The sequence below is a fragment of the Dongshaea marina genome, assembly GCF_003072645.1.
In the GTDB taxonomy this organism is placed as follows: domain Bacteria; phylum Pseudomonadota; class Gammaproteobacteria; order Enterobacterales; family Aeromonadaceae; genus Dongshaea; species Dongshaea marina.
In genome coordinates, this window is record NZ_CP028897.1 from 3,123,778 (window position 1) to 3,181,448 (window position 57,671).

The 57,671-nt window shown below is 52.4% G+C and carries 46 protein-coding genes and 4 pseudogenes (2 of these 50 only partly in view); 25 read left to right on the forward strand and 25 right to left on the reverse strand.

Features of this window, described 5'->3' with window-relative positions:
• A protein-coding gene (locus tag DB847_RS14740) for a 3-keto-L-gulonate-6-phosphate decarboxylase UlaD (RefSeq protein ID WP_108652988.1) crosses the window boundary here: on the forward strand, positions 1-175 show its 3' portion. The gene continues 470 nt to the left of window position 1, outside the view; only the last 175 of its 645 coding nucleotides appear in the window; its start codon lies beyond the left edge, outside the window; it ends in the stop codon at positions 173-175.
• Between the two features lie 46 nt (positions 176-221).
• Here the strand turns inward: DB847_RS14740 and DB847_RS14745 are convergent, their stop codons facing one another.
• Entirely contained in the window at positions 222-959 is a 738-nt protein-coding gene (locus DB847_RS14745) for a helix-turn-helix domain-containing protein (RefSeq protein ID WP_108651383.1), read from the reverse strand.
• Positions 960-1,098: 139 nt separating this feature from the next.
• On the opposite strand from DB847_RS14745, the gene DB847_RS14750 reads away from it, so the two are divergent.
• Positions 1,099-4,578, forward strand: a complete 3,480-nt coding sequence (locus tag DB847_RS14750) for an acyl-[ACP]--phospholipid O-acyltransferase (protein ID WP_108651384.1) — start codon at positions 1,099-1,101, stop codon at positions 4,576-4,578.
• Between the two features lie 247 nt (positions 4,579-4,825).
• Here DB847_RS14750 and DB847_RS14755 read toward each other — a convergent pair whose 3' ends face one another.
• On the reverse strand, positions 4,826-5,221 hold the full coding sequence (locus DB847_RS14755) for a YbaN family protein (RefSeq protein WP_108651385.1): 396 nt from the start codon (positions 5,219-5,221) through the stop codon (positions 4,826-4,828).
• A 238-nt stretch (positions 5,222-5,459) separates the two neighbouring features.
• Here DB847_RS14755 and DB847_RS14760 point away from each other — a divergent pair, with 238 nt between their 5' ends.
• A complete protein-coding gene (locus DB847_RS14760) occupies positions 5,460-6,101 on the forward strand; it encodes a glutathione S-transferase (protein ID WP_108651386.1) in 642 nt (213 codons plus the stop codon).
• Here DB847_RS14760 and DB847_RS26690 read toward each other — a convergent pair.
• Positions 6,096-7,363: pseudogene (locus DB847_RS26690) on the reverse strand (multidrug effflux MFS transporter). The gene DB847_RS14760 and the pseudogene DB847_RS26690 sit on opposite strands and share 6 nt — an antisense overlap.
• Before the next feature lie 93 nt (positions 7,364-7,456).
• Between DB847_RS26690 and DB847_RS14775 the strand changes: the two are divergent.
• Positions 7,457-8,005, forward strand: a complete 549-nt coding sequence (locus tag DB847_RS14775) for a PadR family transcriptional regulator (protein ID WP_108651389.1) — start codon at positions 7,457-7,459, stop codon at positions 8,003-8,005.
• 440 nt (positions 8,006-8,445) lie between these two features.
• Here DB847_RS14775 and DB847_RS14780 read toward each other — a convergent pair whose 3' ends face one another.
• Positions 8,446-9,636 (reverse strand): hypothetical protein, encoded by a 1,191-nt coding sequence (locus DB847_RS14780; RefSeq protein WP_108651390.1) that lies wholly within the window; start codon positions 9,634-9,636, stop codon positions 8,446-8,448.
• A 165-nt stretch (positions 9,637-9,801) separates the two neighbouring features.
• Here DB847_RS14780 and DB847_RS14785 point away from each other — a divergent pair, with 165 nt between their 5' ends.
• Complete coding sequence (locus DB847_RS14785; protein ID WP_159084645.1) at positions 9,802-10,914, forward strand: ABC transporter substrate-binding protein; 1,113 nt, start codon at positions 9,802-9,804, stop codon at positions 10,912-10,914.
• 160 nt (positions 10,915-11,074) lie between these two features.
• On the opposite strand, the gene DB847_RS14790 is transcribed toward DB847_RS14785, so the two are convergent.
• Positions 11,075-12,214, reverse strand: coding sequence for an ABC transporter substrate-binding protein (locus DB847_RS14790; protein ID WP_159084646.1), 1,140 nt, complete (start codon positions 12,212-12,214; stop codon positions 11,075-11,077).
• A gap of 391 nt (positions 12,215-12,605) precedes the next feature.
• On the opposite strand from DB847_RS14790, the gene DB847_RS24445 reads away from it, so the two are divergent.
• Positions 12,606-13,115, forward strand: a complete 510-nt coding sequence (locus DB847_RS24445; protein ID WP_159084647.1) for a hypothetical protein — start codon at positions 12,606-12,608, stop codon at positions 13,113-13,115.
• A gap of 138 nt (positions 13,116-13,253) precedes the next feature.
• Here DB847_RS24445 and DB847_RS14795 read toward each other — a convergent pair whose 3' ends face one another.
• Complete coding sequence (locus DB847_RS14795) at positions 13,254-13,973, reverse strand: polysaccharide deacetylase family protein (RefSeq protein WP_199911581.1); 720 nt, start codon at positions 13,971-13,973, stop codon at positions 13,254-13,256.
• A 148-nt stretch (positions 13,974-14,121) separates the two neighbouring features.
• On the opposite strand from DB847_RS14795, the gene DB847_RS25085 reads away from it, so the two are divergent.
• From DB847_RS25085 to DB847_RS14825, 8 genes are all read left to right on the forward strand, one after another.
• A complete protein-coding gene (locus DB847_RS25085) occupies positions 14,122-14,778 on the forward strand; it encodes an efflux RND transporter periplasmic adaptor subunit (protein WP_199911582.1) in 657 nt (218 codons plus the stop codon).
• Between the two features lie 80 nt (positions 14,779-14,858).
• On the forward strand, positions 14,859-15,158 hold the full coding sequence (locus DB847_RS25090; protein ID WP_199911583.1) for an efflux RND transporter periplasmic adaptor subunit: 300 nt from the start codon (positions 14,859-14,861) through the stop codon (positions 15,156-15,158).
• A 1-nt stretch (position 15,159) separates the two neighbouring features.
• Positions 15,160-16,251 carry an efflux RND transporter periplasmic adaptor subunit gene (locus DB847_RS14805; protein ID WP_108651393.1) on the forward strand — a complete coding sequence of 364 codons (1,092 nt, stop codon included), beginning with the start codon at positions 15,160-15,162 and terminating at the stop codon, positions 16,249-16,251.
• A complete protein-coding gene (locus DB847_RS26415; protein ID WP_325049082.1) occupies positions 16,248-16,835 on the forward strand; it encodes an efflux RND transporter permease subunit in 588 nt (195 codons plus the stop codon). Before DB847_RS14805 ends, DB847_RS26415 begins: the two co-directional genes overlap by 4 nt.
• On the forward strand, positions 16,736-19,345 hold the full coding sequence (locus tag DB847_RS14810) for an efflux RND transporter permease subunit (RefSeq protein WP_325049173.1): 2,610 nt from the start codon (positions 16,736-16,738) through the stop codon (positions 19,343-19,345). Before DB847_RS26415 ends, DB847_RS14810 begins: the two co-directional genes overlap by 100 nt.
• Positions 19,346-19,663: 318 nt before the next feature.
• Entirely contained in the window at positions 19,664-19,969 is a 306-nt protein-coding gene (locus DB847_RS14815; protein ID WP_108651394.1) for a hypothetical protein, read from the forward strand.
• Positions 19,970-20,125: 156 nt separating this feature from the next.
• Positions 20,126-20,380, forward strand: coding sequence for a hypothetical protein (locus DB847_RS14820; protein WP_159084648.1), 255 nt, complete (start codon positions 20,126-20,128; stop codon positions 20,378-20,380).
• 167 nt (positions 20,381-20,547) lie between these two features.
• Entirely contained in the window at positions 20,548-21,069 is a 522-nt protein-coding gene (locus DB847_RS14825) for an NADPH-dependent FMN reductase (protein WP_108651396.1), read from the forward strand.
• Positions 21,070-21,595: 526 nt separating this feature from the next.
• On the opposite strand, the gene DB847_RS14835 is transcribed toward DB847_RS14825, so the two are convergent.
• Positions 21,596-22,378: a substrate-binding periplasmic protein gene (locus DB847_RS14835; protein ID WP_159084649.1), complete on the reverse strand. Its 783-nt coding sequence runs from the start codon at positions 22,376-22,378 to the stop codon at positions 21,596-21,598.
• A 326-nt stretch (positions 22,379-22,704) separates the two neighbouring features.
• On the opposite strand from DB847_RS14835, the pseudogene glpA reads away from it, so the two are divergent.
• The 5 genes and pseudogenes from glpA to DB847_RS14865 all read left to right on the forward strand — a co-directional run bounded on the left by glpA (position 22,705) and on the right by DB847_RS14865 (position 30,425).
• Positions 22,705-24,368 (forward strand): annotated as a pseudogene (gene glpA, locus DB847_RS14845) (anaerobic glycerol-3-phosphate dehydrogenase subunit A).
• On the forward strand, positions 24,365-25,672 hold the full coding sequence (gene glpB, locus DB847_RS14850; RefSeq protein WP_108651400.1) for a glycerol-3-phosphate dehydrogenase subunit GlpB: 1,308 nt from the start codon (positions 24,365-24,367) through the stop codon (positions 25,670-25,672). Before glpA ends, glpB begins: the two are co-directional and overlap by 4 nt.
• On the forward strand, positions 25,669-26,883 hold the full coding sequence (gene glpC, locus DB847_RS14855; RefSeq protein WP_108651401.1) for an anaerobic glycerol-3-phosphate dehydrogenase subunit GlpC: 1,215 nt from the start codon (positions 25,669-25,671) through the stop codon (positions 26,881-26,883). Before glpB ends, glpC begins: the two co-directional genes overlap by 4 nt.
• A gap of 328 nt (positions 26,884-27,211) precedes the next feature.
• The gene (locus tag DB847_RS14860; protein ID WP_108651402.1) at positions 27,212-29,560 is read left to right on the forward strand and encodes a molybdopterin-dependent oxidoreductase; all 2,349 of its coding nucleotides are present in this window, start codon (positions 27,212-27,214) and stop codon (positions 29,558-29,560) included.
• A gap of 109 nt (positions 29,561-29,669) precedes the next feature.
• Positions 29,670-30,425 (forward strand): class I SAM-dependent methyltransferase, encoded by a 756-nt coding sequence (locus tag DB847_RS14865; protein WP_108651403.1) that lies wholly within the window; start codon positions 29,670-29,672, stop codon positions 30,423-30,425.
• Positions 30,426-30,518: 93 nt separating this feature from the next.
• On the opposite strand, the pseudogene DB847_RS14870 reads toward DB847_RS14865, so the two are convergent.
• Positions 30,519-31,444: pseudogene (locus DB847_RS14870) on the reverse strand (pseudouridine-5'-phosphate glycosidase).
• Positions 31,438-32,532, reverse strand: a complete 1,095-nt coding sequence (locus DB847_RS14875) for a PfkB family carbohydrate kinase (RefSeq protein WP_108651404.1) — start codon at positions 32,530-32,532, stop codon at positions 31,438-31,440. Before DB847_RS14875 ends, DB847_RS14870 begins: the two are co-directional and overlap by 7 nt.
• Positions 32,533-33,166: 634 nt before the next feature.
• Here DB847_RS14875 and DB847_RS14880 point away from each other — a divergent pair.
• Complete coding sequence (locus DB847_RS14880) at positions 33,167-34,609, forward strand: SulP family inorganic anion transporter (RefSeq protein WP_108651405.1); 1,443 nt, start codon at positions 33,167-33,169, stop codon at positions 34,607-34,609.
• A 268-nt stretch (positions 34,610-34,877) separates the two neighbouring features.
• On the opposite strand, the gene DB847_RS14885 is transcribed toward DB847_RS14880, so the two are convergent.
• Entirely contained in the window at positions 34,878-35,492 is a 615-nt protein-coding gene (locus DB847_RS14885; RefSeq protein WP_108651406.1) for a LysE family translocator, read from the reverse strand.
• Between the two features lie 223 nt (positions 35,493-35,715).
• On the opposite strand from DB847_RS14885, the gene DB847_RS14890 reads away from it, so the two are divergent.
• Positions 35,716-36,297 (forward strand): thymidine kinase, encoded by a 582-nt coding sequence (locus DB847_RS14890; RefSeq protein ID WP_108651407.1) that lies wholly within the window; start codon positions 35,716-35,718, stop codon positions 36,295-36,297.
• Positions 36,298-36,572: 275 nt separating this feature from the next.
• Here the strand turns inward: DB847_RS14890 and DB847_RS14895 are convergent, their stop codons facing one another.
• Positions 36,573-37,730 carry an MFS transporter gene (locus DB847_RS14895; protein ID WP_108651408.1) on the reverse strand — a complete coding sequence of 386 codons (1,158 nt, stop codon included), beginning with the start codon at positions 37,728-37,730 and terminating at the stop codon, positions 36,573-36,575.
• 175 nt (positions 37,731-37,905) lie between these two features.
• The gene (locus tag DB847_RS14900; RefSeq protein ID WP_108651409.1) at positions 37,906-39,129 is read right to left on the reverse strand and encodes a multidrug effflux MFS transporter; all 1,224 of its coding nucleotides are present in this window, start codon (positions 39,127-39,129) and stop codon (positions 37,906-37,908) included.
• Positions 39,130-39,379: 250 nt separating this feature from the next.
• Here DB847_RS14900 and DB847_RS14905 point away from each other — a divergent pair, with 250 nt between their 5' ends.
• Positions 39,380-40,300, forward strand: a complete 921-nt coding sequence (locus DB847_RS14905) for a LysR family transcriptional regulator (protein ID WP_108651410.1) — start codon at positions 39,380-39,382, stop codon at positions 40,298-40,300.
• A gap of 315 nt (positions 40,301-40,615) precedes the next feature.
• Here DB847_RS14905 and DB847_RS14910 read toward each other — a convergent pair whose 3' ends face one another.
• The 4 genes from DB847_RS14910 to queE form a co-directional block, all read right to left on the reverse strand.
• Positions 40,616-40,954, reverse strand: a complete 339-nt coding sequence (locus tag DB847_RS14910) for an MFS transporter (protein ID WP_159084650.1) — start codon at positions 40,952-40,954, stop codon at positions 40,616-40,618.
• Between the two features lie 59 nt (positions 40,955-41,013).
• A complete protein-coding gene (locus DB847_RS14915) occupies positions 41,014-41,826 on the reverse strand; it encodes an MFS transporter (RefSeq protein ID WP_159084651.1) in 813 nt (270 codons plus the stop codon).
• A 200-nt stretch (positions 41,827-42,026) separates the two neighbouring features.
• A complete protein-coding gene (locus DB847_RS14920) occupies positions 42,027-42,581 on the reverse strand; it encodes a cob(I)yrinic acid a,c-diamide adenosyltransferase (protein ID WP_108651413.1) in 555 nt (184 codons plus the stop codon).
• A gap of 17 nt (positions 42,582-42,598) precedes the next feature.
• On the reverse strand, positions 42,599-43,270 hold the full coding sequence (queE, locus tag DB847_RS14925; protein WP_108651414.1) for a 7-carboxy-7-deazaguanine synthase QueE: 672 nt from the start codon (positions 43,268-43,270) through the stop codon (positions 42,599-42,601).
• A gap of 73 nt (positions 43,271-43,343) precedes the next feature.
• Here queE and rrtA point away from each other — a divergent pair, with 73 nt between their 5' ends.
• Positions 43,344-43,940 (forward strand): rhombosortase, encoded by a 597-nt coding sequence (gene rrtA / locus DB847_RS14930; RefSeq protein ID WP_108651415.1) that lies wholly within the window; start codon positions 43,344-43,346, stop codon positions 43,938-43,940.
• Positions 43,941-44,695: 755 nt separating this feature from the next.
• Here rrtA and pyrF read toward each other — a convergent pair.
• The 7 genes and pseudogenes from pyrF to nifJ form a co-directional block, all read right to left on the reverse strand.
• Positions 44,696-45,397 carry an orotidine-5'-phosphate decarboxylase gene (pyrF, locus tag DB847_RS14935; protein WP_108651416.1) on the reverse strand — a complete coding sequence of 234 codons (702 nt, stop codon included), beginning with the start codon at positions 45,395-45,397 and terminating at the stop codon, positions 44,696-44,698.
• A gap of 2 nt (positions 45,398-45,399) precedes the next feature.
• Positions 45,400-46,569 carry a lipopolysaccharide assembly protein LapB gene (gene lapB, locus DB847_RS14940; protein ID WP_108651417.1) on the reverse strand — a complete coding sequence of 390 codons (1,170 nt, stop codon included), beginning with the start codon at positions 46,567-46,569 and terminating at the stop codon, positions 45,400-45,402.
• 2 nt (positions 46,570-46,571) lie between these two features.
• On the reverse strand, positions 46,572-46,859 hold the full coding sequence (locus DB847_RS14945) for a LapA family protein (protein WP_108651418.1): 288 nt from the start codon (positions 46,857-46,859) through the stop codon (positions 46,572-46,574).
• A 128-nt stretch (positions 46,860-46,987) separates the two neighbouring features.
• Positions 46,988-47,275: an integration host factor subunit beta gene (ihfB, locus tag DB847_RS14950; protein WP_108651419.1), complete on the reverse strand. Its 288-nt coding sequence runs from the start codon at positions 47,273-47,275 to the stop codon at positions 46,988-46,990.
• 83 nt (positions 47,276-47,358) lie between these two features.
• Positions 47,359-49,032, reverse strand: a complete 1,674-nt coding sequence (gene rpsA, locus DB847_RS14955; protein WP_108651420.1) for a 30S ribosomal protein S1 — start codon at positions 49,030-49,032, stop codon at positions 47,359-47,361.
• A 105-nt stretch (positions 49,033-49,137) separates the two neighbouring features.
• Positions 49,138-49,820, reverse strand: a pseudogene (cmk, locus tag DB847_RS14960) ((d)CMP kinase).
• Between the two features lie 80 nt (positions 49,821-49,900).
• Positions 49,901-53,434 carry a pyruvate:ferredoxin (flavodoxin) oxidoreductase gene (gene nifJ / locus DB847_RS14965; protein ID WP_108651421.1) on the reverse strand — a complete coding sequence of 1,178 codons (3,534 nt, stop codon included), beginning with the start codon at positions 53,432-53,434 and terminating at the stop codon, positions 49,901-49,903.
• Between the two features lie 327 nt (positions 53,435-53,761).
• On the opposite strand from nifJ, the gene ribA reads away from it, so the two are divergent.
• Together ribA and DB847_RS14980 are read left to right on the forward strand one after the other, a co-directional pair.
• Entirely contained in the window at positions 53,762-54,361 is a 600-nt protein-coding gene (gene ribA, locus DB847_RS14970; protein WP_108651422.1) for a GTP cyclohydrolase II, read from the forward strand.
• A gap of 736 nt (positions 54,362-55,097) precedes the next feature.
• Positions 55,098-56,534: a pyridoxal phosphate-dependent decarboxylase family protein gene (locus DB847_RS14980; protein ID WP_108651424.1), complete on the forward strand. Its 1,437-nt coding sequence runs from the start codon at positions 55,098-55,100 to the stop codon at positions 56,532-56,534.
• A 60-nt stretch (positions 56,535-56,594) separates the two neighbouring features.
• Here the strand turns inward: DB847_RS14980 and DB847_RS14985 are convergent, their stop codons facing one another.
• Together DB847_RS14985 and DB847_RS14990 are read right to left on the reverse strand one after the other, a co-directional pair.
• Entirely contained in the window at positions 56,595-56,804 is a 210-nt protein-coding gene (locus DB847_RS14985; RefSeq protein ID WP_108651425.1) for a hypothetical protein, read from the reverse strand.
• A gap of 255 nt (positions 56,805-57,059) precedes the next feature.
• Positions 57,060-57,671, reverse strand: partial view of a porin gene (locus DB847_RS14990; protein WP_108651426.1) — the 3' portion only. 498 nt of this gene lie beyond the right edge of the window; 612 of the gene's 1,110 nt are visible here — the last part of the coding sequence; its start codon lies off the right edge, out of view; the stop codon is at positions 57,060-57,062.

The window sequence follows — 57,671 nt, forward strand, 5'->3', positions numbered from 1 at the left end:
TATCTTGTCGGAGATGGGGATCGAGCTGTCGATCACAGGTGGCATCATCCCCGAAGACATTCATCTTTTTGCAGGGCTCAGTGCGAAAGCCTTCATCGCCGGACGGGCGCTGGCCGGGGAAAAGGGCAAAGCGACAGCCCAGGCACTGCGCGATGCGATCGACAAGTACTGGTGATCCCTTTTCCCGTGCGCAAAAGACCTGAGATCTCCCACACCGGATCTCACTCCTGATGCTGCAGCTCAGAGAACAGCGACGAATTCCACTGGCGCACCGCCACCACCAGGGTCGAGCCATGCTTTTTATCCATGGCTAAACTGAAATCGTCCTGAGCCAGAGCGGTAAACTCATTGGCCAGCTGCTGCATCCGTTGCTGTAACTTGCCGTTACTGGCAGCCGAAAGCAAGCCATTGGCAACCAGCAAGCAGTCGGTCGGCTGGTCGAAGCGGCAACGGAAAAACTCCTCCTTGACCTGCTGCTGAAAAAATTGCTGAATAGGCCCGTTGGGCTGCCAGCGAAACTGGGTCGAGATCGCTAACTTGATCCGGTTTCCCGGCAACAGTTCGATGATCCTTAATCGGTCCAACTGAGCCAGCTTCTGCACCAGTTCACCCTCGGTCAGGCGATACTGCTCCAGGATCTGCTCAAAGGTGTAACCGTTCACCACACACACGGCAACCAGCAACAGTCCCAGATCACTGACTATCTGCTCTTCCTGCTTTAGGGTTAGCTCCGAGAGCTGCGCCCGCTCTTTTTGCATTTCGCTGATCAGATCACTGAGTTCAAGATTGATCAGCTGGCACACCCGCTCCAGACGTTGCAATGTCATGTCCTGCTGTGAAAACAGCCGCTTGACCGAGGCCTCACTCAACTCAAGCACCCCGGCAACATCCTGGTATGTTTTCCCCCTGAGCCTTAATTGATGCTTCAAGGTCGTGATTAACTGACGCGTTTGTGCCATGCTACCTCCAATTGAATCCGTAAGGTATCATTATGTAATACCTTTCGCCGCATATAAACCAACTTTTAGGATTTAGGTTGTATATAGCACCCCCTCTTCCATACTTACAGGAGCAATCCATTAACGGAGCCCTCAATTCATGAGATCACTTTTGCGTATTCGCGGCGCCCTGCCCTTTTTAGTCGCCGTCTTTATGAATGCCTTTGTTGACCTTGGTCACAAGATCATCATTCAAAATACCGTATTTAAAATCTACGATGGCCAACACCAGATCATACTGACCGCCATTGTCAACGCGCTGATCCTGCTTCCCTTCATTTTGCTGCTGTCGCCAGCGGGATTCATGTCCGATCGCTTTCCCAAGCGCACCATTATGCGCCTGAGTGCCTGGGCTGCCGTTATCTTTACCCTGATGATCACCGTCAGCTACTACCAGGGATGGTTCTGGTGCGCCTTTGCCATGACCCTGCTATTGGCTGTGCAATCCACCATCTACTCCCCGGCTAAATTTGGATTCATCAAGCCGCTGTTTGGCACCTCAAACCTGACCGTTGCCAACGGGGTCACCCAGGCGATCTCCATCATCGCCATTCTTGCCGGCACCCTGGTGTTCTCTTTGCTGTTTGAACAGCACTTTCCTGCGAATGCTGATACCAAACATCAGGTGCTGCAGGCCATTGCCCCACTGGGATGGCTGTTGGTTATTAACTCCCTGATTGAGCTTGCCATGTGCTACTGGCTACCGGATGTTGAGCAGGGGGATCCCAGTCAGCGCTTCGACTGGCAACGCTATCGCACAGGCAAGCTACTCACCGACAACCTTAAGCCTGTCGCCAAGCGTCCGGTGATCCGCCTGTCTATCATCGGCCTTGCAACCTTCTGGGCCATCGGCCAGGTCTTGCTGGCCGCCTTCCCCGAGTATGACAAGAGCCGCTTTGGGGTCACCAATACCCTGGAGATCCAGGCCATTTTAGCCTGCGCCGGCATCGGGATCGCGATCGGTAGTGCTCTGGCTGGCCGCCTGTCGAAGGGACTTATCGAAACCGGATTGATTCCACTGGGAGCCGTGGGTGTGGCCCTGGGACTCTACCTTCTTCCTCTGGCCGCAAGTAGCTGGAGCCAGGCGGTGATCTTTTTGTGGATTGGCACCATGGGTGGCTTGTTTATCGTCCCGCTCAACGCCCTTATCCAATATCACGCCGCCGAGCACGAGCTGGGACGGGTACTGGCCGTCAATAACTGGGTACAAAACATCGCCATGCTGGCGTTCCTGGGCCTGACGGTCGCCTTTGCCCTGATGGGCGTCAATAGCCAGCACCTGCTGACCATCATCGCCTGGGTTGCGGTCGTTGGAGGCGCCTATACGGTCTTCAAACTGCCGCAATCGATGATCCGCTTTGTGCTGGCCTGGCTGATGTCCCGGGTCTACCAGGTGCGGGTTCAGGGCCTCAGCGAGCTTCCAAACCAGGGCGGAGTTTTGCTGCTGGGCAATCATATCAGCTGGGTGGACTGGGCTATCCTGCAGATCGCCAGCCCTCGCCCCATCCGCTTCGTGATGCAAAAGAGCATCTATGAGCGCTGGTACCTCAAGGGGTTTGTGAAGCTGCTCGGATGTGTCCCTATCGATGCCGGGATCGGTAGCCGCCGCTCCCTCAAGCGGGTTGCCGAACTGCTGGATGCCGGTGAGGTGGTCTGTATCTTCCCGGAGGGAGCGATCAGCCGCACCGGACATCTGACCGCATTTCGTCCCGGTTACCAAAAGGCGATCCAGGCAACCCAGGGGAAAGTAAAAATTGTCCCCTTCTACCTGCGAGGCCTGTGGGGTAGCCAGTTTTCCCGCTCTTCGGATCGCCTGAAAAAACTGCGTAAAAGCGGGATCCGGCGCGAGTTGATCGTCGCTTTTGGAACCCCTCTGCCGAAAGAGAGCAGTGCCGATACGGTGAAGCGCCGGGTGTTCGATCTCTCCGTGACCTCCTGGCAGCAATACAGCAATAGCCTGGAAGGGATTGGTGAGGCGGTGATCCGCTCGGCCAAGCAGGTCGGCAGTGAGATGGCGATTGCCGACTCACTGGGGAGTGAGCTGTCGGCTCACCGAATGCTGACCGGGGCGATTACCCTCAAGCGGCGCTTTAAAAAGCTGTGCCCGACTCAGAATATCGGCCTGCTGCTTCCCACCAGCGCCGCTGGGGTGTTATCCAATATCGCAGGAGTGTTAGCGGGAAAGACCCTGGTCAATCTTAACTACACCGCCAGTCTTGAGGCTCTGAAAAATGCGGCGGATCAGGCTCAACTGCAAGGGATCTTTACCTCGCGTCGCTTCGTCAAAAAGCTCAGTGGTCGCGGCATGGATCTAGCGCCTTTGTTCGAGCTGTATCCGGCCATCTATCTTGAGGATCTGGGCAAGAGTATCTCCACCCGGGAGAAACTGCTCACCCTGCTCCAGGTCCGCTTGCTGCCGACATCCCTGCTCAAGGCGCTGCATCTCAAGCGCCGCCCTCTGGATGCGACGGCGGCAATCCTCTTCTCCTCCGGCAGTGAAGGAACACCCAAGGGTGTCATGCTCAGCCAGCGCAACATCATGGCCAACGTCAAGCAGATCGCCGATGTGCTCAACACCCAGGATGATGATGTGGTGATGTCGAGCCTGCCGCTGTTCCACGCCTTTGGCCTGACGGTAAACCAGTTTCTGCCGCTGATCGAGGGTCTGCCTTTGGTAGCCCATGCCGATCCGACCGATGGTCTGGGTGTTGCCAAGGCGGTCGCTCGCTACCGCGCCACCCTGCTGTGTGGCACCGCGACCTTCCTGAGGCTCTATACCCAAAATCGCCGGATCCACCCGCTGATGTTCGATAGCCTGCGCTACGTGGTCGCCGGTGCGGAGAAACTCAGTCCCGAGATCCGCAACGCTTTTACCGCCAAGTTTAATAAGCCCCTGCTGGAAGGCTATGGCACCACGGAAACCACCCCGGTGGCCAGTGTCAACCTGCCCGATGCGCTGGATATTAACTATTGGCAGGTGCAGCTCGGAGGCAAACTGGGTACTGTGGGGATGCCGCTGCCGGGAACCAGTTTCCGGATCGTCGATCCCGAGAGCTTTGAAGAGCTAGCCACCGGAGAGGATGGGATGATCCTGATTGGAGGCGCCCAGGTGATGCAGGGATACCTGAACAACCCGCAGCAGACCGCTGCCGTGATCAAGGAGATCGATGGGGTTCGCTGGTATGTGACCGGAGATAAGGGGCACCTGGACTCCGATGGCTTCCTGACCATAGTGGATCGCTACTCCCGCTTCGCCAAAATCGGCGGGGAGATGCTTAGCCTGGGTAGCATAGAGCAGGCCCTGCGCTCTTTACTTGAAGAGGGTGAGAGCGAGCTGGTCGCGGTTAATCTTCCCGATGCCAAAAAAGGCGAAAAGATCGTATTGCTGCATGAGGGTGAGATAAACCCGGATGAGCTTAAAAAAGCGATGCAGGCCGCCGGCCACAGCCCCTTGATGGTGCCAAGCCACTGGTTCAAGGTCGAACAAATTCCTAAGCTCGGATCAGGCAAAACTGACTTTGGTCAGGCCAAGGCGCTGGCGCAGGAGTTACTGAGCGACGACCAGGCTTTGTTGACATAACGGACTTGGCTCTGCAGTTGGCAATTTTCTCAACCAGCAAGGCAGAAGATGTGTGATGTAGTTACTCTACATGAGCATCTGATAACGCAGCAGGGTGGGAAAGTGGCCACTGCCCAGCGGGTTGCTCCTGAAAAACCTCTTCAATTCTGGCTCACCACTCATTTAGAGCAACTAAACTTCATGACTCGGGTCGCGAACTGAGGATTTTCAGGGGCAACAGGTTCAAAATCTGTTGCGTCAACAGAGCCTAGTCCAGAACCACTCCCCCGGGGCCCTCCTCGGGGAGTGTTTTTTTATAAAGGTAGGCGCTCACGGATAATCCCACGGCGATCAAAAGTAGAGTGGACCAGACTCGCCCCAGAAGCAGCATAGACACAACCAGGCTCACCCACATCAGGAGCAAGGCACGATTGCGCGTCCTTCGATGCACCCCTCCCTGCTGTTGCCAGGTTTTCACAAAGGGCCCTAACCTGGGGTGGTTTTGCAGCCATTGATGAAAGCGTGGTGAGGTGCGGCCAAAGCACCAAGCCGCCAGCAGCACAAAGGGAGTTGTCGGCAACAGCGGCAATATGGCTCCCAGGATCCCAAGCCCAAGGCTCAGCCACCCCAAGGCAAGTAGTGCATAACGGACGCCTCTGTTCATTATCTCTCCCGGTAATACCATCAAATCCACGCCTGCCCCAACTCTAGATGAGAGTGCATCTCATTTCAATAATCTTGATTGGTCTGATCTTCGCGTTGATATGGTGAAATGTTGCCATTGATTGGCAGCTCCAAGACACTTGGAAGAAGCTAATTCGTTTTCTTTTCAGGTAGATATAAGTAGCCTTCGCTCACTGCACTTTGCTAACCTCATTTTATTTCCTAGGAAAATACTATAGATGCAGAGTCTACCGATCCTCTACTCTTTTCGCCGCTGTCCCTATGCTATCCGGGCAAGACTGGCGATCCTCGTCAGTGGAATTGAGGTTGAGCTTCGGGAGGTGGTGCTGGCAGATAAGCCGCAACAACTACTGGCGATCTCACCCAAAGGCACGGTGCCGGTTTTGTTGACAGCCGAGGGGACGGTGATTGCCGAGAGCCTTGAGATCATGGACTGGGCCCTGAAGCATAATGATCCTCATCAGTGGCAAAGCCACCCGGGGCAGACGCTCATCGAACACAATGATGGTGAATTCAAATACGACCTGGATCACTACAAGTATTTTGATCGCTACCCTGAGCACCCGCAGAGTTATTACCGAACCAGGGCCGAGACTTTTATCCAGCGCCTTGAGTCTCGCCTGGAGACTCAAGACTACCTGTTTGCCCCTCACCCTGCTCGTGCCGACATGGCGATATTTCCCTTTATCCGCCAATTTGCCAATGTCGAGCCCAACTGGTTTGAACAGGCGGGCTACCCCGGGGTGCGCCGCTGGTTGAACTCACTCATTGAAAGCCCCATCTTCAGCCAGGCGATGAAGAAATACTCCCCCTGGCAAAGCTCTGAAGCGGGGATCTCCTTTAAAGGTTGCAGGTTATGAGGCCTGGCGGCTCACCGGGACTTCCGCCATCTCTTTGACCCCGGATTTGGAGCCGGTATAAAGCGCACACACCACGGCAATCGCCCCGAACAGCATAATAAACAGTGCCAAAATAGAGACGCTAAATGGCAACAGGGAGATGGCCAGGGTCGAGATCCCTCCTCCTAAGAAAGAGGCAAAGCTAAACATGGATGCTGCCGAGCCAGCAACTTTAGGCTCAACCAGACTCATGGCTCCGGCGCTGGCGGTTGGCCGGATCACCCCGATGGCGGTGGTCGCCATCAAAATAGGAATGATGGCAGCCAGGGCTGACTGAGGCCAGACAGAGCTTGCCACCAACAGCACCAGACCTGAAACCAGGATCCCCAGAGCACCAACTCTGAGCCAGGGCACCAGTCCCACGCGATTGGCGATAGCCGGTGAGATGAGTCCCATGCCTAATATACCGGCTCCATTGAGCGCAAACAGCTGGCCGACGGCCACTACAGAGAAGTGATAGCTCTGCATAAAAATAAAGGGATAGATGGTTGCGATCCCAAACAGGGTCCCGTAAGAAAACAGGCTGGTCAGTGTGTATCCGGCATACTGACGGTGCAACATGAGGCTCTTGTAGTTGCCCAGGATATCAGACAGGCGCAGCGCATTAAGATTCTTGTTGTGGTGGGTCTCTTTAAACAATAACGTCACCAGTAACAGGTAAAAGAGGCCAACGGCAACCAGCAGCTCAAAGCTTGCCCGCCAACCAAACCAGCTCTCCAGATAGCCCCCAGCAACGGCGACAGCACAGGGCACACTCCGATCAACAGCATGATCATGGCGATCACCTTCACCAGATGTTTTTTATCGAACAGATCCCGGGCGATCGCCATGCTTCCGGCAACCGAGCAGCAGGCACCGATCGCCTGAAAAAAGCGAGCGGTCAGCAAGCCATAAAAATGAGTTGAGGTCGCCACTGCGATACTGGCCAGGGTAAAGATCAGCAAGCCTCCCATCAGAACAGGTTTGCGACCAAATCGATCAAACAGGGGCCCATAAAGGAGCTGAGGCACAGCCAGGCCGATCAAAAACACACTCATGACCCACTGAATGTGAGGCGTTTTAAAATACTCCGCCATGCTTGGCAGAGAGGGAAGAAACAGGTCATTACTCAAAGGCGTGACCAGGCACACAGATAATACTAAGTAAAACCAAATGGTTACATTCGTTTTCGTCATATTCTCTCCTGACGACAAATAGGTAGTTTCGACATATTGTGTCGACATATTATTTATGCCTATCAACTCTGTCAAGCTTGAGACTTGTCAGCAGGATTAACCCCAAGTAAGCTGTGAGAAAATTTACGGCTCGGAAACCCCATGTCCCGCATCAATAAAACCCAATTCGCCATCCTGGGATACATCAGCAAACATCAGCCGATGTCTGGCTATGACATCAAGCGATTGCTTGAAAAAGTCGCCGCCTTCTACTGGTCTGAGAGCAACTCACAGATCTACCCCCTGCTTAAGAAACTACTGGACCAGGGGATGGTTACGGTCGAACAGCAGGACTCAAGCAGAAAAAAGAACCTGTACCGGATCACTGAACTCGGACGAGAGCACCTGATGCAGTGGCTTGAGGAGGAGACCGAGCCGCAAACCTTTCGTAATGAGTTGCTGCTCAAGCTGAGTCTTTCTCAGCATCTCAGTGATCAGCAGACTCTGGAGCAGATGCACTATTTTTCAGAGCAGGTCACCAACAAGCGACGCAAGCTCAAAAAAATTCAAAAACATATCCGCGAAGACCATGTAGGGCGGGCGGATCAGAAGTATCTTTTGATGACCTACCGCTATTCAGAGCTAATGCTTAAAGCACAGCAGCAGTGGTGTGAAGAGGTGGAAAGAGAGCTTGAATCCGGGGAGTCATAAGCAGGTGACTCAACAGCGCCTTAAGCAAGTAAAACAGATATGAAAGAGCTATTTCTGCAATAATTGCTGCTCATTCAACCTCGGCACTGCCCCGGGATGGAGCGGAAAGAACTATCTGTTCACAGCGCTTTTTGTAGACCAGAGCCGTTGAGTCGTCCGGGTTTTTCTCAAGGCATAGAGAAAACTGAAAGACCGCCTCCTGATAGGCCTTTTTGTAATAAAGGGCGACCCCTTCCTGAAACTGCTTACGGGTTTTGGTTTTGTTGGCCTGTTGCTGGGGGGATCCGCGTTGTAAACCTCGAACAGAGTCAATGGCTCCTCCTCTTGGAAAGCACAGGGGAGCTTGCCGATAATACGCACAATAAATGGGCAGGGACGCTTGAGAAAATAGTGGACCCGCTCACTGATCACAAGCTCACAGTGAAACTCTGAAGCCTTGTCTACCAGAGCCTTTGTCGTCTGCAGTGCCTCACCCACCACACAGATAGCCATACCCTCAGGTTCCCCAAGGCCCCCCAGGGTGGTTTCCCCCCTGTGCACCCCGATCCCCAGCTTAAACTCACGAAACAGGGGATTGCTTCTCTGAGCCTCAAGCAAGGACACAGCCGCAGCGACCGCATCATCGGGTTTCTCAGGGAAAATTGCGACCAGTGAATCTTCCCAGTATTGCACCACCAGCCCCCCTGTTCACGGAGCAGCGGGCAAACCATCTCAAGATACTGGTTAAGGAGCGCAAGTTTTCTATCATCCGCGATCCCCTGAGTCTGAGAGCTCAGGTTATAAATTTTTCCCAGCAACACCGTCATCACCTGCTGAGTGCTCCCTCCCTGGGTAAGCTCGCTGCGTTGAGATCCTGACAGGTAGTCCAGCAGAGAGTGAGGGACAAACAGGCGATACATGCGGGTCAGATGAACAAGATGTTCAGAGATTTTACCAAAGTTGAGCATGGTCTCCCTGAGCTCATCGAAGGATAAACTATCATCGCGTGGGATCTTCAGGGAGTTCTCCACATCACGCATCGAATCTCTCAGGAGAAGAATCGGCTTGATGATGGAGCGATTCAAAAACAGGTTCAACAGCAGCAACATCAATAACAGTACGGACACCAAAGCACCGAAAAGTAACAGCCGGTTCATCCGTTGGCTATGTTTGAGATCATCAAGGGAGTAATAGATCTGGATATAACCCTGGGTCTCCCCGATAACCTGAATTACCTCAACATAGCGCAGCACATCCTGGTCTTGCCAGGTTTGATACTCGATGATCTGGTGTTGCTGGCGGGCCTGATTTTTCAGTGCACCGGAAAGCTTCAGATTATTCGGGTAAGCACCATTGGATACAAAGACATCCCCCACACTATCAAATACCGTGATATTGAGGATCCCATTGACCTTCAGCATCTGCTTCACTCGCAGGGAGGTTGCCTGATAACGCTTTTCAAAAAGCTCATCCGCTAAGTCCTCCTGATCCCGGGCCACCAGTGTCTGTAGCAGAACCTCAATCTTGGAGGTCAGGTTCCTCATATTTTTTTGTTCAGCCATCCGCAGCATGCCACTGAAGAGCAGGATCACCAGAATAAATGCAGCGATAATCGCAACATTGATCTTGGTCTGCAGTTTCAATGGTTTCATGCACTCCCCCTACAGACTCAAATAGTTCTATCCACAGTCTGCTATCTATAAGAATGGCAGAACTTCCTGAAACTGTTTCTGCGATCTTTGAGAGAACACAGCGAAAGGCTCGCAACATCAACTATCCCCTTCTATGCTCAGATGAAAACGAGAGGAGAAACGGCTATGGGATGGCTACGCTTATTAGGGATCATTTTACCCCTCATCTTCATCATGCCTCATGCCTGGGGCGAAGAGCCGGTCAAGGTCGCGGTGATCCTCTCTAAGAGCGGCAAAGTTGCCTACTCAAATCTCAAGCATCTCAATGCCATCCGGATGGCAGTAGAGGAGATCAATCAAAACGGCGGAGTATTGGGCAAGAAGATTGAGCTGCTCGAGATAGACAATAAAAGCTCTGCGAGTCACTCCAAAATAGCCGCCCAAAAAGCGGTGGCAGAAAACAGCATTGCCGTGATTGGTGCAGCCTGGAGCTCCCACTCATTGGCGATGGCCCCGGTGCTTCAACAAGCCGGGCTCCCGATGATCAGCTATTACTCCACCAACCCTAAGGTCACCCAGGTTGGGGACTATATCTTCAGGGCCTGCTTCATGGATCTGTTTCAGGGAGAGGTTCTGGCTAAATTTGCTCAGCAGGACTTGGGCGCGAAAAAAATCATCATACTCACCAATGTCAGCGATCAATATAGTATCGGGCTGTCGAGGATCTTTAAGGAAAACCTCAATACCCATGCTGTGTTCGAGGGAAGCTACCTGCAGGGAGATACTGATTTCTCGGCGCTTCTGGAAAAAGTCAAAGGCTATGAGGCCGATCTCATCTTTCTGCCCGGACATACCAAGGATTCGGGACGAATCATAAAACAGGCTCGGAATATGGGGATTAATGCGCCATTTTTAGGAGGTGATGGCTGGGGCCTGAAGATGTATAAATATGGCGGACAGGCGATCGAAGGAAACTACTACTCAACCCACTGGCACAAGGATATCAATACCCCACAGAACCAGCGCTTCGTCAAAAACTTCACCATCCTCTATGGCACACCCGAATCCAACGGCTCGGCCCTGGCCTATGATTCGGTCTACCTGTTAGCAGATGCCATCAAGCGCGCCGGCTCCCTCGATCGCAAGCAAATTCGCGATGCCCTGGCCGAGACCCGGGACTTTAAGGGTGCAACCGGCACCATTCGCTTCAATAATAACGGCGATCCCCAAAAATCAGCGGTTCTTCTCAAGTTCCAGGATGGTGGATCCGTTTATTTTCGCACCATCGATCCCTCTTAAGCGCGACCCGCTCCCACAGAGCATGCCACTGTGGGAGCCCTTCACTTCAAAACAGTTGACCTGTATCACCTGACGATGACCCCTCGGATCTCTGTATGATCCCTTGATCAGGTTATCCGCATTCGCTGAGTTGGTAAGAGAGGTTTTCCCTTTCCGGAGATTAATTTGTGGGTTTAAACACCTTGATTCGGGTGATCTCTAACTGCCGTGTGACCGTATCTATATCAGGGTGATGAAGAAAATTAACCAAAATAGGCATCGCCTGAACATCAAACTCAGGAACCGTATCCCGGTCAAAATACTGGGAGACCCCCTGGCTCTCTTTTAATAGCTTTGCCCCCTGCTGTAAAAACCTATCCCCCTGGCTCTTAGAGTGTATGTTGGGTGACAGGTAGCCAAGGCCATTATTTAGCAGTGACTGAATATCTTCCCGGGCAATAAATTTAAGAAACAGTATGGACTCTTTGACCCTGTTGGTCTTGGCGGAGACCATGAATGCATCCATAGGCGCTTCTTCGTAGCGAGGAATATCATTAATTTTTGGAAATGGCATAAATCCTATCTGCTCGACCTCGGTTTCAAGAATCTTTGAGGTGGCGAAATTACCGATGAGATTAAATGCAACCTTATCTCGATACAAAAGTGGCAATACCTGATCCCAACGCAGTTCATCGCTATTGCTCAGGAAAAATTGAGAATCGATCATCTGCTTCCAGGTTGAGAATACCTGCCTCACCCTGGGATCAAAAAATGATATTTTTCCATTAAGCAGCTGCTGATGAAACTCAAGCCCGTTGGTTCTAAGGTTGATATAGTCAAACCAGGCTGCCACCGGCCATAGATTTTTGGTGCCTATGCCGATCGGGGTCACCCCCTCTGCCTTGAGTTGCTTACAAAGAGCGATGAATTCATCCCAGTGTTGAGGCACTTTCCCTTTTGCATTCACCAGAGACTTCTTATACAAGAACCCCCAGTGATAGTAGGAAGTTGGAACCGCATACAGATCCCCCTCATAAATGACATTGCTCAGCACATGCTTAAATTCACCAACAAACTCCGGGTCTTTGAGCATCTCATTGATCGGCAAAATCGCCTTTCGGCTTGCAAAGTAGAAGAGCCGCTTTGAGGTGTGCCAATTCAGGATATCCGGCGAATAACCATCCCCCGTGAGCCATTGATAAACGCTCTCTTTATATTTTTTATCGACTCTGGCGACTGTCTTTATCCTGATCCCCGTCTCATCGGTAAACATTTTAAATACCTGGTGATAGGCTGCTCTTTGATTCGGCGTGAGTAACACAGAGATATCCAGCCGGGGGAGGAGTCATTCGCACAGGCTGGCTGACCAAGTAACCAGCCACTCAGAGATAACAGGAAAAAAGCTACATAGCAGTGGAAGCTAAGCCGCACACAACCCATCACATGAAGCGCCCACCAGCGGCTCACAGCCATAAGCAATCCATCTCATTTCTTTCGAACACCCTGAAATGAGTATAGAAGATCTCCTTATGCTGCCGCCCTCAATGAGGGGCTAGCTGGCTAAATAGAACATGAAGTGAAACTGGCTCATGTTTGGCACGTCATATATTCCATGACTCAGAAAATCTCTATGAACCTGCCGTTGATAATACGCAACTCCATGGGCCAAGGGCACAGGTAGATGAATTACAATTAAAGCAGAGGTGCATAGTATGGAAAGCATGGGGCATGGCTCTTACACTCTAAGCTTTAACGGTGACTTGTTGCTGGCCACTGCGACAGGATCCTGGAATGAGGTAACAAGCAAGGAGTACTTCGAAAACACGCGCCAAATCATCACCAGCAACAATCCAGCGGTCTGGGGTATGGTTGTTGATTGCAGAACCTTTGAGCAAGCTACCCCTGAAGCCTGGAAGATGTTTGATGAAATGTACCTATGGCTGGCAAAGCACAACATGCTTTGTCTTGGTCTGGTGTATCACTCGAATATGTTTAAACATCTGGTCGAGCGTTTAGAAGAACACACAAACGAATCTCCATTGTATGGCCAACACTTTTCGGAAGATTATGCCGAAGTCTATGCCTGGTGTCTAAACCGGATCCTTGAATATCGGCGATTGGAGAGTCTCCCCCTCGAAGTGACTAAGCCAGAACAATATCCGGCAAAAAGTTCCGGTACCAGTGCTCAGAAATCTGCGCCCGGGTTGTCACCCACACCTTAGAGTAACCACTCAGGTAGTCGAGAAACTTTTTAATGATCTCAGTGCGCCCCGGGCGACCAGATAACCTAGGATGTAAACCTACCGTCATCATTTTTGGCGCATACTGTCCCTCACGGTAAAGGCAGTTAAAGGTGTTGATTAGATAAGCCAGAAAATCCTCTCCCGAGCTCCATCCGGGAGAGGTGCAATAACGCATATCATTGCAATCCAGGGTATAGGGATCACCAGATGGGGCGAACACTCCGGCAGCTCAAGCCAATAAGGAAGATCATCGCCGTAACTCTCACTGTCGTAGCGCATGCCGAACTCGAGCGCCAGCTCTCGGGTAAAGGGGCTGCGCCGCCCCGTATACCAACCGGATACGGTTTTTTGAGTCCTGCTTTGGATGATCTCCAGGGTCTTCTCAAAGTGCACTCTTTCATCGGCTTTGGAGAAATCCCGGTAGCTAATCCAGCGGTATCCATGGCCAGCAACCTCATGAGGAGTGCTTTTTAGGTACTCACAAAGCATGGGGTTAAGCTCCAGCGCCAGCCCGGTGGCAAACAGAGTCACAGGAATCGCTTTGTCATCAAATAACCGCAGCAAGCGCCAAATCCCACTGCGGGCCCCATACTCAAACAGCGACTCACAGGAGAGGTTCCTCTGGCCAGGTAAGGCTGTGACTCCCGGAAGATCGCAAAGATAATCCTCCGACTGGCTATCTCCCAGTAAGATATTGCGTTCCGCTCCCTCCTCATAGTTAAGGACAAAATTGACCGCAATCCTTGCCCCTTGCGGCCAGCGAGGATCAAATTGTTCGGGGCCATAGCCCAGAAGATTACGCCCGGTTATCCCAGCTGCCTGCAGCCCATCACTCATCCCTTCCCCCTCCTCCTTGTAAGCGGCCTCCCTGTTATCTCATGACAGGGAGCCTTGGTTCAAACCAAAACCCGGCTGGAATCATGAGCCTCTAATCATGTTCTACACTTTGTATAATCTCAAATCTTCCAGGGATGGGAAGCCGGATATGAGGCTAGGTCCCCTAAGCATACTCCTCTCAGGCCTGTTACTGGCTGCCTGTGGCGATACCACACCACAACCTCAGGAGAGCCTCTCACGCCCGGTAAAACTGCAGGCGGTGAGTATCGGTAATAGTGCATCCCTGCGTCATTTCCCTGCCGTCGTTGAAGCCGGAGATAAGGCGGTTCTGGCGTTCCGGGTGTCGGGTCAACTCAAGCGGGTCGACGCCAGACCCGGTGATCTGGTGACCCGCGGCCAGATATTGGCAACCCTGAATGAAGATGAACTGCTGCTGCTGGTTCAGCAGGCCAGAGCCAACCATGATCTGGCCCGGGTGAAACACCAGCGCAATAGCGAACTGCGCAAAACCAACTATGTCTCCGAATATGACTTCGACACCTCCAAGGCGGCTCTCAAGCAGGCCAGGGCCACACTGGATAAGGCCAAGGCCAATTTAGGCTATGCCACTTTGAGCGCCCCCTATGACGGACAGATCTCTTTATCCATGGTGGAAAATTTCGAGTACATCAATGCAAAACAAGCGGTGATGCATATTCAAAGCGCCAATATCATCAATATTGTCTTTGAACTTCCCTCACACCTGCTGCCCCGGGTTAAGGAGTCGGGCAGCGATCTCTCCCCCGGGTTCACCTTGATACCATAGAGAACCAGAGTTTCCCGGCACAGTTCAAAGAAATTGATACCGAGGCAGACGAGAAAACCTCCAGCTACAAGGTCACTCTGGTGATGGAGCGCCCCAGGGAGCACAACATACTGCCGGGAATGTCTGGCCGGGTCGCTCTGTCGATTCCACAGGGAACATCGGGCGCCATTCCTAAACGTGCCATCATCCATGATGCCGGCAAGACTTTTGTCTGGCAGGTCAATCCTCAGGGGATGGCACATAAAAAAGAGATCCTGCTTGACGAGCATCAACACATTCTCTCAGGTCTAAACGATGGGGATCTGATCGCCATCTCGGGTGTCGGTGAGCTACGGGAAGGACAGAGAGTACGCCCCTGGGTAAAAGAGCGGGGACTTTAGGATGAAAAACTCAGCTGGCATTCTCATCGCTCTCCTTTCTCTGCTTCTTCATGGCTGTGACAAGCAAGCAAACGATCCCAGAAGCATCATCCAGCCGGTTAATGTGGTGACTGTCACTAAGGCAAAAACAACCCCGCTGCTTAAGTTTCCCGCGATCACGGTTGCAGCGGATCGCTCCATCCTGTCATTTCGGATCCCGGGAGAGATTGTCCGGATTTTGGTTCAAGCCGGTGACAAAGTGAAAGAAGGGCAGCTCCTCGCCCAGCTCGACCCAAGGGATTATCGGCTGGAGCTGGATGATGCCCAGGCAAAATATAACTCGGCGCGCAGCCTCTATCTGCGTTCATCCAAACTTGTGGACAAGGGGTTTATTCCCAAATCTAAATTTGACGAGCTCAAGGCCGAATATCTCATCACCCAGGCGAACCTGGATCTGGCGAAGCTCCGGCTCTCTTTTACCCGACTGACCGCGCCCTTTGATGGCATCATCTCGCGGATCCCGGTCAATGCGTTTGAAAATATCCAGGTTGGGCAGACCGTGATGAATATACACAACGCCAGCCATGTCGATATTCAGATCCAGGCGCCGGATCTGCTCTACTCGAGAAATGAGAGTATCCGGGTCACCCGCAAACATCCGGGAGCGAAGGTGATACTGCCGGACGGCACCAGCCACCGGCTCACCGAGCTCAAGGAGTTCACCACCGAGCCGGATCCTGAGTTTGGCTCATTCCTGGTCCTGATGACCATGCCGATGCCAGAAGATCGGCTGCTGCTTGATGGCATGTCGGTCGAGGTCCTGGTCGATGCCCAGAAATACAAAATCTACAAGGAGGGTGAGGTGATCATCCCCATCGAAGCGATCATCAACCCCGATGGCCAATCACTGGATATAGATGAAAAGTATGTCTGGGTGGTCGACGAAAACAACAAGGTTAGCAAACGACAGATAGCAACCGACCGGGTGGTGCCACAGGGGGTCCGGTTACTCTCGGGCCTCAAAGAGGGCGAAACCATAGTGGTTGCAGGAGGCAACCGCCTGAGCTCGGGGCAAGAGGTCAGGATCGTTCACAGGGAGGTTGAGCCATCATGAAACCCGATATCGCCTCCTATTTTATTCAGAACAAGGTGATCAGCTGGATGCTGACCCTGATTTTTCTCATCGGCGGTATCCAGGCCTTTTTTAGCTTAGGTCGCCTCGAAGATCCCGAGTTCACCATCAAGGATGCCATGGTGGTCACCGCCTATCCTGGAGCGACGCCACAACAGGTTGAGGAGGAGGTCACCTACCCCATCGAAAAAGCGCTTCAACAGCTTCCCTATGTCGATGAAATAAACTCCATCTCGGGTCGCGGGCTCTCCCAGATCACAGTCTCCATGAAAAACAACTTTGGCCCGGATGAACTCCCGCAGATCTGGGATGAGCTCAGGCGTAAGGTCAATGATCTCAAACCAAATCTTCCCCCGGAGTTGCCGAGCCCTCGGTCATTGATGACTTTGGGGATGTCTATGGGATCTTGCTGGCAGTCACCGGAGACGGGTATACCAATAAAGAGCTCAATGACTATGTCGACTACCTGCGCCGGGAGCTGGAGCTGGTTGATGGGGTCAGCAAGGTCGCTGTCACAGGCACCCAGCAGGAGCAGGTCTTCATTGAGCTTTCGATGCAACGGCTAACCAATCTTGGGATCTCCCCGCAAACCATCAACAACATACTCTCGACCCAAAACCTGGTGAGCAGCGCCGGAGCGGTACGGATCGGCGATGAGTATATCCCGATCGATCCAACCGGGGAGTTTCGCGATACCTCGGAGCTGGGCGATCTGATCTTAACCGATAGCAACACCTCTGGGCTCATCTATCTCAGGGATGTCGCCGAGATCAAGCGCGGTTTTAAAGAGATCCCAAGTAACCTGATTAACTACAATTCACAGCAGGCCCTTAACCTTGGGATCTCCTTTACCTCCGGGGTCAATGTGGTGGAAGTTGGGCAACGCGTGATGCAACGCTTAGTCGAGCTCAGATCCCAACAACCCGTGGGAATCGATATCCACCTGGTCTACAGCCAGCCCAATGAGGTCGATAAGTCTGTCAGTGGATTTCTGGTGAGCCTGGGTCAGGCAGTCGCGATAGTGATCATCATATTGCTATTTTTTATGGGGCTTCGATCCGGACTGCTGATCGGCCTCATCCTGCTATTGACCGTACTTGGAACCTTCGTTTTTATGCGTTGGCTTGCCATCGATCTGCAACGGATCTCCCTGGGTGCCCTGGTGATCGCACTGGGGATGCTGGTCGATAATGCGATTGTGGTGGTTGAGGGAATTTTGATCGGGATGCAAAAGGGCAGGACCCGGCTCCAGGCGGCATCGGACATAGTTACCCAAACCAAGTGGCCATTGCTGGGAGCCACGGTAATCGCCATCATGGCTTTTGCCCCCATCGGTTTGTCCCAGGACTCAACCGGTGAGTACTGCCGTACCCTGTTTAGCGTACTACTGATCTCTTTGATGTTAAGCTGGTTTACTGCAATCTCCCTCACTCCCTTCTTTGCCGATCTCTTTTTCAAAGGGATCAAGATCGTCCCGGGGGATACGGCCGATCCCTACTCGGGAAAAATCTTCATCTGGTACAGAAATTTTCTTGAGATCTGTATGCATCACGGAGTGCTGACTATTCTGGCCCTGTTGCTGATGCTGGCTGCCAGCCTCTTTGGCTTCACCCTGCTCAAGCAATCATTCTTCCCGGCATCCACCACCCCTATGTTTATGGTCAATATCTGGCTTCCTGAAGGCACAGATATCCGGGCGACTCGTGATGTTCTCCACCAACTGGAACAAAAGCTGGCTAAGGAGAAAGATATACTGTATGTCAGCGCCAGCGCAGGTAAGGGCTCACAACGCTTTATGCTGACCTACTCGCCCGAGAAGAGTTACTCCTCCTATGGTGAGCTGATCATCCGGGTCAGCGATTTCGACAGCATGCTCCCGGTGATGAGCCACTTGAGTGAAACCCTGAATCAGGATCATCCTGAGCTGGAGTTCAAGCTTAAAAAGATCATGCTGGGTCCGGCATCCGGGGCCAAGATCGAGGCGCGCTTTATCGGCCCGGATCCCACGGTACTGCGTCATCTTGCGAGTCAGGCAGTCGCTGTGATGAACGCAGATCCCGGCGCCTTTAACATCCGCCACGACTGGCGTGAGCGCACCAAGGTGCTCGAGCCTATTTTTAACGAAAGTCAGGCTCGCCGCTATGGTGTCAGCAAACAGGATGTGGACGATCTGCTACAGATGTCCTTCTCCGGACTCACAGTTGGCGTCTACCGAGATGGCACCAACCTGATGCCAATCGTTGCCCGCCTTCCGGATGATGAGCGGGTCGATATCAGCACCCTGGAAACCATGAAGATCTGGAGCCCGGTCATCCAGAGCTATGTGCCCCTGCTCCAGGTGATGCTGGGTGTTAATCTGCAGTGGGAAGATCCCTTGATCGCCCGCAAAGATCGCAAACGCACCCTGACCGTCATGGCCGACCCCAACCCACTGGGTGAAGAAACGGCAGCCACGGTTCAGGGACGGATCCAAAAAGCGATTGAAGCCATTTCTCTGCCCACCGGATATTCCCTGGAGTGGGGAGGAGAATATGAGTCATCCGGTGAGGCACAGGCATCGCTATTCTCCACCATGCCGATGGGATATCTCTTCATGTTCCTCATCACCATACTCCTGTTCAATAAGGTCAAAGAGGCCCTGATCGTCTGGGCCACTGTGCCACTGGCGATCATCGGAGTCACCACAGGCTTGCTGGCCCTGAACACTCCCTTTGGCTTCATGGCGCTGCTGGGATTTCTAAGCCTGTCCGGCATGCTGGTGAAAAACGGTATCGTGCTGCTGGATCAAATTGAGATTGAGATCGGCAGTGGCAAGGAGCAGTATCAGGCCATTGTGGATGCAGCGGTAAGCCGGGTACGCCCGGTGTGTATGGCGGCGATCACCACGATTCTCGGCATGTTGCCACTGCTCCCGGACGTTTTCTTTAAGCCCATGGCGGTCACCATCATGTTTGGCCTTGGGTTTGCCACCATACTGACCCTGATCGTGGTCCCCGTGCTGTATCGTCTGTTTCACAGGGTTGCGCTGCCAGAAACCAAACTGGAACAAGCCCGGCCAGGGGAATGTTCGAGGTGATCTTCCTGGGCCAGCATACACATACTTATAATTTCAGGGCTACTCCCTGACTGGCAAGGAATAGATTATTGTTATGAAAATGTAACCGCCCATGATCTTGGGTGTAAATCCGTAGTTTGCCTTAGATACTCAGATTTTCTTATATGAATCAAAGGATTGTTTAACACTCTCCAGTGTTAATAAACTGTAATCAGACCTTTTGTTTTTTTGACACCTTTTGTATTCACCAGCTAGTATCCTCCCGCCTGCCAGGCAAAGATAAGAGTTAGGGTCTGGCACAGTGCGAAGTATAACTCACAGAAAGGTTCGCAAAGAATAATGTCAATTCAGATCGAGCAGACCCCAAGGTACACAAGATATAGCTTTGAGACTGGAAGTGGAGAGCTGGCCATAACTCTTCGCCACTCAGGTTATGTCACTCTGGCCCATGGCATAGTCCTGGCCCAGGCTCCTAGTGAATCATTACAGATCAAATATCTGGAGTACCCGGGCGAACCGGAAGAATCTTTTGCTCTGCTCTCATTGGCCTGCGGTGAAAACACCTTTATTAATATTGAAATTGATTTGGAGATATACAGGCGGTTAGTGGAGATTGAACCATTAAAGCCATTTATCATCTCCTGAGCCAGGCTTGTAATAACAGACCCGATGTCGCCAAGCTTTTATAGCTGGGTAGCTCTTTGTGAGCCCCACCCTTTCCAGATAACCGAACAGACAATCACGATAATGACAAACAATATGTTTCCCATGATAGAGTCCATTTTTAGAGCAGCAAAGATCATGGAGATTGATAATTCAACCCAGATATTTAAAGCCTGTGCCATTGCGATCCTTCTCTATGCTCCCGATGATGAAGATATCGGACAGCTTCTACAGCACTACTACTCCTCGATGAATGAGCTATTGATTCGCTCTCTTACTGCATGCGAAAAACAATCGAGGATTTTTGATAGCTTTGTATTTTTTCAAAGCAGAAAAACCACCAGCCCATTTATCTCGGATGAATCGAAAACACTGGTTGCATCCTGTCAATAAGCTCTGCTCTGCTTCGCGAGTCAAGCATGGGTTGGGAAGCAACACGGAACCTTTCAGGGCAGCAGCTTCACCCCGGAAAGAACAGCCGAGTCCGACGTTGTCATTCGTTGCGATTCGGCCTATGTTGAACCAGTAAGCATCGATAAATCAGGTTAAGGGAGTAGACCATGAAGATTCTTGCTTTTGCTGCCAGTAACAGCCGTAACTCAATTAACAGGCAGCTCATTCAATATGCCGTTAGCCTGCTGCAGAATGCCGAAGTGGAGATCATCGACATTCACGATTACGAGATGCCGATTTTTTCGGTGGACAGAGAGCAAGAGTTGGGGCAGCCTCCCGAAGCTCAGCAGTTTTTCAAGAAAATTGGCGAGGCCGATGCCTTGCTGATCTCCTTTGCCGAACATAACGGCTCCTATACCGCGGCCTATAAAAACCTCTACGACTGGAGCTCACGGATCGATCCTAAGGTGTTCCAGGGAAAACCCATGGTGCTTTTATCAACATCGCCCGGGCCGGGAGGAGCACAAAACGTGCTTGGGATGGCGACACACTCAGCCCCCTACTTCGGCGGGACGGTCAAGGCCAGCCTGTCGATCCCCTCCTTTTATCAGAACTTTAATGAAGAAGCCGGGGTGTTGATAAATCCTGAGTTACATACTCAACTCGAAACTGCGCTGGCTAGTTTCTAGTCTTTGCTGGCCTGAATACACTTCATCTCCATCCACCGGCAGCTGCGTTGCTTCCATGGAGAGGCTCTCCCATGGTCACAATTGCCTCGCTCAGTCAGTTGCTGTCAGGCTTAATTAAATAGCCACTCAATAAAAAAATCATTATATATCATTGAGATAATAAGATTACCCTCCACAAAAATGACTAAATACCCTCTTTTCACACCAGGGACAGAGTTGAATTTCCCGGTGGATGAACTAGATGTTTAAGTAAGAGATTCAAAGGAGTCGCGATCATGACCAAGAACAAGCTTTTTGAACTCCTCAGTTGCTCGTTCCTCATTGGTGGAATTACTTTTCTTTCGATATTTTTTGATGAAACCCTAATTTTTTTCCACTTATACTACAAGCCGCTGCTGATCATGTCGGCCAGCCTGCCTCTGATGGCATGTGCCTGCTTTATCAGCTATCTGATTGAGACAAGATCATCCAAGTCTGCTGCAAGAGAGCGAGATAACTCCTGAGCTTAAAGAAGCATAAAGTTGAGTTATTTCGAGGCTTGATACCTGCTCATCAATGCCTCACTGTGGTCAAGGCGCACTCGTCGTAGATTTTCCCAGATCTCCCGCAACTTCCCGGCCCTGTGCTGACTAAACTCTTTTGAAAATGCCAGATAGACCAGGCTTTGCATGAAGGGAGGATCCAGGGTCGTCAACTCCGACTCTAACTGGAGCTCAGGCAACAACCCCCTTGCGGTGATCCGGTTGAGAACATAACCATCAATCCGCCCCATAGCAACCATCCGCAAGCCCCGCTCGGCATCTGGGAGGTGAATGTGCCGGGCATACACCTGCATCTTCTTGAGCCTTTGAGTTGCCACATAGCCAGGAGGAGAGCCAATCCCAACCTTGAGGCCGGTAAAGCTTTTCCCATCCCAGTTCAGGGTAGAACCGCGCTTTACATAGACAGGATAAGTCACGTCCCAAAGAAAAAGTCGGCGATCGACCTTGCCCTTCGCAGTCCTTGGATAAACGGCCCACTTGTCACGCTCAGCGGTCCAGATGGTTGCAAAGAATCCATCCATCCGATTCTCCCGGACCTCACGCATGCAGCGCTTCCAGGGCCGCCTGAAATAGCGAGGCTCAAGCTCACTCCCCTCAAATGCCATCGATATCAGATCGATTAAGATACCGGGAGGCGATGGGATCCGCTCCCCCTGCCCCATCATGAAGGGCTTATGCTCTGCACTCTCATAACAGATACGGACCTCCTGCCCGGCGTGAGCAGTGCTCGTCCCCAATAGGAGCAGAAAAAGTGCAGATCTCATCATTCCTTAAGATCCCAGGGTTTAATTTTCAACATATCTATAATCCACCGCTTCCCTGTAAACCTCTCGTCACAAGCTTAGTCCAATAACCACTCTAATCGGCCGTTTGATTGCACCTCATTTTAGACGCCTATCTCTTAAAGGCTCGAAAACGAAACAAAAAACACCAACCAAATGTTCGTTCACTCATAAATGTGCGCTTGATCATGATTATTCGAGCATAAAGTGGCATGATCCCCTGCATAATCTCGGGGTATACAGAATAAGCGGCTTCTGTATGCTCGAAAAAGGTAAATAGAGCCAACAGAGCCATGAATCATTCACACATTATGGAAACAGATGTCGTCATCATAGGGGGTGGCGCCACGGGCACAGGGATCCTCAGAGATTGTGCCCTGCGAGGGATCAGCTGCATCCTGATCGAAAAAGACGATCTCGCCTCAGGTACCACGGGACGCAACCACGGATTACTGCACTCGGGAGCACGCTATGCGGTCACCGATGCTCATTCGGCCCGCGAGTGTATTCAGGAAAACCGAATTCTTAAACGGATCGCCAGTCACTGTGTTGAAGACACCCAGGGGCTATTTATCTCGCTGCCCGACGATGATCTCGACTTTCAAAAGCAGTTTATCCAGGCCTGTCACGAGGCCGACATCGATGCCGAGCAGCTCAGCCCCCAAGAGGCGCTGCGTCTTGAGCCCAACTGTAACCCGGCCCTGATTGGCGCAGTCAAAGTGCCCGATGGTACCCTGGATCCGTTTCGCTTATGTGCCGCAAACATTGTTGATGCCAAAGAGCACGGGGCTCAGTTGCTGACTCATACCAAGGTCACGGGCCTTATCCGCCAGCAACAGAAAGTTGTCGGTGTCTCCTGTCTGGATATCCGAGCCGGCCAAGCTCGTGAAATTTACGCAAAGCAGGTGATCAATGCGGCCGGGATCTGGGGACAAGAGATCTGTGAGTATGCCGATCTCAACATCAAGATGTTTCCTGCCAAAGGATCCCTGCTGATCCTGGACTACCGGATCAATAACCTGGTGATCAACCGCTGCCGTAAACCCGCAGATGCCGATATTCTGGTCCCCGGTGATACCATCTCTTTGATTGGCACCACCTCGGAGCGGATCGATTACCGTGGAATCGACGATCTCCATGTTACCCCTGCTGAAATTGACATCCTGATGGCTGAGGGGACCAAGCTCGCTCCCATCATGGCCAATACCCGGGTGCTGCGGGCCTATGCCGGGGTTCGTCCCCTGGTTTCTGTCGATGGGATGAGTCGGGACGCAATATCAGCCGTGGCATTGTGCTGCTGGATCATGCCGAGCGCGATGGCCTTGAAGGCTTTATCACCATCACAGGTGGCAAGCTGATGACCTACCGCATGATGGCTGAGCAGGCCACCGATATGCTGGCGCAAAAGCTTGGGAATACTCAGCCCTGCCAGACCGCAATCAGGCCTCTGCCCGGCTCGGAGCAACCCGCTTCTAAGCCCAAAAAAACAGCCAGCCTCGCTAAGCCCATCTACGAGAGTGCTCTCTACCGCCATGGTGAGCGCGCCGAAAAGTTTCTGAAAGAGGATCAGCAGAGTCAATCTGTGATCTGTGAGTGTGAGATGGTTACCCGGGGAGAGATCGAGTATGCCATCGAGGAGCTCGACGCCTGTAACCTGGTTGATCTTCGCCGCAGAACCCGGATCGGCATGGGCCCATGCCAGGGAGAGCTCTGTACCTACCGGGCCGCAGGCTTGTTTCAGGAGTTTGGCAAGATCACGGGGAATGAGTCCAGCCAGCTGCTCAATCACTTTCTGGAGGAGCGCTGGAAGGGGATCAAACCGGTATTTTGGGGCGATGCCCTTCGGGAAGCCGAGTTTACCTACTGGATCTATGAGGGGCTGTTTGGTGCAAGTGATATTCCCGATACCCACCAGGCCACAGAGCCTACAGCACACCCCATTGAAAACGCCAGCCTCCGGGAGATCAAATCATGAAATACGATAGCCTAATCATTGGGGGTGGGATCGCCGGCCTGAGCTGCGCCCTACGCTGTCAGCAAGCCGGGATGAGTACCGCTGTCATCACTGCCGGTCAAAGTGCCATGCACTTCTCATCGGGCTCAATCGATCTGTTAAGCCGCCTGCCTCAGGGACAAAAAGTCACTGCACCCTATCAAGCGCTGGAACAGCTGATACAGCAGGCCCCACGGCACCCTTACAGTAAACTGGGTTCAAAGCAGATCGAGCAGGCTCTGAGCTGGTATCAGGATACTCTGCAGCAGGCGGGGATCCCGCTGCTCCATCAGGAGGAGAAAATAAATCATCTGAGGCTGACTCCTCTTGGGACCTTTCGTGAGACCTTCCTCTCCCAGGAGAGTGTCTACCCCTTCCCGCTTAAGCTTGAGAGCCATGGGCTTAAATCGATCGCCCTGGTAACCATCCAGGGATTTCGTGACTTTCAGCCCGAGCTTGCGGCCGATAATCTCAGCAAGCTCGATGCTTTTAAACACACCGAGCTGCGCAGTATCAGCCTCAGACTCAGCGCTCTTGAAACACTGCAGCGTAACCCCTGTGAACTACGCTCTATCGAGCTGTCCCGACTCCTTAGAGAGGAGCAGGCACTTGAGCAATTTGCCCGGGAGCTGCGTCAACGGGTCGGACAGGCCGATCTGGTGGTGCTGCCAGCGATCTTTGGCAACGGCGATGGACTTAAGGTGCTAAGACGACTTTCAGAGCTCAGTGGATACAGGCTATCCGAACTGCCCACCATGCCCCCCTCGCTGCTAGGGATCCGGATTGAAGAGACCATGAAGCAGCATTTTGTAGCCGGAGGTGGAACCCTGCTGCGCGGCGATGAAGTAACGGGTGGCGAGTTTGAGGAGCAGCAGCTAAAAGCGGTTTACACCCGGAATTACCGGGAAATCCCGCTACGAGCGGATCACTTCCTGCTGGCAAGCGGCAGCTTCTTCAGCCATGGCCTTAAAACCAGCTTCAACCGAATCTTTGAACCGGTGTTTGGGCTGGATATCAACCAGACAGCGCAACGCAGTGACTGGTATCGGGAGGAGTTTTTCAGCCCGAACTCTCACCCGTTTCTGGGGATGGGGGTGGAAACCAATGGCCAGCTTCAGGCGCAACGCGAGGGGAACACCATTGATAACCTCTACTGTGCAGGCGCAATTTTAGCTCACTACAACCCGGTGTTTGAAGGAAGTGGCAGTGGCGTCGCCATCAGCAGTGGTTTTGCCGCCGCAGAGCAGATGATAAAGTTAAGCAGTAACGCAAGGAGTGCCGCGTGACAATCAAGGTCCGAGATACCAGTTTCGATCAGTGTATCAAGTGCACTGTCTGTACTGTTTACTGCCCGGTGGCTAAAGCCAACCCGGAGTTTCCTGGCCCCAAACAGTGTGGTCCTGATGGTGAGAGATTGCGCCTTAAGAGCCCTGAGTTTTATGACGAATCCCTTAAATACTGCACCAACTGCAAACGCTGTGAGACCGCCTGCCCTTCCGGGGTCAAGATAGGCGATATGATCGCGGTGGCACGAGCCGAGCATGACTCCAAACCGGCCAATCTCAAGACCGCGCGAGATTTTGTCCTGAGCCACACCGATCTGATGGGATCGCTGGCAACTCCGGTTGCCCCCCTGGTAAATGCCGCAACGTCGATTCAGGCGGTCAAGAAGTTGATGCATAAGACACTGGGGGTACACGATCATAAGTCCCTTCCCAAATACTCCCACGGAACCTTCCGCCGCTGGTATAAAAAGCAGTGTCATGATCAAAGCCAGTTCTCAAAGCAGATCCACTATTTTCATGGCTGCTATGTCAACTATAACCACCCTCAACTGGGCAAAGATCTGGTTCGGGTGATGAATGCCATGGGGATTGGGGTACAGCTGCTGGACAAGGAGAAATGCTGTGGTGTGCCGCTCATCGCCAACGGCTTTCACCACAAGGCCAAGAAAAATGCCGAGTTTAACCTCCAGCATCTTGAGGCCGCCGTCAGCCGCCAGGATGCACCCATTCTCTCAACCTCCTCCTCCTGCAGCTATGCCCTGCAACAGGAGTACCCCCATGTGCTCAAGGTCGATAACTCTCAGGTGCAGGACAAGATCCAGTATGTGACCCGCTACCTGCTGCAGGCGATGCTCCGGGGAGATGGCCCCCGACTCAAACCACTGAATAAAAAGGTGGTCTACCATACCCCCTGCCACCTTGAGCGTACCGGTGGCGGGCTGTTCAGCATCGAACTTCTAAAACTGATCCCTGGATTAGAGGTCAAGGTACTCGACAGTGAGTGCTGTGGCTCAGCCGGAACCTATGGCTTTAAATCCGAGAACTATCAAACCTCCATCTCGATTGGCAACAAGTTGTTCCGTCAAATCAAGGAGTCCGATGCCGATCTGGCGGTCACTGATTGCGAAACCTGCAAATGGCAGATTGAGGAGAATAGCGCTCTGGAGGCTATCCACCCGGTATCGCTGCTGGCGATGGCCCTGGAAATCTGATCTCTGGTAGGCAAAGCCGAATAAACTCGATCAATATCCATCATTAACAACATGGCCAATGAGAATCTCTCTTTGGCCATAGCGCCTCCCTTTCAGAGAAACTCAACCCGCGCCAGGCCAGCTCAACAAAAAGCTCTCATCTGCCAGCAGATCTTGTCGCTATTTTGATATTTATTGTCGTGATTGTTGTAATAAAAAATTCACCGATTTATTACACTGCTCTAACCCGTTACTCATCCTGTAACATTGCGGGTAAATCAACGCAGATAAGGCTAAGCCGGAACTGGCATGCCAGATCAATCGCAACATAAGGAGCAAGGTGAATCGCATGACAAATAAGCTCTCTCCCACCAGCACTCACTGGGGAAATTACCTGATTGAAGCAAACCGGCAGCAGTTGAAGGCTGTACATGCTTACTCTGCGGACCTTGAGCCCTCTCCCTTGGCCCAATCCCTTTTAAACTCATTTGATACAAACTGCCGAATTACCCAGCCTATGGTGCGAGCTGGCTACCTGAAGCAACGCCAGTTAAGTGATGGCTCCATGCGCGGCGCAGAACCTTTTGTCCCCATCTCCTGGGAGCTTGCACTGGAGCTCGCCGGTGACGCCTTAGCGCAGGTAAAACAGCACTATGGCAATCAGGCGATCTATGCCGGCTCCTATGGATGGTCCAGCGCCGGACGTTTTCACCATGGGCAAAGCCAGGTCCATCGATTTCTAAATCAGTTTGGTGGATATAGCTTCTCGGTCAACTCCTATTCCTGCGCCGGACTTGAGGTGATCATGCCCTATATCGTCGGGCAGCCTTTTTCCAGCTTGATGACGCAAGTGCCGACCATAGAGGATATTGCCGAGAATACAGAACTTATGGTCTGCTTTGGTGGCATCCCCCTCAAGAACACCCAGGTCTCCCCCGGAGGGGTGGGTGCCCACAGTGCACGTTCACAGCTAAAGAAGCTACAAAAAGCGGGCGTTAGTCTGATAAATCTGTCCCCCATCCGGGATGATGTGGTCGATTTTTTATCCCCTACCTGGCTCCCCTGCCGACCAAACTCAGATGTCGCCATCATGCTGGCCTTGGCCCATACTCTGGTACAGGAAGACCTGCATGACAGAGAGTTTCTGGATGAATATTGCGTTGGCTTCGACCAATTTGTTCCTTACCTGATGGGAGAGGCCGATGGTCAACCCAAGGATGCCTGCTGGGCTTCTCGGTTATCTGAAATCCCGGCAGGGACCATCCGTGATCTCGCAAGACGGATGGCCTCACAGCGAACTCTCATCAGCATCAACTGGTCACTGCAAAGAGCACAGCATGGTGAGCAAGCGCCCTGGATGGCAACCACTCTGGCAGCCATGCTTGGCTATCTTGGATTACCGGGTGCCGGGATTGCTTATGGTTTTGGCTGCGCCCATCCGGTAGGGTTTCACGGTCGCCTGTTAATGCCCTTTAAGGTCGCCAGCTTTCCCCAGGGGAATAACCCGGTCAATTGCTTTATCCCCTCCTCAAGGGTGACGGATATGCTGCTCAATCCAGGTAAGACAATCAGCTACCGGGGAGAAACGCTCACCTTTCCCGACATCAAACTGGTCTATTGGGTCGGCGGTAATCCGTTTCACCACCACCAGGATCTCAATCGATTACGCCGGGGGTGGGCAAAACCTGAAACCATTATCTGCCACGACTCCGTATGGACTGCAACCGCACGCCACTCAGATATAGTGCTTCCTGCGACGACTTTTCTTGAGAGAAATGATTTTTCCGGAGGAAGCTTAGATCGCTACCTGTCTCCAATGCACAGAGTTTGTGAACCATACGCAAACTCCAGAGATGATTATCTGATCTTTTCTGAACTGGCAAAAAATCTCGGCTTTTCCGAGACGTTCACCGAAGGAAGAAGCGAAATGCAGTGGATAGAGCACTTGTACCAGGAAACACGTAATAATGCCCGCAAAGCAGGGGTCGAGCTTCCTCAATTCCAGGACTTTTGGAGTGGACAACAAATCTGCCTGGATGAACAGCTTGAACCAAGCTCTTTTGTCCTTGAAGACTTTCGCCGGGATCGAGCCAGACACCCACTCAAGACCCCATCTGGTAAAGTAGAGATTTTTTCACAGACAATCGCTTCCTATCAATACCCGGATTGCCATGGCCACCCTCACTGGTATGAAAAGAGCGAGTGGTTAGGCGCTAAGCGGGCTGAAGATTATCCCCTGCACCTTATCTCAAATCAGCCTAAAACTCGGCTGCACAGTCAATACGATCACGGAAAAATCAGTCAGGACTCAAAAATACAGGGACGCGAGCCCGCCAGGATGAACCCACAAGATGCCAGAAGCAGAGGAATACAGGATGGTGATGTGATCCGTCTATTCAACGACCGTGGTCAAATCTTGGCCGGAGCAATCATATCCGATGGTATTCGTCCCGGAGTTATACAGCTGGCAACCGGAGCCTGGTATGACCCCTTAGAGCCCACGGATCCCAAAAGCCTGGATGTCCATGGCAATCCAAATGTATTGACCCGGGATCAGGGTACATCCAGCCTTGCTCAGGGGCCAACGGCTCACAGTTGCCTGATCCAGGTTGAGCGATTTGATGATGAGCTTCCCCCAATAAAGGCTTTTCATCCCCCCCAACAAATCACTATCGATGAGCTTCCACAGCAAAAGTGATGACGGCTAATAACGAGTGGAGCATACAGCCCACTGCTATATGCTGCGGCTCTCGGCTATATCTCTATCATCGAGAGCCGCAGCACATTGAAGATTAAGGATAAGAGAGATGCAGAATGTTTATGATGACCCCAACTTTTTTACCGGATATAAGCAGCTAAGAGAAACATCGTCTGGTTTTAATGAAATCCTTGAACAACCTGCCCTGCAATCCCTTTTAAGCACCATTGAGGATCAAGCTATTTTGGATATCGGCTGCGGGTTTGGTGATTTTTGCCGTTACTGCGTAAAACATGGAGCCAGGAGCGTCATCGGCATCGACCCCTCGCGAAAAATGCTTGAGCAAGCTCAGGAAGAAACAACAGCTCCTCAGATCAAATACCTCTGTACAGGCATAGAGAAGGCGGAATTTAACAATAATCAGTTTGATATCATCGTCTCTTCACTGGCTTTTCATTATGTGAAAGACTTTAATTCTATCGCTGTCAAGCTCTATCACTGGTTAAAGCCAAACGGCATACTGGTATTTTCTGTTGAACATCCCATCTGTACCTCCAACTCCTATAGCGCAGCAGGTGAGGATATACATGGTTCACTTTTCCCCGTCAGGAACTATCGGGATGAAACTCTATTCTTACAAAACTGGCTCATTAGTGGCGTAGAAAAATACCACCGCACAACATCAAGCTACATGAACGCACTCTTGAACAATCAGCTCTCAATAAGAAAAGTTTTAGAGCCCATGCCAACAGATGAACAGATACGAGAGCAGCCAAGCCTGGCAATTCACGCCATTCGGCCACCTCTTCTCATCATCTCAGCCCAGAAAGATACAGCTCCTTATATTGAGGGGCAACGAACATAACCCCGTGATCCACGAGCGCCTTCAGAGGAGAAGAATCTCTCCTCTGTTCGTTGCCTTTTCTGACTAACTGACAGCTCACGACTCAGCTATAGATCACTTCCGATGCAACTGACTATACTGAATTGCGATCTGCGCCCCAAGACGGGCGTTGTTGAGCACCAACTCAATATTGGCGTCCAGGCTGCTCCCCTGAGTCTTCTCCACCACCTTAGACAGTAGGAAGGGGGTGCTCAGCTTGCCGGTGATCCCTTTTTCATTCATCTCGCAAATTGCATCACTGATGATCGCCTCCATCCGGGCTGGATCCAGGGCATATTCTTGGGGAATCGGATTGGCGATGACGGCGCCACCTCCCAACCCAAGATCCCACTTCGCCTTGAGGGCCCGGGCAACCCCTCAGCACTGTCTAAGCGGTACTCTAAGCCAAATTCGCTCTCGCGGCAGTAAAAGGCGGGCAAGGTGTCACACCGATAACCGATGACAGGCACGCCGCGGGTCTCCAGATACTCCAGGGTCAGCCCCAGATCCAGTATCGATTTGGCTCCGGCACACACCACAGCCACTTCGGTCTGTGCCAGCTCCTCCAGATCGGCAGAGATATCGAAAGTTTCGGTTGCTCCTCTATGTACCCCACCGATACCACCGGTGGCAAAAACCCGGATCCCGACCATGGCCGCAATGATCATGGTGGCTGCGACTGTAGTCGCTCCATCCTGGCGAGCACTCACCACCAACGGCAAATCACGACGACTCACCTTACTCACCTGGGTGCCCTGCTGCCCCAGGTGGCGGATCTGCTCCTCACTCAGTCCCACCTTGAGCCGCCCATCTAAAATGGCGATGGTGGCCGGAATCGCTCCCTGCTCACGGATCTGTCGCTCAACCTCAAGGGCCGTCTCGGCATTCCGCGGATAAGGCATGCCATGGGAGATAATGGTTGATTCAAGGGCAACCACCGGCTGATGATTCTCTATCGCCTTGAGGATCTCGGGCTGAATATCAAGATAAGCTGTTAACATGCGAAGGCCTCCAGGCGTTGTTCAATGGTCGTTTGAGATAATCTAGGGTGAATGGTTTGCGGATCGGAGAGGGTCAGCTCAGCAGCGGCTAATCCAAAGCGCAGCGCTCTTTCATCCTCCCAGCCCTCCAGGTGGGCATGGGCCAGGGCGCCGAGCAACGCATCACCCGCACCATTGGCGTTGCACAGCTCCACGCTGTGGGCCTTGAGCTGTAATGGTTCGCAGCCCTGAGAACTCAGGTAGCACCCCTGCTCTCCCAGGCTCAGGCAAAGCCTCTGTACACCTTGCTGGTGAAACCAGTCACCGATCCGCTTGAGATCTTTGGGGGTATTAAAGGCGATCCCACTTAAGTACTCGGCCTCGGCCCGATTGGGCTTGAGAGTATGAATTTTACTTAAGAGTGGCTGGATTTTTGATGCCTTACAACGGGATACGGTATCCACAAACAGCGGCACACCGGGGGCGCTGTCGGTTATCGCTTCCAGGGTTTCCTGAGGCAGGTTGCAATCGGCAATAATCAATGAAGCATGGCTCAGCAGGCTGCGGTGAGAATAGACCAGCTCTGCTGATAACTGCTCAACGATCGCCATATCATTGACCGCGGTATGCAGCTCACCATCGGGGTTCAATAAAGAGAGGTATACAGAGGTTGCTTGGTCTGGCAACTGCAGGACCAAAGAGGTATCCACACCACTGGCCCGGGTATCCTGCAATAAGCGATCTCCATGGGGATCGCAACCGACCGCACTGATAAGGCGCACCTGCTGCCCGAGCCTTGCCAGGTTTTCGGCCACATTACGGGCAACCCCGCCGGCCGAGATAGTGACCCCACCAGGGTTCGACTCACCCAGATCCAGTTGCTGCATCCCACGGCCACAGATATCGATATTGGCTCCACCCACGACCACCGCATAGGTGGGCTCAGACAGGACATAGCCCTTGCCCAGGATCAATCCCTTACGGGTCAGATTCATGATGTGACTGGCAACCGCCGAACGGCTGATCCCAAGGTTTTGGGCAAGCTGCTGCTGTGAGATCATCGGATCATCACGTAGCAGGGCCAGGAGTTGTTGCTCTCGTTGCGTCATAGACTTTTGTCCATCAACCAAACATGTGTCTATATTATGATGGCACAAAATCTCTGCTGTGATCGGACTCACAATCCAACGAAATCGGCTCAAACAGGGTTTTTCCAGTGGGAAGATAATTTACTCGGCCCCTGAATGAAAAGATTAAGTTAGCTCCCGGTAATGAGCGCCTATTCTGCAGGGAGCCTGTTTCTTTCAAGGCAGGCCACTATCTGGAGACCAGGTGCCTTTAGATCAACAAGCTGATCGACGACTTCAACAAAGGATATCAAGCACTTTCCAAAGAAGATTTAGATAATAGCCACCAACTTATCATGGTTAATTAAATAAACAGAGAGCTCCATTGATTTCACCTTATAGGTAATAAATCCTCTAGTCACTCTGGTAAAATATAAAATACTTTGATATAAATACGCCCTAACTGCCTCTTCTCTCGGGTTCCCACACCCAACAACTCTTAAAGCCACCTTTAAGATATACACTTACCACACTTGGTAAAATTAGCCTGGCACATTGAATTTTCAATTTTTTGTCCACTTTTGTCATTTTAATTATTTAATGACAATTGCCTTCTATTGCCTATTCATAGCGTTACAAAGTGTCGCGGCTTAACCAACCCACAGAGAAGTATTAAATGTTGACTAATTTCAAAAAAAACTGGCTATCCAATATTCGTGGTGACACTCTTTCAGGAATCGTTGTTGCACTTGCACTAATCCCAGAAGCAATCGCTTTTTCTATCATTGCCGGAGTCGATCCAAAAGTTGGGCTCTACGCCTCATTCTGTATTGCGGTGGTCACGGCTCTTGCCGGAGGAAGAGCAGGAATGATCTCCGGAGCCACTGGCGCAATGGCTTTGCTCATGGTCACCCTCGTCAAAGAGCATGGACTACAGTATTTACTTTGCGCAACCCTGTTGACAGGGGTGCTACAAATTATTTTCGGCTATCTCAACCTCGGTAATTTAATTCGTTTTGTCTCCAGCTCTGTGGTAACCGGATTTGTAAACTCTCTTGCAATTCTGATCTTTATGGCCCAGCTTCCTGAAATCACGCATGCCCCCATGACCGTGTATGCATTAGTAGGGATTGGCTTGTTGATCATATATCTTTTCCCCTTTATTCCACTGATTGGAAAGTTACTCCCCTCACCATTAATCTGTATCCTCATCTTGACTCTGGTATCCACATATTTTGAACTGAATGTGCATACTGTCGGAGATATGGGGCAGTTACCCAGCACTTTACCAATTTTTCTTTGGCCACAAGTGCCTTTAACCTTGCATACCCTGTATATCATCCTTCCCTACTCAGTTGCACTTGCGCTGGTTGGATTACTTGAGTCGATGATGACAGTAACCATTATCGACGAATTAACAAACACAACCAGTCATAGAAACCGTGAATGTAAAGGCCAGGGATTGGCAAACATTGTTTCCGGAATGATGGGAGGAATGGCTGGATGTGCAATGATAGGTCAATCTATGATCAATATTAAATCCGGTGGCCGTAGTCGACTTTCAACATTATTTGCAGGCATCTTTCTTTTATTCATGGTGCTTTGTTTGGATAATTGGATCCGTCAGATCCCTATGGCAGCATTAGTAGCTATCATGATCATGGTGTCCATAGGAACCTTCTCCTGGGATTCGATCCTTCATCTGAAACGACACCCGCTCACAAATAATATCATCATGTTAGTCACAGTCGTTGCTGTGGTTGCAACGGAAAACCTGGCTATCGGAGTCTTGATTGGCGTATTTCTTAGTGCGTTATTTTTCGCACAAAAAATTGCACATCGGATGGAGGTTGAAAGAGTCGGTGAAGAGAACAGTAAAGTGCAAACGTACAGGGTCAGAGGCCATGTATTCTTCGCCTCGACAGAACGATTCATCTCCTCTTTTGACTCTAAGGAAGCATTAGACCATGTGGTTATCGACCTTGCCGGCGCCCACTTTTGGGATATTTGTGCGATGACGGCCCTCGATAAAGTCGTACTCAAACTCCAGAATCAGGGAGCACAAATTGATCTACTCCATTTTGATAGAGCCAAAGCAGACTATTTCAGGCACCTATAGATAATCCGGCTCAGTATATAGCACCAGCATATTGGTGCTTTTTAATCTTTGTTGCTGATGCCTGAATTACATTCATCAGCACCTCGTTATAAATCTACCCCAGGATGCAGATACCAGCCCCTCATGATATAAACTACGCACTTGAAACATGACTCTTGTTTATCATGGATCTAAAAGATCCCCGCATCCCTGTTGGTTGCAGCCACATAAATCATCCTTTTATCACGCTGCAATAAACTGAGTTGATATCATCAACCAACTCCCGTGACTAGCCTTTAATCGCCAGAAAGGACCCTGCCCCCAGCATAATCGAGGCCGCAAGCCGGTTGATCCGGCGAGCACTCCTCGGGGAGTGCAGCAGCCGGCGCGCCGAGGCTGCGGCATAGGATACCAGCATCAGGCCAGACATCAGTGCAACCAGGGTCAGCACAGCGGCCAGAGCGATTCCCTGGGAGTTAAGCTGGGTCACATCCATGAAGGTGGGCAGGAAGGCGATATAAAACAGGATCACCTTGGGGTTAGAAGCGGAGATCATAAATCCACTTAGAAAACTCATCTTGCCACCTGCTCCCTGAAAGCTTGCTTCATCCATCAGCTGATCCGAGGTTCGCCACATTTTCCACCCCAAATAGATGAGATAAGCGGCCCCCATCCAGCGGATCAGGGTAAAAGCATCCTCCCAGTGGTGTGCCACTGCAGCCAGACCATAACAGGCAAGGATCAAGTAGACGATATCACTACAAGCCATACCAAACGCAAGCCAAAAACAGGAGCGCGTCCCGGATCTCAGTGCCCGGGCCAATAGAGCGATAACTCCAGGCCCGGGGGTCACAGAAAAAATAAAAATTGCGATAAAAAATGTCACTGCGCTTTCAAAAGACACCCGAACCTCCCGTCTGATTCACCCTGCCCCTGGGCTGGCTTAAACCCTGATGCTACCTCTTTTGCTCATCCGAGTACATCGAGTGCATCCCAAATAACTGAGTGCGATAAGTCCCTCCAACCGACTCCTGTTGCTCTCGCATTTTGCCAACAACAACCTTTATTTTTGTGGTCAAATTCAGTAGCATCCTCAGCCGCAATTCATCAATGAAATAACAAGAATCATGGCTTCTCTTCACTACAAATATGCCGCGATGAACTCAGGGAAATCCACCCAGTTGATCCAGGCACACTTTAACTATTGTGAGCGCGGGATGCGCCCCCTGGCGATGCTTCCGGCGATCGATGATCGCTATGGTGAGGGCGTTATCGCAGCACGCGTTGGCTTGCAGCTGGATGTCGAAACCTTCCACAATGACACCAACCTGTTTGATGCAATCGCCACCCATCATGCCAATGAAACCATCGATGTCTTTATCGTGGATGAGGCACAATTTCTGACCAAGACCCAGGTCTATCAACTGGCACAGGTGGTTGATCAGCTCAAGATCCCGGTGATCGCCTATGGGCTGAAGAGTGATTTTCGTGGCGAGCTGTTTGAAGGCTCCTATCACCTCTTATGCCTGGCCGATAAGCTCGAAGAGATCAAGACCATCTGCTGGTGTGGTAACAAGGCCCATATGAATGCCAGGGTCGCCGAAAATGGCGAGGTACTGCATCATGGTGAACAAATTGAGATCGGCGGAAACGAGCGTTATGTGGCTCTTTGCCGCAAGCATTATATCGAGGGTAAGGCTTTCGCCTGATGCGGATCCTGTTCCCTTGAAAAGGGAACGCCCACTTCGAAGGCTTAGAACGAAGTGGGCGCATAGGCTTGGATTAGGATACGTAAACAAACACAGGGACAACATCCATGTTGCTAGACAACCGTTGCAGTTAATTCGTATCACTGGTTAATAAGGCAGTCGAAAAACCCAATAGTTCCCGGCAAAGCGAAAATAATTAAAAATTTATCCTGCCCATCTGACAGTGCGGCTCAAGTGACGCCAAATGATCGGCAAAAAACGGCTCTGCCAGAGGATCATCCCCCAACCAGGACGGTTGCCAGCAGATAAAACTCCCCAAGCTGCAGGGGATCCGCTACCCAATGATTGATAATAAGGCCGGTTAACCCCGCAACCAGGGTCATCTTCAGGGCCCCGGATACGGCAACCACAGCTCCCGAGCAGTTTCGTTCGGAGCCACACCCCAACAGCATGCTCTCCCCTATCGGCAAAATCAACCCCTTGGCCAGAACCATCAGGGTATAGGCTCCGATCAACTGAACCAGGGTTAGTGGTTGCCAAACCAACCAGGCTCCTGCCAGGGCTAATGACAGGGCTCCGGCAGCCAAAGTCCCATAATCCCCGAAATAGCGGCGCAATGATCCCACCAAAATGCTGCCAACACAGAGCCCGAGAGCCGGGATCATCATCAACTTGCCAAAGGTTGCCACCGACAAGCCAAATTTTTTCTCTATAAAAAATGGCAGGACCGACATAGACACCACGGTCGTCAGATAAAGAAGCCAAACATACACCGCGGGCAGCAGCATGCTGTAATTAGCCAACACCTTCCGGTAGCGAGGCCACAATTCAGCCAGAGAAAATCCCTGGGGTAACCCGGCATCCCTCTCATCGAGAAGCCAGCACACCAGGGCTATAACCAACAACAGGTAAACCGCTACACAGAGAAATACCGCGCGCCATCCCCAGGTATCACTGAGCACGCCACCCAAAGCGGGGATCAGGATCCGCACCAAGGAAGCGACCAGGGTAAACCAGGCCATCATCTTCGCCAGGTGCTGGCGCTGGTAGCGATCACTGATGACACAGCGGGCCAAGATGGAGGCACTGGAAGCCCCGATGCCCTCCAACAGGCGCCCAACCAGTAACAGCCCAAAATGCTCCCCACAGATGAGACAGAGCAGGCATCCCCCCAGATAGATAAGTTGCCCCCGGATAAAAACCCTTTTACGGCCCACCGCATCGGACCAGGGCCCATAAAAAAGCTGGGCTGCGCCAAAACCGATGAGATAAATGGTGATGAGCCATTGAGTTTGTGAGGGGGTCGTTGAAAAGTCCTTTGCCATAACCGGCAGTGACGGCATATAAATTGAGATGCCGATCTGTGCGGTCGATAGGATCAGGATCGCCAACAGCAGCGTTCGGGTCGACAGAGCCCACGCTTTTTTTGACATGAATCACTCCCGGAGATCATGTTCACAGCTAAAGGAGCAAGCTTTTTGGAAAAGCGCTGCTCCGGTGCTCAGTGAGAAAAGAGAATATCGGCAGGGGCGATTAGCAGTATTGGCTTGCTGGCCCCCCACAAGGCGCCAGCAGCATAGCACTCCCCAGGAGTGGACTCAATCCAAGTTATGCCTGAACCCTGGATGTAGACAATAGCAAGCGGTACAGAGCAGATAAGGCACGACTCTGGTATAGGGCTAAACCCAGGATCAACAGCATCATCAACAGGTAAAAGCCACCCAATTTGCCCTGATCCGCGACCCAGTATTCAATAATGATCCCGGTCAAACCGCCACTGACGAGCATCTGGATCGTTCCGGAAAGAGCCACCACCACTCCGGAGCGGTGGCTGTTATGCTCGAGCAGCAGGCTGGTAGCCGTCGGAAAGATAAAGCCCATCGCCAGCATCACACAGGTATAGCCACCAATCAGGGGTACTAAGGCCTGGGGCGTTGCAATGAGCCAGATACCAGAGACCCCCAACATAACCGAGCCCATAAACAGGGGGGTAAACTCCCCAAACCAGCGACGAAGATGAACCGCTAGCAGGCTCCCAAGACACATACCCAGAGCCGGGATCACCATCAGCTCTCCAAAATGCCCGGCACTTACCCCAAGCTCCTGCTGGATAAAAAAGGGTAAAATCGTCATGGAGACAACCATGGTCAGGTAGATCAGCCAGATATAAACCGCCGGGGACATGGTCTTATATTCACCTAATACCTCACGATAGCGAAGTAACACATCCTTGACCCGAAAAGGGCGCGCTTCGGCCTGCATCGTCTCCTCAAAATACCAGAAGCCTATGGCAACCAGTGCCAGCAAGTAGAGGCTCACGCAACCAAAAATCGCCCGCCATCCCCAGGCGTCGGTGATCCATCCCCCCAATACCGGTGAGATAACCGGGGTAAAGGAAGCGCTCATCGCAAACCAACTCATCGCCTTGGCCAAGTGGTGCCCACGGTAACTATCACTCAGGACGCAACGTGCCAACACAGAGGCACTGCCTGCTCCGGCCCCCTGAAGGATCCGCCCCATGATCAGCAACCAAAACGAACTCCCCGAAAGGAGACATAAGCCACAACCCAGCAGATAGATGATCTGCCCGATAAAAAAGACCCGGCGCCGTCCAATCGCATCCGACCAGGGGCCATAAACCAGCTGTGACAGGCCAAGACCGATCAGAAAGGAGGTGACCAGCCACTGAATATGCGAGGGCGTCACCGCCAACTGCTGCGCGATCTGCGGCAGAGCCGGGATATAGATGGTGACCCCCGCCTGGGCTGTGGTGACGATCAACATCGCCAACAAAAGAGGCTTGATAGAAAAGGAGGTCTCAGGCGAACTCATGGTAACTTCCTCCAAAGATAGATCTGATAAAGCACCTTCTATCGATACGGTGCATTGAAGTGGCCGATAAAACGTTCAGTAGAGCCTGGGAGATAAGTCTGGATGATATGAAGATCAACGAAGGCTATTCAGGGAAAATATGTCCGCTTTATTAAACATTCGACACTTTTTATAGACAACCATTCTATCCCAACCATGAATTGACTATAATCATGCAACTTATTAAAAGTTTTTTTCCTGTGAGGCAACAATGGATTGGGCGACCAACCTCAAAAGCTTTATCAAAGTGGTCGAAGAGGGAAGCTTTACCGCTGCAGCTAAACAGCTCTGTAGCACCACATCCGCGCTGTCTAAACGCGTCAGCTGGCTGGAACAGCAGCTGGAAACCCAACTCCTCAAGCGCACCACCCGCAGCATCTCTCTGACAGAGGCGGGTCAGCTACTCTACGAGCGCGGCATGTATTTAACCCGGGAGTGGCAATCACTGCTCGATGAGACCCGCTCTTTGCACCGTGCTCCAACCGGACTTTTGAAAATCGGTGCCACCCCGACCCTGGGGAGCCGTTTTCTGATCCCGATCGTCGAGCAGTTTCTTGAGCGCTATCCCAAGATGCAGATCCACCTCAGTAATACCACGATCGGTCAGGGGCCAAAAACTGAACTGGATCTGATGATCAACAGCCGGCTGGATCCACAGTTCAACTCCAACAGTTTCAAGATGTACCGACTGTTTGACTTCACCCGAAACTTTTTTGCCTCACCACGCTTTTTGGAGAAGAGCGGGCCGATTGAGCGCACCGAACAACTGGAAAGCGTCAATGTATTGATCTGGGGAGAGCAACATCAGCGCCAGTGTACCCTGCAAGATGGCCTGACTCTCACCCTGCAAGGAAACTTTTCGACTCAAAATTCAGAAGCCCTGCTACAGGCGGCCCGTCATGGGCTGGGGGTGCTTCTGGTGCCGGATATGATGGTTGCCAACGAGTTGGCACGCGGTGAGCTGGTGCCGATTCTTCCCGAGCTCACCACACAATCTGAAAGTATCTATGCCTTTTTCCCGAACTTAGGATTTGAGCATGCCAAGACCCGGCTGTTCTTAGACTTTACCCGGGAGTTCTTCGATAGCAAGCAGTCTGAAGATGAGCTCAGTCCTTTCCAGGATGGCCTTTAGGCTCTAATCGTGCCCGCTCCAACCTGTTGGATGCCTATGCGAAACGAAAAGGTCAGGCTCTGTTGACGTTTCAGATTTACTGCAGTTGGTAATTTTTTCATCCAGCAAGGCAGAGGATGTGTAGTGTAGTTGCTCTACATGAACATCTGATAACGCCGCTGGGAGGAAAAAAGCCAGTGCCCTGTGGGGTGTGCCTGAAAAAGCCCGGCTCTTTGTTGCTCACCACTCATTTAGAACAACTAAATCACGTGATTCGCGTCGCGAACAGACCATTTTCAGGGGCAACAGGTTCATAATTGGAAACGTCAACAGAGCCTAAGCCTGGCTGGCTAGCTGACGCGGTGAGCGGGCATAACATACCAATAACAGAGCCACTGTGATAATTATCAATGCTCCTATGATGCAAGCCACTCCCAGATCCGCAGGCTCATGGATCCAATATGCGACCAGAGGGCCAATCAGCAGAGCACTCAATCCCATCTGTGTCGCACCACTCAGGGCAGAGATCGTTCCCGCCTGCCCTCGGTGCGGGGCTAACAGCAGGTTAATCGAACAAGGAAACAGGATCCCCCAGGCAACAGCTCTGAGAGTGAATGTCCCCATCAGCATGCTAACTGTAAATGGTCCCAGAGACATCAGAATGCCAGAAAGCAAAATCAGCCCTCCCCCAAACACCACCAGCTGATATAAAGAAAAATTTCTGCGAAGCAAGTTTAACAACATCCCCCAAACAACAGGCCAAGCGCAGGCACTACCATCAGCTGCCCGTAGGCGCTCGCCGAAAGTCCCAGATTCTGCTGAATCCAGAAAGGGTAGATAGAGGTGGTCAGCATCATCAGAATATAGCCTACCCAGCACAGCATTCCCGGAAGCATTGCTCGTAGTGAACTCAGCAGTTGCCAATAACCTATCAGTGTTTTCGAGCATGAAAATGAGCGCTTTGGGTAGGGAAGAGTTTCGTCAAACAACAGCAGCGCCACCAGCACTAGTACCAGAAGATAACAGAGAACAAAACCAAATACCGCTGGCCAGGATAAGTGATCCACCAGATAACCGCCTATCATAGGAGCCAACACCGGCATAACCGCTGTCACACAGGCCAGATAGGACATAGCATGGGTCAACCCCTCTTTGCCGAAGCAGTCTCTGAGCATACAGCGGGGTAGAATAGAGGCACTCCCAGCACCAATGCCCTGCAACAAACGGCCAAATAGTAATAACTCCCACTGCCCCTTGCTCATAAAGCAGATCAAGGTGCCAGATAGATAGATCCCCTGTCCCAGGAAGAAGATTGGCCGCCTGCCGATGGTATCAGACCAGGGGCCATACACCAATTGGGACAGACCAAACCCTGCCAGCCACAAAGTCACTAACAACTGGATCTCACACTCACTCTTGGCAAAAGTATCCGCTATGGCGGGCAACGCAGGGAGAATGATCCCTATCCCGAGCTGGGCGGATGAGATCACAAACATAGCGATCCACAGCATCTTATGTTGTAGTGGATGACGAGCAAGCGATGACATCAGTGACTCCATATCCCCGGAAAGCCTCCGGGCACCACAATAGACAAGCAGCAAGGTTTTGAATAACAGGCCTCCTTTGAGGCTTTTACATCTGTAATCCCTATGCTGTCGCTAAATCACTAAGTCCCTTTACTAACCTTGCAGTCCCTGCAACATCAATCTCATCAGGACAACTCCCTGTCGGAAGTTACCCTGAATTATCAGCCCCGCTCCATAGCGCTCTGCCAGCGAACCTCAGGAATCGCCTCACGGGCAAGCAGAGTTCGGCCAATCACAAACAGCAGATCGCTGAGTCGGTTCAGATAGCTCATCAGCTCCGGACTCTGGGGCTCCTCCAGATGAAGTCTCACTAGGGCCCGCTCGGCACGCCTTGCCACGGCCCGGGCCACATGAGCAAAGCTACTGGCTTTTGAGCCCCCTGGCAGCACGAAGTGGCGCAGTGGTGGAAGCTCCCCCGACAGCCGATCGATCATCTGTTCCAGCGCTTCAACCCAGCTCAGTTCCACCTGACAGGATTGACGTTCACCCACGGTTGCAACCTGGGCGCCAGCATCAAAGATCTGGTGCTGGATCCGGCTAACGATCGCCTGAATATCCTCTGAGCCCTCGGGAAGGTGCGCCAGCATCAAGCCTATAAATGAGTTAAGCTCATCAAGCTGCCCAACGATCTCAATGTGCAAGCAATCCTTCTCAACACGAGGGCCACCAACCAGGCTGGTCTTTCCCTGGTCTCCCCCGCGGGTATAGATTTTCATCCATTACTCCTGTGAGATCAATCGATCCCCAAATACTTATGTAGCTGAACCGACAGTCGCCAGTTACGCTCGATACAAACCTTCTCCGCCAGAACGGTCGCGCGCTTCTTCTGGCTGATAGGTTGCAGGCAGATCACCTTGTCTTGCTTAGACTTGCAGTGACTCAGCAGGCCATCCAGCTGCTCAATATGTTTCTCTGTGGCCACGGGATGCTTGATCTCATCGGCACGCTCCATCGCCTCCCCCAGCACTTCAAATCCACCCTTCATCCCAATCTTTGGAGACACGGTCACCCAGGCTCCCTCATGGATCTGGATCGGGTGCGTTCCACTTGTTTCCAGTTGAACCTGATACCCTGCTTCAATCAGCGCCTGACTGAGCTCTCGCAGATCATAGAGACAGGGCTCTCCGCCAGTGATCACCACATGCCGGGCGGTATAGCCCGCATCCGCTAAAGCCTGTATGATCTGGGCTGCCGACAAGCGCGACCAACTGGCCGACTCGTTGGAGCGATCAATGACCTGGCTCGCTTCAACCCTATGTTCGGGAGAAACCGTCCATGTATGGCGTGTATCACACCAGGGGCAAGCCACCGGACAGCCTTGTAAGCGAACAAAGATCGCCGGCACACCGGTGAAGTACCCTTCTCCTTGCAGTGTTTGGAAGATTTCGTTTACAGGGTAATGCATCTAAATCATCTGTAGGGAAAAACGGCCATTATAGCTAAGCTCGCGTAAATTAGACAAAATAAAGCACTCAATCATGAATAAAATCGTCAGATTGCCCGGTTTATGGGCACTTATTGGGCTGATTATCGCCGCCACCCTGATCCAACAGCTCCCGGGCAGCTTTGAACTGCTCAATTATCAACCGGCCCTGATCCGCGAGGGACAATGGTGGCGATTTGTCACCGGCAACTGGATCCATACCAACGATTGGCATCTTGGGCTGGATCTGGGTGGCCTGCTGGTGATCTGGTTACTATTTGCCGAGGTCCTCCCCGGGGCAAGGATGGTCTGGGTGCTACTCCTGGGAAGCCTTGCCACCAGCGTCGGTTTGTGGTTTTTCTCACCTCAGGTGATCTGGTATGCCGGACTCTCCGGCACCCTGCACGGCCTCTACTTTTTTGCGGCCCTGCTCACCCTGCCCCGGGATAAACGCCTGGCAATTCCCCTGCTGATCGCAGGAGTGCTCAAGGTGAGTTGGGATCTCTACTCAGGTGGCAGCACGCTCTCCGCTGAACTCATTGATGCTCCCGTGATGACCCCGGCCCATCTCTATGGGGCGGTCAGTGGCCTCATCTGCGCCCTGCTGTGGCTCCCCCATCAGATAGCCGCGAACCGCCAGCGGGAAATGTAATCTTTCTTGACCTACGGTCAGAGTTTTTGTGCCTGTGGCACAATTGTCCGGCTGCGTACTTCGGGTCAGGGGGACTGCGCACCCAGCCCCCCTAACAACCCCCAGGGTGCCCCCTGATTCGCATTTATCCTCAGAGTCACTAGCTTTTGATATCCGCAGAAACGAGCCATCCATGGCTCGGCCCTGCTTTCAGGACATCCATATCCTTCAATTTCAAAATCCAACGTGACTCTTCGATGCGCATCAAAGGGGGAGCTCAACTCACCTCCTCGTTATAGCTTTCGGCAGCATTACGATTTAGTCGTGAGTCTTCCTGTGGAATCACGGTACTTGCTCCAAGAGAGGAAGTTAGTTCTCCCGTGAGCGAGCGCCGAGTCGAGCCATTGAGGGTTAAGGTTGAGTGGCATGGATGCCACCAGAACACAGTACCAGCATAGGATGTGCTGCCTGTGTGGTGCCTTAATCATCAGGTGAGCCGAGGACTAAGCGAGCCCCGGGGCGCCCCGGGATTGCACGCCGTTAACACCATCCCTGGTTAGCACGGCATTCACACATCCTTGCGTATTAGGGGAAAGGCACATCCCTGCCATACAGGGAAGTATTAATGCAGTGGAGGGCTGGATGCCAGAGAGCTGCCTTGACCCGCTGTCGGCGCCCCGACAATTTCAAAAAAGCGTGGCGCAGCCACACAACCCGCAGGGTTAACCCGCGATAGCATAAGCGCTATACGCAATAGCGCTTAGCCACCCAAGCCTTTACGCCCCGGCCAGGCTCTCGTTGATCATCGCCAGTGCCGCGGCCGGATCCGCCGATTGGGTGATCGGGCGTCCAATTACCAGGTAATCAGAACCCGCCCTGATCGCCTGAGGCGGGGTCATGATCCGCCTTTGGTCATCGGCGCTGCTCCAGTCGGGGCGAATGCCGGGAGTTACCAGCTTAAACTCCTGGCTAAAGTTATCACGCAGCGAGGGAGCTTCCTGGGCGGAGCAGACTACCCCATCCAGACCGGCCTCCTGGGTCAGACGCGCCAGGCGCATCACCTGCTGAATTGGCGTTTCATCCAGGCCGATCTGCCGCAGATCTCGTCCCTCCATGCTGGTGAGCACCGTCACCCCGATCAGCAGGGGCGCATCCTTACCATAGGGCTCCAGCGCTTCACGGGCCGCCTCCATCATCTTCATCCCGCCACTGGCATGGACATTGACCATCCACACCCCAAGCTCGGCAGAAGCGGCCACCGCCTTGGCAACCGTATTGGGGATGTCATGAAACTTAAGATCGAGGAATAGCTCAAAGCCCTTACCTACCAGCTGACGAACCAGCTCGGGGCCACACAGGGTAAACAGCTCTTTGCCTATTTTCAGGCGACAGGCCTTGGGGTCTAACTGCTCTGCCAAAGACAGTGCCGGTTCAGGGGATGAAAAATCCAGTGCTACTATGACCCGAGGATCCTGCATATCTACTCTCCGTTTAAGCCGCGTATAGGTTTGATGGTGCCCCAGCTCTTACACGAGGGGCAGAGCCAGAACAGGGAGTGAGTCGAAAAGCCGCACTCCCCGCAACGATGGGTTGGCCTTGATTTGAGCTGATTTTCAACCAGCTCCTTCAAAAGGGACAAGCTCTCCCGCGCTCGTCCCTCTTCCGCCTCCTGGAGGTGGAAGCTCATCAGCTGATGAAATCCCTTCATGGTGGGATGCTGGCGAAGCTGTGCCAGCATGAAGCCCTCGGCGGCCCCGAGCCCCTGCTGACGATAGATGATATCGGCAAGCTTGAGGATCACGCTGGCTCCCGGATTATATTGAATCAGCTCACCCAGGAAGGATTTAACCTCATCCGGCATCCCCAGGCGGCTGGCACACTCCTCCAGGGGCTCGATGATCTCACCGACGAACTCAACATCCTGGCGGGCGATCCGCTGCAACATCCGCAGAGCCGCCCGATAATCGTCCTGACTCATGTAGAGCTCAGCAAGACTCATGGATGCCCGCACACAGTTCTTATCCACCGATAGGGCCTTCTTATACTTCGCCAGGGCCTGGGCAAGGCGGTTTTCCTTGAGCTCGATCTCAGCCTGCTCACAATAAAAATGAGCTATGGTCGAGGTCACCTGCTTGCCCTTATATTTTTGTAAGCGCTCGGCAACCGCGATCGCCTCCCCCCAGTCACGCATGTGCTGGTAGATCACTAAAAGCTGGGTCAGTGCCGCCTCTTCATGGGTGGAGTCATGACGTAGCTGGCTCAAAATAGACTCCGCGCGATCGTAGAGGCCCGCCGCCAGAAAATCCCGAGCCAACTGCTCCATCGCCAGGTTGCGCTGCTCCTTGGTCAGGCTGGGACGTGCGATCAGATTCTGATGAATGCGAATCGCCCTGTCCACCTCACCACGGCGGCGGAACAGGTTTCCAAGAGCCAAATGGGTCTCTATGGTTTCACTATCAACTTTGAGAAGTTCAATGAAAAGATCGACCGCCTTGTCAGGCTGATCGGAAAGAAGAAAGTTCAGTCCCGCCACGTATTGGCGAGACAGAGAGGTAGAGCGTTTTTTTGCTTCGGCGCTGAGGCTGCGACGCCCCATGAACCAACCATACCCTGCGGCAATCGGCAGCAGCAGGAATAGCAACACCAGCATGGCTAATCCTTAACCGGCATGGTTCTTAACTCTTCAAGCTCTTTTCCCTGGCGCTTGAGCTGGCGGTTCAGACGGCGATTGGCGATCTTCAGACGCATCAGCCAGACTCCGAGGCTTAGCCAACCCACCACCAGGCCGATACCAAACACCATGCCCAGCAGGGCCGACAGATGATACTCATCCTGTGCAATCAGGTAATTCAGCTGCACTATCTGTTCATTCCTGACCCCGAATGCCAGCGCAACTGCAAAAATAAGGATAACAACGATAAATGAGATGATTGCCTTCACTTGGTTCCCCTGAGTCGTCCCATTCGCAAAGCGAATCGATTATATCGCCTGTCAGCTGCGCGAACAAAACAAAAAAGGATATTCTGTGCAGATAAAAAAAATGGCACTCCTGAGAGTGCCATTTGTGATCAACTATTGGGGGCGTTTACCCTGTCTCGCAGCTCCTTGCCCGGTTTGAAGTGAGGAACGTATTTACCGTTCAGCTTCACCTGCTCGCCGGTCTTCGGGTTGCGACCAACTCTTGGAACCCGGTAATGGAGAGAGAAACTCCCAAAACCACGGATCTCGATCCGCTCACCTCGCTGGAGTACCGAGGCCATCTGCTCCAAGATCTCTTTTACCACACCCTCCACGGTTTTCGCCGGGAGTTGTAGCTGCTTACAGGACAAACGCTCAATGAGTTCAGATTTAGTCATCACGTTACCCAATTTTCGTTTAATAACGATGCCTGGCCCAGTAAGCAGGGGCACAGACAAGCCCCCTAGTCAATCGATTGGGCTTAGTTATCGCCCTTAGCTGCCTTGAATGCTTCAGCCATCGCGTTGGTGAAGTTATCACCGCCACGCTGGTTCAGGCTAGCCATTGCTTCTTTCTCGTCAGCTTCGTCCTTCGCACGAACAGACAGGCTCACGATGCGGTTCTTGCGATCAACGCCAACGAACTTCGCTTCGAGGTCGTCACCAACAGACAGAACCAGAGAAGCATCTTCAACGCGATCACGAGATACGTCAGAAGCACGGATGTAGCCTTCAACACCCTCAGCCAGCTCGATAGTTGCACCTTTGGCATCAACTTCAGTGACCTTACCATTAACGATAGCACCTTTCTTGTTGTCAGACAGGTACTTATTGAATGGGTCTTCGTCGATCTGCTTGATACCCAGAGAGATACGCTCACGATCAGGGTCGACCTGCAGAACTACCGCAGAAACTTCGTCACCCTTCTTGAACTCGCGAACCGCGTCTTCACCGGCAACGTTCCAAGAGATGTCAGACAGGTGAACCAGACCGTCGATTCCGCCGTCCAGGCCGATGAAGATACCGAAGTCAGTGATAGACTTGATCTTACCGGTAACCTTGTCGCCCTTCGCCTGATTCTCAGCGAATGACTGCCATGGGTTTGCTTTACACTGCTTCAGACCCAGGGAGATACGACGACGCTCTTCGTCGATATCCAGAACCATAACCTCAACAGAATCACCAACGCTAACCACCTTAGATGGGTGGATGTTCTTGTTGGTCCAATCCATTTCAGATACGTGAACCAGACCTTCAACGCCTTCTTCGATCTCAACGAAGCAGCCGTAGTCAGTCAGGTTAGTCACTCGGCCAGTCAGACGAGTGTTCTCTGGATAACGCTTAGCGATTGCTACCCATGGATCTTCACCCAGCTGCTTCATGCCCAGAGATACGCGAGTACGCTCACGGTCAAACTTCAGGACCTTAACAGTGATCTCATCACCTACGTTTACGATCTCAGAAGGATGCTTAACGCGCTTCCAAGCCATGTCGGTGATGTGCAGCAGGCCGTCAACACCGCCCAGATCTACGAATGCACCGTAGTCGGTCAGGTTCTTAACGATACCCTTGATCTCTTGACCTTCCTGCAGGTTCTCCAGCAGCTCGTCACGCTCAGCGCTGTTCTCGGTCTCGATCACTGCACGGCGAGAAACAACAACGTTGTTGCGCTTCTGGTCCAGCTTGATGACCTTGAACTCCAGCTCTTTGTTTTCCAGGTGAGTGGTGTCACGGATAGGACGCACGTCAACCAGTGAGCCAGGCAGGAACGCACGGATGCCGTTCAGCTCTACAGTGAAACCGCCCTTAACCTTACCGTTGATGATACCGGTAACGGTTGCTTGCTCTTCGTAAGCCTTCTCCAGCTGCTGCCAAGCTTCGTGACGCTTCGCCTTCTCACGAGAAAGCAGAGTTTCACCGAAACCATCTTCAACTGCGTCCAGGGCCACATCGACCTGATCGCCAATTTGAACTTCCAGTTCGCCCGCTGCGTTCTTGAACTGCTCTGCAGGGATTGCAGACTCAGATTTCAGACCAGCGTCAACCAGAACAACACCGTTTTCGATAGCAACAACGGTACCTTTAACGATCGAACCAGGACGAGTTTCCAGGTCCTTCAAAGACTCTTCAAAGAGTTGAGCAAAAGATTCAGTCATGTTTAAGTAACTTTTGATTTAATGAACAACCATCTGCCATCCGGTGCAAATGGGGCTGCTACACAAAGTTTGCCTCAATCCCTGAAGCAAACGACCTCGGGAGGGCTACTGCCCGCCCAACGTACCCTCTACATGAGAGAGCACACGAGTAAACACCTGCTCGATGGAAAGCTCCGTCGTATCAACGTTCAGAGCATCAGCAGCAGGCTTAAGGGGCGCCACGGCACGATTGCGATCGCGGTCGTCACGCTCCTGGATCTCTATTAAAAGACGCCCAAAGCTAACATCTATGCCGCCTTGTTGCAACTGATTCATGCGACGGCGCGCCCTTTCTTCAGCGGAAGCATCCAAAAATATCTTCACCGGGGCTCTCGGGAACACCACAGTTCCCATGTCTCGGCCATCGGCAATCAACCCGGGCTCGGAGCGAAACGCACGCTGACGGCGCAACAGCGCCTCGCGAACCCGAGGAAATGCGGCGATCTGGCTGGCAGCCTGGCCAACCTCTTCGCGGCGGATCTCAGAGGAAACATCTTCCCCCTCCAGGACCACCTTGATCCCCCCTCTTGCGGAATAAACTGCACATCCAGCACTTCAGCCAGCGGAACCACAGCATCTTCACTGGTGCGATCCACATCATGATGGATCACCGCCAGCGCCAATACCCGATAGATGGCACCGGAATCCAGCAGTTTCCAGCCCAGTTTTTCAGCCAACAGTTGGCAGATTGTCCCTTTACCGACGCCGCTTGGGCCATCGATCGTAATGACAGGAATCATCTCCTGCATAACTTACCTCCACGTCAGAGTGAAGCCGCTAACATGGGGGGGCCTTGTTCCATTTTCAACCCCCTCATCTCCCTATATCTCTATTCTTTGCCCGAAGCCAGATGCTTCAGGAGGGCAACCCGCTGCTGAGCATACCTATCGGCCTCAGCCATCAGCTGCTCGGCCACTTCCGGCTCACTGCGTAGCAGGCGCTTAAAGCGCAGCTCTTCGCGCATGAAGGACTCGACGCTCAGCTTAGGATCCCGTGAATCCAGCTGCAGCCCTGGTTTGCCCTCATCGACACGGCGTGGGTCAAAGCGATACAAAGGCCAGAAGCCGGAGTCGACAATCTGCTTCATGTGAATGTAGGAGTCCGCCAGATCATAGCCATGATCTTCACAGGGGCTGTAGGCGATGATGAGGGATGGGCCGGGATAAGCCTCCGCCTCGCGGATCGCCTTGACCGCCTGGTTCATCTGTGCCCCAATGGCGATCTGCGCCACATAGATATGGCCATACATCATCATCGACAGCCCCAGGTCCTTACGCTCCTGGCGCTTGCCCTGGCTGGCAAACTTGGCAATCGCCCCCAGAGGGGTCGCCTTGGACTGCTGACCGCCGGTGTTGGAGTAGCCCTGGGTATCCAGCACCATCATATTGACGTTCTCGCCTGTGCTCAGCACGTGATCGACCCCGCCAAATCCGATGTCGTAGGCCCAGCCATCCCCACCGATGAGCCAAATTGACTTCTCAACCAGGTAGTCGGCGATCTCATGCAGCTCTTTGGCCTCTGAGCCTTCAAGCTTAGCCAGCTGGCTTCGAAGCTCACTGACCCGCCCACGCTGTGCCTCGATCTCAGTGGCATCGCTCTGAGAAGCCTCAAGAATCTCGGTCAGCAGTGCTTTATCGAGTGAGCCAGATAACTCATGGAGCAGGCGCGCAGCCTTGACTCGCAGCGCATCCACCGACAAGCGATAGCCCAGACCAAACTCGGCGTTATCTTCAAACAGCGAGTTCGACCAGGCCGGCCCCCGCCCTTCTGGATTCGTCGTGTATGGCGTCGTTGGCAGGTTGCCGCCATAGATGGAGGAGCAGCCGGTCGCGTTAGCAATCAGCATCCGGTCGCCGAAGAGCTGGGTTAATAGCTTAATATAAGGGGTCTCACCACAGCCGGAGCAGGCCCCAGAGTATTCAATCAGCGGCTGCATTAGCTGGGAAGTGCGCACATCGATGCGCTCCAGCTTAGTTGCCGGCATCTCTGGAAGCTTGAGGAAGAAGTCATAGTTGGCGCGCTCACGCTCCAATACCTCGGGCTGAGGAACCATGTTGATCGCCTTGCGCTCCGGGTTCTTACGATCTTTGGCCGGGCACACCTCAACACAGAGGTTACAGCCGGTACAATCCTCGGGCGCGACCTGCAGCACATAACTATCGCCCTTAAAGTCACGCGAGCGTACCGTAAGCTCAGCCAGAGACTCGGGCTTGCCCTGCATCGCCTCGGGCTCCACAATCTTGGCGCGGATCGCCGCATGAGGACAGGCCACCACACAATGATTACACTGGGTACAGAGATCCGGCTCCCAGACCGGGATCTCATCGGCAATGTTGCGCTTCTCCCACTGGGTAGTGCCCATCGGCCAGGTGCCATCGGGCGGGAAGGCCGAGACCGGCAGTTCATCGCCCTTGCCCGCCAGCATCATGGCGGTGACCGTCTTCACAAAGTCTGGCGCAAGCTCGGAAACCACGGGTGGACGGCTACGCTCTGAGGTCACCTGGGCCGGGTACTCAATGGCATGCAGCTCCTCAAGGGTCTTCTCGACAGCAAGACAGTTGTTTTCGACAACCTCCTGACCTGCCTTACCATAGGAGCTTGCGATCGCCTGACGAACCAGCTCCATCGCCTGCTCAACCGGCAGCACCCCGCTCAGGGCAAAAAAGCCACTTTGCATCACGGTATTGATCCGCTGACCCAGATTACACTCACGGGCGATCCGTGCCGCATTGACCGCATGCAGCTTGAGCTTACGCTCGATTACCGTCTGCTGAAATTCGCGGGGCAAGCGCTGCCAGATCTCATCGATCGGATAAGGGGTGTTGATCAGTACAGTTCCCCCCGAGCGTATATGCTCCAACACATCATATTTATCGATAAACTGGAACTGGTGGATCCCCACAAAATCAGCACTGCTGATGAGGTAAGAGGAGCGAATGGGATCGGGACCCGCTCGCAAGTGAGAAACCGTCAGGGCTCCAGCTTTCTTGGAGTCATAGACAAACTTGCCCTGGACATAGTTATCGGTATTTTCACCCAGAATGCGGATGCTGTTTTTAGCGGCGCTCACCGAGCCATCGGAGCCTAAGCCATAGAAGAGCGCCCGCAGCCGGTTATCTGGCTGGATGGACTGCATATCCGGCAGCGCCAGGGAGAGTTGGCTAATATCATCGGTGATCCCCACGGTAAAGATCCGCTTAGGCTCGGCTTTGGCAAGCTCGTTGTAAACGGCGCAGACACAGGCTGGGGTAAACTCTTTGGAGGAGAGTCCGTAGCGCCCACCTATGATGGTCGGCATAGATGCCACGTTACCGAGCTGCAGCGCATTGGCAAAGGCGGTCACCACATCCTGATACAGGGGCTCACCCTGGGCGCCTGGCTCCTTGGTTCTGTCCAGCACTGCGATCTTTTTCGCCGATGCGGGGATCACCTTGAGTAGGTGCTCGGCCGAGAAGGGGCGATACAGGCGCACTCGCACACAACCCACCTTCTCACCGCGCTCAGCTAACCAGTCGATGGTCTCCTCAACGGTTTCTGCGGCTGAGCCCATCAGAACTATGACTCGCTCGGCATCCGGATCGCCATAATAATCAAAGGGCAGATAGTAACGGCCGGTCGCCTTGCCAAAATCTTCCATGGCGACCACCAGCTCTCTGACACAATTTTGATAGAAAAGATTGGTCGCTTCACGAGCCTGGAAGAAGGTATCCGGGTTACTGGCGGTACCACGCACCACAGGCTTATCCGGGTTCAGAGCCCTGTCTCTGTGCTCCTGAACCTTATCCTGATCGATAAATTGCTCAATCAAGGCATCCTCTAACACAGGTACCTTGTTGATCTCGTGTGAAGTCTGGAAGCCGTCGAAGAAATGGATAAAGGGTACCCGGGAGTTGAGGGTGGTCCGGTGCGCAATCAGGGCCAGATCCTGACTCTCTTCAACCGAGCTGGAGCAAAGCATGGCACAGCCGGTCTGGCGAACCGCCATCACATCCGAGTGATCACAAAAAATTGACAGCGCATGGGTTGCCACGGTGCGGGCCGCAACATGCAATACAAAGGGGGTTAACTCACCGGCAATCTTATACAGATTGGGGATCATCAACAGTAGCCCCTGGGAAGAGGTAAAGGAGGTCGCCAGGCCGCCGGTTTGAATGGCACCGTGCACCGCCGCGATCGCTCCCCCCTCCGATTGCATCTCTACGATGCGTGGAATATCTCCCCAGAGATTTTTCTTGCCACCACAGGCCCATTGATCACACAACTCAGCCATGCTTGAAGAGGGAGTAATTGGATAAATGGCTACCACATCATTGGTTTTATACGCTACCGAAGCCACCAGGTTGTTGGCGTCGGTCGTGATCATCTTGTTCGTCACGTGATAACTTCTCTTAACTGGAAATGAAGGTGCCGGTCCCGCTGGCGCCATGACACAGTCCCCGGGAGTGCTGAAGTGCTTCTGGTGAAAAAATAGACAGCCTTAGCCTGGCACAAAGTGCCCTAATGATAAATCATCGGCCCTGCAACTCAACCACAAAAAATGTAGCAGCATTTTTAAGCAGCTTCGCGAAGGTGAAAAAACCGAAAAATCCACACATGAATTAAGTTTCTACTATCCTCGAATAAAGTATGTTTGAAACTCTAAATGCCTGCTACAATAGCCGACCATTTCGGATTCAATGAGGTCATTAGTATGAGCAGTGTCACCTTAGTGGCCCGAGCCAAGCTGCCTACCCCCTGGGGCGTCTTCACCCTGGTCGGGTTTGAAGAGAAAGCAACCGGTAAAGATCACACAGCCCTGGTGATGGGCGATCTCAGCGATGACGAGCCGGTACTGGCGCGGATCCACTCCGAGTGCCTAACCGGTGATGCCCTGTTCAGCCTACGCTGTGACTGTGGCTTTCAGCTGCAAGCAGCCATGGAACGCATCGCCAAGCGTAAGCGCGGCATCATTCTTTACGTGCGCCAGGAGGGGCGAGGCATCGGCTTGCTCAATAAGATCCACGCCTATCACCTTCAGGATCAAGGGGCAGATACCGTTGAGGCCAATGTAGCCCTGGGGTTTGCAGCCGATCAGCGTGATTATACTATCTGTGCCGATATGCTTGAGGCGCTGGAGGTAAAAAGCATCGAACTGATGACCAATAACCCGCGCAAGGTCAAGGCGATGCAAGAATATGGGATCAAGGTTTCCAAGCGGGTGCCCATCGAAGAGGGTCGTAATCCACATAATGAATTTTACCTCTCGACCAAAGCCTCCAAGCTGGGACATATGCTCAACGAGGACGAGTAATCCCGAAGACATGGATGTCTGAAATTTAGCCTCTTCTGCCCAGGGGTATGAAAAGCCAAATAACCAAGAGCCGGTGTTTACCCCCAGTATTCAAACATCTCCACTGCTGCACGCCTACAGGCTTAGCGTTTTGAATCATTATCGAAGCAGGACCGATCCTGAGCTGTTTACCATTTTGGATAATGAGCTGAGCGCCCCCCTTGCTACGCATTGTCTAAATAGCTGCTCCTATTACTGCTACATCTGTTGATATGTGCTGGCAGACACGCTATGGATCCATCCATGGAAGCTCCACCGCGTCATCCATGACGCAGAGGGTCTGCTCATTCACAATTCAACAGCTGCCTCAAGTGATCTACTATTTGGAACAGTGATTTAGCTGTAAATAAGGCTCTGTATGGAGCTATCATTCAGCCTTGGTAAGGATCCCATTCCTGTGAGGAATGAAGATATTCCTGTTTATTTTTTACTCTTTCATTATCATGGGCTCAGGATAAATACCCATTAGCTGACAGCGTTTTGCCTCAATGAGCCAGGTCTGGCCCTCTTTAGATCCCAGAGTCTTCACCGCCACCTTTGCCATTCAGGGCTTAACCCTGTCAACCAGCACTCCCCTGCTCCCGAGATTATCCTCATACTTGACTCAGGGCCATGACCAGAGCATCAGGGCTCTACGGTCCAGATCAAGTTGTTTCCTATTCAAGGGGAGTCGCCATCTACCTGAGGAGGTTACTTAATGGAAAACAAATCTATGCTACAGCTCTCTAACGAGCAGATGCGAAACCTGGGCTATGGAGTGGTTGATCTGTTGATCGAGCATCTGAACACCCTCCCTGAAAAATCACCCTGCCAGCAGGGCGAACGAGCCAGCATGGAGCAGCTGTTTCGTGAAGAGCTCCCAAAGCACTCTCAGGATCCGATGCAGGTCCTGAAGCGGGTCGAAAAAGATGTGATGGGTAATATTATGCACCTGGATCACCCGAGGTTTTTTGCCTTCGTCCCGGGACCGGGCAACTTCGTGAGTGCCATGGCCGATGCTCTGGCATCTGGATTTAATGTGTTTTCCGGAACCTGGATGGAGGCCGCAGCCCCCTCCCAAATTGAGCTGGTAACACTGGATTGGCTGCGAAGCGCCTTTGATATGCCAAAAACCGCCGGAGGCCTCTTCACCAGCGGCGGCTCAGCCGCAAACCTGACCGCGCTGGCAACGGCCCGACATGTGAAGCTAGGACACGAGATGGAAAGAGCCGTCGCTTACTGCTCGGATCAAACCCACTCCTCGGTTGCCCGGGCATTTCGGATCCTTGGATTTAGGCCAGAGCAGCTACGCACCCTTGCAAGCGATGCTGACTTCAAGCTTGACCCTCAATCACTCCGACAGATGATTGAGGCCGATCTCAACGCCGGATTACAGCCTTTTTGTGTTATTGCCAATCTCGGCACCACCAATACCGGCGCCGTTGATCCCATCGAAACCCTGGCCTCAATCTGTCAGGAGTTCCAGTTGTGGCTACATGCCGATGGCGCTTATGGGGGTGCCACTGTCCTGAGCCCCGAAACAAAGGAGCTGTTCAAAGGTGCAGACAGCGTCGACTCCCTTTCACTGGACCCACATAAATGGTTGTTTCAGCCCTATGAAATTGGCTGCCTGCTGGTCAAAGATCAAAGCCATCTCAAACAAGCCTTTCACATCCTTCCGGAATACCTGGAAGATACCGCAGGTAAAGATGAAGAGATCAACTTCTGCGATTACGGCCCGCAACTCACCCGGGGATTTAGGGCATTAAAGCTCTGGATGTCGCTGCAGGTTTTTGGTGCCGATGCTTTTAAAGAGGCGATCGAGCGCGGGATTAAGCTTGCAGAATCTGCAGAGATAATGATCCGCGATCTACCGCAGTGGGAGATCACCACTGACGCTCAGCTAGGTGTTGTGACCTTTCGGGCTCGGCCCGAAGGCTACAGTGAGAAAGAGCTGGATGCCCATAACCAGGCTCTGGTCGAGGCGATTCTGGAGGATGGTTATGCGATGATCGTTTCCACCAAACTTCGAGGTAAAACCGTGCTCAGACTCTGTACCATCAACCCCAGAACCTCAGTGGATGATCTGCTGCAAACTATAGAGCGACTGGAGCAACTCAGCCAACAACTAGCGCACAAAAAGCTCATGGCTTAGCACGGCAACGGACAGTTTCGAAGTGCTTAAAGCGCTTCGGAGCTGCCTGCGACTTTCAAATCAGGATACCTCTCTATCCCTCTCCTCTGATGGTGGTGACATATCCAGGCCCGCGGCCTCCAGCAGTGCGGTATAACGTTGGATCTCGTGGCGATTGTATCTTGCCTCTAACACCCGACCACTGGCCCAGTAGCTGTAGAACTCAGCAGCCTTCTCCGCTGTAAAGGGACTACAGCGTGCTTGTCGGTAGATCCGCACCGCCAATTCCATGACCACTCCTTGTGTGATTCATCCACTTTCGATCAACTAAAGAGACTATATTCTAGCCTATTTACAAAAAAAGGAGTCCATCCAGCTCCCAAAATTTAGCTAATCCCCCAGGCTCTCTCTTGGGGGAGACAGCCTCCTCCCTTCGATTCAACTACGAAGGTTTCTTTGACGAGATGCTCTGCAGAGCAGCGAGGAAACCTTGAGCAAAAAAAGCCAGGCCGGAGCCTGGCTTTTAACCTCGCAAGGTAATTGAGGTTAGAAATTATACTTGATTGCTGTGACCCATTGGTTATCAGGATCGAAGTTATTAAATGCTGTAGTACTGACTGCATCACTGTACTTACCAGCAAACTTGTACTCTGTATAAATCAGAATATTAGAAGTGAAATTATATTGAACACCCAAGTAGCTCTCACTCACCAGATCCTTATCAATACCAGCAGAGATTTCATCCTTAAGCTCAAGCTTGTTGTAACCAGTCAGGAACTTCCACTGGTCAACGGTATATGTTGCGACAAGCTCATAGCCCTTGGTCTTCACATCAGAAGAGCCAGCAGCATCAGAGTCAAGTTTCGATTGATTGTACATTGCAGCAACATAGAACCCCATCACTGAATAGTTAGCTCCAATACCCCAATCAGTTTGATGAAGGTCATAAGAGGATCCTGTAGTTGGTGAATATTCCAAATGCTTAGATTGATAAGCGGCATTCAAGCCAATAGATCCGGCATCGTGCATCTCGATCATATAGTCAATACCAGCGGCGAGTACATTATTTCGAGAGAAATCACTTGGCGCCTCTGCCTCAGCAATATGTGGTCCTACCGTGGCCGTATCCGCATGAGCCCCCGCAGAAAGGTGAAGACC

Bases quoted from the DNA above. Each gene is read 5' to 3' on its own strand.
- DB847_RS14745 (WP_108651383.1), bottom strand. From the start codon at position 959: ATGGCACAAACGCGTCAGTTAATCACGACCTTGAAGCATCAATTAAGG.
- DB847_RS14750 (WP_108651384.1), top strand. From the start codon at position 1,099: ATGAGATCACTTTTGCGTATTCGCGGCGCCCTGCCCTTTTTAGTCGCC.
- DB847_RS14755 (WP_108651385.1), bottom strand. From the start codon at position 5,221: ATGAACAGAGGCGTCCGTTATGCACTACTTGCCTTGGGGTGGCTGAGC.
- DB847_RS14760 (WP_108651386.1), top strand. From the start codon at position 5,460: ATGCAGAGTCTACCGATCCTCTACTCTTTTCGCCGCTGTCCCTATGCT.
- DB847_RS14775 (WP_108651389.1), top strand. From the start codon at position 7,457: ATGTCCCGCATCAATAAAACCCAATTCGCCATCCTGGGATACATCAGC.
- DB847_RS14780 (WP_108651390.1), bottom strand. From the start codon at position 9,636: ATGAAACCATTGAAACTGCAGACCAAGATCAATGTTGCGATTATCGCT.
- DB847_RS14785 (WP_159084645.1), top strand. From the start codon at position 9,802: ATGGGATGGCTACGCTTATTAGGGATCATTTTACCCCTCATCTTCATC.
- DB847_RS24445 (WP_159084647.1), top strand. From the start codon at position 12,606: ATGGAAAGCATGGGGCATGGCTCTTACACTCTAAGCTTTAACGGTGAC.
- DB847_RS14795 (WP_199911581.1), bottom strand. From the start codon at position 13,973: ATGAGTGATGGGCTGCAGGCAGCTGGGATAACCGGGCGTAATCTTCTG.
- DB847_RS25085 (WP_199911582.1), top strand. From the start codon at position 14,122: ATGAGGCTAGGTCCCCTAAGCATACTCCTCTCAGGCCTGTTACTGGCT.
- DB847_RS14805 (WP_108651393.1), top strand. From the start codon at position 15,160: ATGAAAAACTCAGCTGGCATTCTCATCGCTCTCCTTTCTCTGCTTCTT.
- DB847_RS26415 (WP_325049082.1), top strand. From the start codon at position 16,248: ATGAAACCCGATATCGCCTCCTATTTTATTCAGAACAAGGTGATCAGC.
- DB847_RS14815 (WP_108651394.1), top strand. From the start codon at position 19,664: ATGTCAATTCAGATCGAGCAGACCCCAAGGTACACAAGATATAGCTTT.
- DB847_RS14820 (WP_159084648.1), top strand. From the start codon at position 20,126: ATGGAGATTGATAATTCAACCCAGATATTTAAAGCCTGTGCCATTGCG.
- DB847_RS14825 (WP_108651396.1), top strand. From the start codon at position 20,548: ATGAAGATTCTTGCTTTTGCTGCCAGTAACAGCCGTAACTCAATTAAC.
- DB847_RS14835 (WP_159084649.1), bottom strand. From the start codon at position 22,378: ATGATGAGATCTGCACTTTTTCTGCTCCTATTGGGGACGAGCACTGCT.
- glpB (WP_108651400.1), top strand. From the start codon at position 24,365: ATGAAATACGATAGCCTAATCATTGGGGGTGGGATCGCCGGCCTGAGC.
- DB847_RS14860 (WP_108651402.1), top strand. From the start codon at position 27,212: ATGACAAATAAGCTCTCTCCCACCAGCACTCACTGGGGAAATTACCTG.
- DB847_RS14865 (WP_108651403.1), top strand. From the start codon at position 29,670: ATGCAGAATGTTTATGATGACCCCAACTTTTTTACCGGATATAAGCAG.
- DB847_RS14875 (WP_108651404.1), bottom strand. From the start codon at position 32,532: ATGACGCAACGAGAGCAACAACTCCTGGCCCTGCTACGTGATGATCCG.
- DB847_RS14880 (WP_108651405.1), top strand. From the start codon at position 33,167: ATGTTGACTAATTTCAAAAAAAACTGGCTATCCAATATTCGTGGTGAC.
- DB847_RS14890 (WP_108651407.1), top strand. From the start codon at position 35,716: ATGGCTTCTCTTCACTACAAATATGCCGCGATGAACTCAGGGAAATCC.
- DB847_RS14895 (WP_108651408.1), bottom strand. From the start codon at position 37,730: ATGTCAAAAAAAGCGTGGGCTCTGTCGACCCGAACGCTGCTGTTGGCG.
- DB847_RS14900 (WP_108651409.1), bottom strand. From the start codon at position 39,129: ATGAGTTCGCCTGAGACCTCCTTTTCTATCAAGCCTCTTTTGTTGGCG.
- DB847_RS14905 (WP_108651410.1), top strand. From the start codon at position 39,380: ATGGATTGGGCGACCAACCTCAAAAGCTTTATCAAAGTGGTCGAAGAG.
- DB847_RS14915 (WP_159084651.1), bottom strand. From the start codon at position 41,826: ATGTCATCGCTTGCTCGTCATCCACTACAACATAAGATGCTGTGGATC.
- DB847_RS14920 (WP_108651413.1), bottom strand. From the start codon at position 42,581: ATGAAAATCTATACCCGCGGGGGAGACCAGGGAAAGACCAGCCTGGTT.
- queE (WP_108651414.1), bottom strand. From the start codon at position 43,270: ATGCATTACCCTGTAAACGAAATCTTCCAAACACTGCAAGGAGAAGGG.
- rrtA (WP_108651415.1), top strand. From the start codon at position 43,344: ATGAATAAAATCGTCAGATTGCCCGGTTTATGGGCACTTATTGGGCTG.
- pyrF (WP_108651416.1), bottom strand. From the start codon at position 45,397: ATGCAGGATCCTCGGGTCATAGTAGCACTGGATTTTTCATCCCCTGAA.
- lapB (WP_108651417.1), bottom strand. From the start codon at position 46,569: ATGCTGGTGTTGCTATTCCTGCTGCTGCCGATTGCCGCAGGGTATGGT.
- ihfB (WP_108651419.1), bottom strand. From the start codon at position 47,275: ATGACTAAATCTGAACTCATTGAGCGTTTGTCCTGTAAGCAGCTACAA.
- rpsA (WP_108651420.1), bottom strand. From the start codon at position 49,032: ATGACTGAATCTTTTGCTCAACTCTTTGAAGAGTCTTTGAAGGACCTG.
- nifJ (WP_108651421.1), bottom strand. From the start codon at position 53,434: ATGATCACGACCGACGCCAACAACCTGGTGGCTTCGGTAGCGTATAAA.
- ribA (WP_108651422.1), top strand. From the start codon at position 53,762: ATGAGCAGTGTCACCTTAGTGGCCCGAGCCAAGCTGCCTACCCCCTGG.
- DB847_RS14980 (WP_108651424.1), top strand. From the start codon at position 55,098: ATGGAAAACAAATCTATGCTACAGCTCTCTAACGAGCAGATGCGAAAC.
- DB847_RS14985 (WP_108651425.1), bottom strand. From the start codon at position 56,804: ATGGAATTGGCGGTGCGGATCTACCGACAAGCACGCTGTAGTCCCTTT.